The sequence below is a fragment of the Rheinheimera texasensis genome, assembly GCF_964031785.1.
Taxonomy (GTDB): Bacteria; Pseudomonadota; Gammaproteobacteria; order Enterobacterales; family Alteromonadaceae; genus Pararheinheimera; species Pararheinheimera texasensis_A.
Genome location: NZ_CAXIRE010000013.1, coordinates 57,672 through 115,342 on the forward strand (window position 1 = coordinate 57,672; position 57,671 = coordinate 115,342).

The 57,671-nt window shown below is 52.8% G+C and carries 54 protein-coding genes (2 of these 54 cut by a window edge); 20 read left to right on the plus strand and 34 right to left on the minus strand.

Going from position 1 to position 57,671, the window contains the following annotated elements; translation table 11 throughout:
- The 3 genes from ABNT34_RS03405 to ABNT34_RS03415 all read right to left on the minus strand — a co-directional run.
- On the minus strand, nt 1-267 hold the beginning of the coding sequence (locus ABNT34_RS03405) for a TRAP transporter substrate-binding protein (RefSeq protein ID WP_348728810.1). It extends 780 nt beyond the left edge of the window; only the first 267 of its 1,047 coding nucleotides appear in the window; the start codon lies at nt 265-267; its stop codon lies beyond the left edge, outside the window.
- A 79-nt stretch (nt 268-346) separates the two neighbouring features.
- Nucleotides 347-1,189 carry a 5-dehydro-4-deoxy-D-glucuronate isomerase gene (kduI, locus tag ABNT34_RS03410; protein WP_348728811.1) on the minus strand — a complete coding sequence of 281 codons (843 nt, stop codon included), beginning with the start codon at nt 1,187-1,189 and terminating at the stop codon, nt 347-349.
- 30 nt (nt 1,190-1,219) lie between these two features.
- Nucleotides 1,220-1,987 (minus strand): SDR family oxidoreductase, encoded by a 768-nt coding sequence (locus tag ABNT34_RS03415; protein ID WP_348728813.1) that lies wholly within the window; start codon nt 1,985-1,987, stop codon nt 1,220-1,222.
- Between the two features lie 362 nt (nt 1,988-2,349).
- Here ABNT34_RS03415 and ABNT34_RS03420 point away from each other — a divergent pair, with 362 nt between their 5' ends.
- The 4 genes from ABNT34_RS03420 (at nt 2,350) to ABNT34_RS03435 (ending at nt 9,777) form a co-directional block, all read left to right on the plus strand.
- On the plus strand, nt 2,350-5,175 hold the full coding sequence (locus ABNT34_RS03420; RefSeq protein WP_348728815.1) for a TonB-dependent receptor: 2,826 nt from the start codon (nt 2,350-2,352) through the stop codon (nt 5,173-5,175).
- Nucleotides 5,176-5,315: 140 nt separating this feature from the next.
- The gene (locus tag ABNT34_RS03425) at nt 5,316-7,853 is read left to right on the plus strand and encodes a glycoside hydrolase family 88 protein (RefSeq protein ID WP_348728817.1); all 2,538 of its coding nucleotides are present in this window, start codon (nt 5,316-5,318) and stop codon (nt 7,851-7,853) included.
- Complete coding sequence (locus tag ABNT34_RS03430; RefSeq protein ID WP_348728818.1) at nt 7,834-8,922, plus strand: hypothetical protein; 1,089 nt, start codon at nt 7,834-7,836, stop codon at nt 8,920-8,922. The genes ABNT34_RS03425 and ABNT34_RS03430 overlap by 20 nt, the downstream gene beginning before the upstream one ends.
- 63 nt (nt 8,923-8,985) lie before the next feature.
- Entirely contained in the window at nt 8,986-9,777 is a 792-nt protein-coding gene (locus ABNT34_RS03435) for a rhamnogalacturonan acetylesterase (protein ID WP_348728819.1), read from the plus strand.
- A gap of 43 nt (nt 9,778-9,820) precedes the next feature.
- Here ABNT34_RS03435 and ABNT34_RS03440 read toward each other — a convergent pair whose 3' ends face one another.
- The 11 genes from ABNT34_RS03440 to ABNT34_RS03490 all read right to left on the minus strand — a co-directional run bounded on the left by ABNT34_RS03440 (nt 9,821) and on the right by ABNT34_RS03490 (nt 17,534).
- Nucleotides 9,821-10,528 carry a class I SAM-dependent methyltransferase gene (locus tag ABNT34_RS03440; protein WP_348728821.1) on the minus strand — a complete coding sequence of 236 codons (708 nt, stop codon included), beginning with the start codon at nt 10,526-10,528 and terminating at the stop codon, nt 9,821-9,823.
- Between the two features lie 118 nt (nt 10,529-10,646).
- Nucleotides 10,647-11,045 (minus strand): fosfomycin resistance glutathione transferase, encoded by a 399-nt coding sequence (gene fos, locus ABNT34_RS03445; RefSeq protein WP_348728822.1) that lies wholly within the window; start codon nt 11,043-11,045, stop codon nt 10,647-10,649.
- A 46-nt stretch (nt 11,046-11,091) separates the two neighbouring features.
- Nucleotides 11,092-11,928 carry a hypothetical protein gene (locus tag ABNT34_RS03450; RefSeq protein ID WP_348728824.1) on the minus strand — a complete coding sequence of 279 codons (837 nt, stop codon included), beginning with the start codon at nt 11,926-11,928 and terminating at the stop codon, nt 11,092-11,094.
- A gap of 68 nt (nt 11,929-11,996) precedes the next feature.
- Nucleotides 11,997-12,365 (minus strand): VOC family protein, encoded by a 369-nt coding sequence (locus ABNT34_RS03455; RefSeq protein ID WP_348728826.1) that lies wholly within the window; start codon nt 12,363-12,365, stop codon nt 11,997-11,999.
- 104 nt (nt 12,366-12,469) lie between these two features.
- Nucleotides 12,470-12,898, minus strand: a complete 429-nt coding sequence (locus ABNT34_RS03460) for a DUF4440 domain-containing protein (RefSeq protein ID WP_348728828.1) — start codon at nt 12,896-12,898, stop codon at nt 12,470-12,472.
- 26 nt (nt 12,899-12,924) lie between these two features.
- On the minus strand, nt 12,925-13,314 hold the full coding sequence (locus tag ABNT34_RS03465) for a hypothetical protein (protein ID WP_348728830.1): 390 nt from the start codon (nt 13,312-13,314) through the stop codon (nt 12,925-12,927).
- A 92-nt stretch (nt 13,315-13,406) separates the two neighbouring features.
- On the minus strand, nt 13,407-13,682 hold the full coding sequence (locus ABNT34_RS03470) for a hypothetical protein (protein ID WP_348728832.1): 276 nt from the start codon (nt 13,680-13,682) through the stop codon (nt 13,407-13,409).
- Nucleotides 13,683-13,872: 190 nt separating this feature from the next.
- The gene (locus ABNT34_RS03475; protein WP_348728834.1) at nt 13,873-14,550 is read right to left on the minus strand and encodes a hypothetical protein; all 678 of its coding nucleotides are present in this window, start codon (nt 14,548-14,550) and stop codon (nt 13,873-13,875) included.
- Nucleotides 14,551-14,609: 59 nt separating this feature from the next.
- Nucleotides 14,610-16,343 carry an AAA family ATPase gene (locus ABNT34_RS03480; protein ID WP_348728836.1) on the minus strand — a complete coding sequence of 578 codons (1,734 nt, stop codon included), beginning with the start codon at nt 16,341-16,343 and terminating at the stop codon, nt 14,610-14,612.
- 439 nt (nt 16,344-16,782) lie between these two features.
- Nucleotides 16,783-17,001: a helix-turn-helix transcriptional regulator gene (locus tag ABNT34_RS03485; protein ID WP_348728838.1), complete on the minus strand. Its 219-nt coding sequence runs from the start codon at nt 16,999-17,001 to the stop codon at nt 16,783-16,785.
- Nucleotides 17,001-17,534 (minus strand): DUF2975 domain-containing protein, encoded by a 534-nt coding sequence (locus ABNT34_RS03490; RefSeq protein WP_348728839.1) that lies wholly within the window; start codon nt 17,532-17,534, stop codon nt 17,001-17,003. Before ABNT34_RS03490 ends, ABNT34_RS03485 begins: the two co-directional genes overlap by 1 nt.
- A gap of 112 nt (nt 17,535-17,646) precedes the next feature.
- On the opposite strand from ABNT34_RS03490, the gene ABNT34_RS03495 reads away from it, so the two are divergent.
- Complete coding sequence (locus ABNT34_RS03495) at nt 17,647-18,765, plus strand: serine hydrolase domain-containing protein (RefSeq protein WP_348728841.1); 1,119 nt, start codon at nt 17,647-17,649, stop codon at nt 18,763-18,765.
- Between the two features lie 169 nt (nt 18,766-18,934).
- Nucleotides 18,935-19,558: a glutathione S-transferase gene (locus ABNT34_RS03500; protein ID WP_348728842.1), complete on the plus strand. Its 624-nt coding sequence runs from the start codon at nt 18,935-18,937 to the stop codon at nt 19,556-19,558.
- 22 nt (nt 19,559-19,580) lie between these two features.
- Here ABNT34_RS03500 and ABNT34_RS03505 read toward each other — a convergent pair whose 3' ends face one another.
- The gene (locus ABNT34_RS03505) at nt 19,581-20,105 is read right to left on the minus strand and encodes a lipocalin family protein (RefSeq protein ID WP_348728843.1); all 525 of its coding nucleotides are present in this window, start codon (nt 20,103-20,105) and stop codon (nt 19,581-19,583) included.
- A gap of 214 nt (nt 20,106-20,319) precedes the next feature.
- Here ABNT34_RS03505 and ABNT34_RS03510 point away from each other — a divergent pair, with 214 nt between their 5' ends.
- Nucleotides 20,320-21,642: a hypothetical protein gene (locus tag ABNT34_RS03510; protein WP_348728844.1), complete on the plus strand. Its 1,323-nt coding sequence runs from the start codon at nt 20,320-20,322 to the stop codon at nt 21,640-21,642.
- Between the two features lie 8 nt (nt 21,643-21,650).
- Here ABNT34_RS03510 and ABNT34_RS03515 read toward each other — a convergent pair whose 3' ends face one another.
- The 3 genes from ABNT34_RS03515 to ampC all read right to left on the minus strand — a co-directional run bounded on the left by ABNT34_RS03515 (nt 21,651) and on the right by ampC (nt 24,414).
- Nucleotides 21,651-22,124 carry an NYN domain-containing protein gene (locus tag ABNT34_RS03515; protein WP_348728846.1) on the minus strand — a complete coding sequence of 158 codons (474 nt, stop codon included), beginning with the start codon at nt 22,122-22,124 and terminating at the stop codon, nt 21,651-21,653.
- Between the two features lie 92 nt (nt 22,125-22,216).
- Nucleotides 22,217-23,146 carry a DUF1186 domain-containing protein gene (locus ABNT34_RS03520; protein ID WP_348728848.1) on the minus strand — a complete coding sequence of 310 codons (930 nt, stop codon included), beginning with the start codon at nt 23,144-23,146 and terminating at the stop codon, nt 22,217-22,219.
- Nucleotides 23,147-23,265: 119 nt separating this feature from the next.
- A complete protein-coding gene (gene ampC, locus ABNT34_RS03525) occupies nt 23,266-24,414 on the minus strand; it encodes a class C beta-lactamase (protein ID WP_348728850.1) in 1,149 nt (382 codons plus the stop codon).
- Between the two features lie 269 nt (nt 24,415-24,683).
- On the opposite strand from ampC, the gene ampR reads away from it, so the two are divergent.
- Entirely contained in the window at nt 24,684-25,577 is an 894-nt protein-coding gene (gene ampR, locus ABNT34_RS03530) for a LysR family transcriptional regulator AmpR (RefSeq protein WP_348728852.1), read from the plus strand.
- Nucleotides 25,578-25,658: 81 nt separating this feature from the next.
- On the plus strand, nt 25,659-26,273 hold the full coding sequence (locus tag ABNT34_RS03535; RefSeq protein WP_348728854.1) for a class I SAM-dependent methyltransferase: 615 nt from the start codon (nt 25,659-25,661) through the stop codon (nt 26,271-26,273).
- Here the strand turns inward: ABNT34_RS03535 and ABNT34_RS03540 are convergent.
- Together ABNT34_RS03540 and ABNT34_RS03545 are read right to left on the minus strand one after the other, a co-directional pair.
- Nucleotides 26,257-27,609 carry a hypothetical protein gene (locus ABNT34_RS03540; RefSeq protein WP_348728856.1) on the minus strand — a complete coding sequence of 451 codons (1,353 nt, stop codon included), beginning with the start codon at nt 27,607-27,609 and terminating at the stop codon, nt 26,257-26,259. The two genes, ABNT34_RS03535 and ABNT34_RS03540, sit on opposite strands and share 17 nt — an antisense overlap.
- 143 nt (nt 27,610-27,752) lie before the next feature.
- Entirely contained in the window at nt 27,753-28,217 is a 465-nt protein-coding gene (locus ABNT34_RS03545) for a hypothetical protein (RefSeq protein ID WP_348728858.1), read from the minus strand.
- Between the two features lie 135 nt (nt 28,218-28,352).
- Between ABNT34_RS03545 and ABNT34_RS03550 the strand changes: the two genes are divergently transcribed.
- The 4 genes from ABNT34_RS03550 to ABNT34_RS03565 all read left to right on the plus strand — a co-directional run bounded on the left by ABNT34_RS03550 (nt 28,353) and on the right by ABNT34_RS03565 (nt 33,763).
- Entirely contained in the window at nt 28,353-29,189 is an 837-nt protein-coding gene (locus ABNT34_RS03550) for a polysaccharide deacetylase family protein (protein ID WP_348728860.1), read from the plus strand.
- Between the two features lie 209 nt (nt 29,190-29,398).
- Nucleotides 29,399-30,187: a phosphatase PAP2 family protein gene (locus ABNT34_RS03555; protein WP_348728862.1), complete on the plus strand. Its 789-nt coding sequence runs from the start codon at nt 29,399-29,401 to the stop codon at nt 30,185-30,187.
- Nucleotides 30,180-31,865, plus strand: a complete 1,686-nt coding sequence (locus ABNT34_RS03560) for a phosphoethanolamine--lipid A transferase (protein ID WP_348728864.1) — start codon at nt 30,180-30,182, stop codon at nt 31,863-31,865. Before ABNT34_RS03555 ends, ABNT34_RS03560 begins: the two co-directional genes overlap by 8 nt.
- A 2-nt stretch (nt 31,866-31,867) precedes the next feature.
- Nucleotides 31,868-33,763, plus strand: coding sequence for a hypothetical protein (locus ABNT34_RS03565; protein WP_348728866.1), 1,896 nt, complete (start codon nt 31,868-31,870; stop codon nt 33,761-33,763).
- An 18-nt stretch (nt 33,764-33,781) separates the two neighbouring features.
- Here ABNT34_RS03565 and ABNT34_RS03570 read toward each other — a convergent pair whose 3' ends face one another.
- On the minus strand, nt 33,782-34,675 hold the full coding sequence (locus ABNT34_RS03570; RefSeq protein WP_348728868.1) for a LysR family transcriptional regulator: 894 nt from the start codon (nt 34,673-34,675) through the stop codon (nt 33,782-33,784).
- Between the two features lie 97 nt (nt 34,676-34,772).
- Here ABNT34_RS03570 and ABNT34_RS03575 point away from each other — a divergent pair, with 97 nt between their 5' ends.
- Nucleotides 34,773-35,777: a hypothetical protein gene (locus ABNT34_RS03575; protein WP_348728869.1), complete on the plus strand. Its 1,005-nt coding sequence runs from the start codon at nt 34,773-34,775 to the stop codon at nt 35,775-35,777.
- On the opposite strand, the gene ABNT34_RS03580 is transcribed toward ABNT34_RS03575, so the two are convergent.
- Complete coding sequence (locus ABNT34_RS03580) at nt 35,774-36,622, minus strand: hypothetical protein (RefSeq protein WP_348728871.1); 849 nt, start codon at nt 36,620-36,622, stop codon at nt 35,774-35,776. The two genes, ABNT34_RS03575 and ABNT34_RS03580, sit on opposite strands and share 4 nt — an antisense overlap.
- A gap of 189 nt (nt 36,623-36,811) precedes the next feature.
- Here ABNT34_RS03580 and ABNT34_RS03585 point away from each other — a divergent pair, with 189 nt between their 5' ends.
- A complete protein-coding gene (locus ABNT34_RS03585; protein WP_348728873.1) occupies nt 36,812-37,738 on the plus strand; it encodes a hypothetical protein in 927 nt (308 codons plus the stop codon).
- Here ABNT34_RS03585 and ABNT34_RS03590 read toward each other — a convergent pair.
- The 5 genes from ABNT34_RS03590 to ABNT34_RS03610 all read right to left on the minus strand — a co-directional run bounded on the left by ABNT34_RS03590 (nt 37,735) and on the right by ABNT34_RS03610 (nt 44,009).
- Nucleotides 37,735-38,535 carry a transporter substrate-binding domain-containing protein gene (locus ABNT34_RS03590; protein ID WP_348728875.1) on the minus strand — a complete coding sequence of 267 codons (801 nt, stop codon included), beginning with the start codon at nt 38,533-38,535 and terminating at the stop codon, nt 37,735-37,737. The two genes, ABNT34_RS03585 and ABNT34_RS03590, sit on opposite strands and share 4 nt — an antisense overlap.
- Before the next feature lie 95 nt (nt 38,536-38,630).
- On the minus strand, nt 38,631-39,137 hold the full coding sequence (locus ABNT34_RS03595; protein ID WP_348728877.1) for a hypothetical protein: 507 nt from the start codon (nt 39,135-39,137) through the stop codon (nt 38,631-38,633).
- 17 nt (nt 39,138-39,154) lie between these two features.
- Nucleotides 39,155-42,262: an efflux RND transporter permease subunit gene (locus tag ABNT34_RS03600; protein WP_348728879.1), complete on the minus strand. Its 3,108-nt coding sequence runs from the start codon at nt 42,260-42,262 to the stop codon at nt 39,155-39,157.
- Nucleotides 42,263-42,264: 2 nt separating this feature from the next.
- Entirely contained in the window at nt 42,265-43,440 is a 1,176-nt protein-coding gene (locus ABNT34_RS03605) for an HlyD family efflux transporter periplasmic adaptor subunit (RefSeq protein ID WP_348728881.1), read from the minus strand.
- Nucleotides 43,437-44,009: a hypothetical protein gene (locus ABNT34_RS03610; protein ID WP_348728882.1), complete on the minus strand. Its 573-nt coding sequence runs from the start codon at nt 44,007-44,009 to the stop codon at nt 43,437-43,439. Before ABNT34_RS03610 ends, ABNT34_RS03605 begins: the two co-directional genes overlap by 4 nt.
- A gap of 940 nt (nt 44,010-44,949) precedes the next feature.
- Between ABNT34_RS03610 and ABNT34_RS03615 the strand changes: the two genes are divergently transcribed.
- Nucleotides 44,950-45,624, plus strand: a complete 675-nt coding sequence (locus ABNT34_RS03615; RefSeq protein ID WP_348728884.1) for a site-specific DNA-methyltransferase — start codon at nt 44,950-44,952, stop codon at nt 45,622-45,624.
- 99 nt (nt 45,625-45,723) lie between these two features.
- Here ABNT34_RS03615 and ABNT34_RS03620 read toward each other — a convergent pair whose 3' ends face one another.
- The 6 genes from ABNT34_RS03620 to ABNT34_RS03645 form a co-directional block, all read right to left on the minus strand.
- The gene (locus ABNT34_RS03620; RefSeq protein ID WP_348728886.1) at nt 45,724-46,656 is read right to left on the minus strand and encodes a retron St85 family RNA-directed DNA polymerase; all 933 of its coding nucleotides are present in this window, start codon (nt 46,654-46,656) and stop codon (nt 45,724-45,726) included.
- Nucleotides 46,650-47,609, minus strand: coding sequence for a retron St85 family effector protein (locus ABNT34_RS03625; RefSeq protein ID WP_348728888.1), 960 nt, complete (start codon nt 47,607-47,609; stop codon nt 46,650-46,652). Before ABNT34_RS03625 ends, ABNT34_RS03620 begins: the two co-directional genes overlap by 7 nt.
- Before the next feature lie 589 nt (nt 47,610-48,198).
- On the minus strand, nt 48,199-49,188 hold the full coding sequence (locus tag ABNT34_RS03630; protein ID WP_348728890.1) for a GGDEF domain-containing protein: 990 nt from the start codon (nt 49,186-49,188) through the stop codon (nt 48,199-48,201).
- A gap of 364 nt (nt 49,189-49,552) precedes the next feature.
- Nucleotides 49,553-50,311: a hypothetical protein gene (locus ABNT34_RS03635; RefSeq protein ID WP_348728892.1), complete on the minus strand. Its 759-nt coding sequence runs from the start codon at nt 50,309-50,311 to the stop codon at nt 49,553-49,555.
- Between the two features lie 43 nt (nt 50,312-50,354).
- Entirely contained in the window at nt 50,355-50,630 is a 276-nt protein-coding gene (locus ABNT34_RS03640; RefSeq protein WP_348728894.1) for a Rho-binding antiterminator, read from the minus strand.
- 17 nt (nt 50,631-50,647) lie between these two features.
- Nucleotides 50,648-50,902, minus strand: a complete 255-nt coding sequence (locus tag ABNT34_RS03645) for a DUF2024 family protein (protein ID WP_348728896.1) — start codon at nt 50,900-50,902, stop codon at nt 50,648-50,650.
- Between the two features lie 118 nt (nt 50,903-51,020).
- On the opposite strand from ABNT34_RS03645, the gene ABNT34_RS03650 reads away from it, so the two are divergent.
- The gene (locus ABNT34_RS03650; RefSeq protein WP_348728898.1) at nt 51,021-51,593 is read left to right on the plus strand and encodes a MarR family winged helix-turn-helix transcriptional regulator; all 573 of its coding nucleotides are present in this window, start codon (nt 51,021-51,023) and stop codon (nt 51,591-51,593) included.
- The gene (locus ABNT34_RS03655) at nt 51,590-52,315 is read left to right on the plus strand and encodes a glutamine amidotransferase (protein ID WP_348728900.1); all 726 of its coding nucleotides are present in this window, start codon (nt 51,590-51,592) and stop codon (nt 52,313-52,315) included. Before ABNT34_RS03650 ends, ABNT34_RS03655 begins: the two co-directional genes overlap by 4 nt.
- 364 nt (nt 52,316-52,679) lie before the next feature.
- On the opposite strand, the gene ABNT34_RS03660 is transcribed toward ABNT34_RS03655, so the two are convergent.
- Nucleotides 52,680-53,681, minus strand: coding sequence for a zinc-dependent alcohol dehydrogenase family protein (locus ABNT34_RS03660; protein WP_348728901.1), 1,002 nt, complete (start codon nt 53,679-53,681; stop codon nt 52,680-52,682).
- A 120-nt stretch (nt 53,682-53,801) separates the two neighbouring features.
- Here ABNT34_RS03660 and ABNT34_RS03665 point away from each other — a divergent pair, with 120 nt between their 5' ends.
- On the plus strand, nt 53,802-54,698 hold the full coding sequence (locus tag ABNT34_RS03665; protein ID WP_348728903.1) for a LysR family transcriptional regulator: 897 nt from the start codon (nt 53,802-53,804) through the stop codon (nt 54,696-54,698).
- Nucleotides 54,699-55,140: 442 nt separating this feature from the next.
- Nucleotides 55,141-57,671: the 5' portion of a TonB-dependent receptor gene (locus ABNT34_RS03670; RefSeq protein ID WP_348728905.1), read on the plus strand. 142 nt of this gene lie beyond the right edge of the window; 2,531 of the gene's 2,673 nt are visible here — the first part of the coding sequence; the start codon lies at nt 55,141-55,143; its stop codon lies beyond the right edge, outside the window.

Below are 57,671 nucleotides of genomic sequence, written 5' to 3' on the forward strand. Positions count from 1 at the left end.
CGAACCAATCTGCAGCAACTCAATCAGTTCGCGCTCAGAACCGAGCTGACCACCGCTGTAAATGCGGATCTTCATCGTGCCATGCGAATAATGCTCAAGCCGTTCGGCCAGCTTCACCATGGCTTTGTGCACCACATGCTCCTGGTCCAGCGTATGAGCCATGCGCAAGGTCAGCACCTGTTCTTCGGGTTTGCTGCAGCTGCTGAGCAGGACACTGAGTAGCATACTCAGCGCCAGCACGCCGCTGCGGCGCAACAAGCTTTTCATGTCTTCTCCCCTGTCGAGAAAAGGCGCTGGCTGTAATTTTTTATGGTGCCGACGCCGGTTTATAAAGTTGGATCCGCAACTAACGCAAGGCGCTGGCCGGGAATTTATCCATATCGTTGTAATCGTGGTTTTCGCCGGCCATACCCCAGATAAAGGTGTAGCTACCGGTGCCGCAACCGCTGTGAATAGACCAGGGCGGCGACACCACCGCCTGATCATTGCCGGTAAAAATATGCCGGGTTTGTTGTGGTTCGCCCATAAAGTGGCAAACCTGCTGGCCTTCACTGAGGCCAAAATAGAAATAGGCTTCCATCCGCCGGTCATGCTGGTGCGCCGGCATAGTGTTCCAGACACTACCCGGATGCAGCACGGTGAGGCCCATTTGCAGCTGGCAAGTGTCGACCACACCTTTAATCATCAGCTGATAAATGTCGCGTTTGTTGCTGGTCTCAAGCGCGCCCATGTGCAGTACATTACAGTCGGCCATCGTGATATGCCGGTTCGGATATTGATGATGTGCCGGCGTTGAATTCAGATAAAACTTGGCCGGATCCGCCGCATCGTTGGAGACAAAGCGCACGTCGCGTGCGCCTTTACCAACATACAGTGCTTCGCGAAAATTCAGCGGATAAGCCGTACCGTCGACTTCGACCACGCCGGCGCCGCCGGTATTTATCACACCGAGTTCACGCCGCTCTAAAAAATATTCGGTTTTCAACGCATCGACCGTTTGCAGCAACACCGGGCCTTTGACCGGGACGGCGCTGCCGACAATCAGCCGCTCATAGTGGGTGTAGTTCAGCACCAGGGTGTCAGGCTGCATCAGGTTATCCAGCAAAAAATGCTGACGCAGCTTGTCGGTGTCGTAATGCTTCACATCATCCGGATGGGTGGCGTAGCGGTTGGTAAAAACAATGCTCATAAAAACTCCAAAAATTCGACTGAAATTGATCTATCGTGCCAGCCAGCCGCCATCTACGGCGAGTACATGGCCATGCACATAGTCACTGGCGCTGGAGGCGAGGAATATCGCCGCACCGGCCAAATCCGCCGGTTCACCCCAGCGGCCGGCCGGCAGGCGGCTTAAAATTTGTTGATTACGGTCAGCGTTGGCCTGCAGCGCTGCCGTGTTGTCGGTTTTAAAATACCCCGGCGCAATCGCATTAACGTTCACACCAAAGCCAGCCCATTCATTGGCCAGCGCCCGCGTCAGGCCAACTACCGCATGTTTACTGGCGGTATAAGCCGGCACTGTGATGCCGCCGCTGTAAGACAGCATCGAGGCGATATTAATAATTTTGCCGCTTCTGCGTTCAATCATCGCCGTGCCTAAGCGCTGGCTCAGCAAGAAAGTGGCGTCGAGGTTTACCGCTAAATTTTGTTGCCAGTCGCTAAAAGCAAAATCCACTGCCGGCGTGCGGCTGATAGTGCCACCGCAGTTGACCAGAATGTCTATCTGACCGGCGTAATCCAGTGTTTTTTCGGCGAGCTGCACCACGGCATTGCTGTCGGCCAAATCGGCTGAAAATGCCTGGGCTAAACCGCCTTGCTGGCGAATAGCGGCGACAGTCGCATCGCTGCCGCCACTGCCGGAGCTGGCGCACAGGACTTCAGCACCGGCATCAGCCAGCGCCATCGCAATGGCCTGACCCAGGCCACGGCTGGCACCAGTCACTAAGGCTTTTTTGCCGGTCAGGCCAAACAATTGTTGCAGTTGCATCCGTCTCTCCTGTGGCCGGCCTTGATGTTGTCTGGCCAGGCGTGCTGTTATCACTATCGATTACAAATTTTTATCCATATGAAAATAAACAACTTTTATGGATGTGTCCGGCTAGTTTCACCCTGTCACCCCAGCAAATCCACATTTTTTTTGCAGTTTTTTTGTACTGGGTTTGACAGTGATTATGGCTTGGTGTTAGCTTTTTGCCATCGGTGGCAAAAAAACGCAAGCGAATTTTGCCACCGATAGACAAAAACAAAAAACGAATCAACAGGGCTTGTCTTTAAGACGGGCCTGATAAAAAAGCGTCAACGGCGAAGGTCGTATGGCACCATAAGAACAAACCCGACGAGGAAGACATCATGGCAGCTCACAAACAGGCATGGCGCCTGCAACCGCTGACTCTGGCAATGGCCATTGCACTCACCGGCAGCTTCAGTGCTTCAGCACTGGCCGCACAAGACGCAGCTCAGCAAGCCACGCCACAAACCGCCGCAGAAAAAGCCAAAGCAGACAAAGACATCGAAGTCATTGAAGTCATTGAAGTCACCGGCAGCTTCCGCGACAGTCTGTCCAATGCACTAAACGTCAAACGTCAGTCTGACAGCGCCATCGACGCCATCATGGCGGAAGACATCGCCGACTTCCCGGATTTAAACCTGGCCGAATCGCTGCAGCGTATTCCGGGCGTCGCCATCAGCCGCGCCGCCGGTGAAGGCCGCCAAATTACCGTACGGGGTTTAGGCCCTGATTTTACCCGGGTTCGTATTAACGGTATGGAAGCGATCTCCACCTCAGGCGGCACTGACCAAATTGGCGGTGCGAATCGTGGCCGGGGTTTTGACTTCAACACTTTCTCTTCTGATTTGTTCAGCTCGCTGACGGTGCGTAAAACCGCCAGCGCTGATGTGGAAGAAGGCTCTTTAGGCGCCACTGTTGACCTGCGCGCCGCCCGGCCTTTTGACTACGACGGTTTCACCTTTTCCGCGTCTGGCCAGCTCGGTTATAACGATTTATCCGAGAAAAACGACCCGAAAGCGTCGTTCCTGATCAGCGACCACTTCGCCGACGGCAAATTCGGTGCGTTAATTTCCGGTTCTTTTTCTGAGCGCAGCCTCAAAGACCAGGGTGCCAGTACCGTACGCTGGGCCAACGTCAACGACTTTGGCAGCTACCAAGGCTCTAAAACAGCGCCAGAACTGAATACCATCAACAATGCGTTCCGGCCACGTTTACCCCGTTACGATTCCTACACCCATGAAATGGAACGGGTCGGCGCCAGTGCAGCCTTCCAGTACCGGCCGAACGACGACACTAAAGTCGATTTGGATATGCTGTACGCCAGCACCGATGCCAGCCGTAATGAAATTTTCCTGCAAGGTATCTTAAACGCCGGTGCCAACCGCCCCACCACTGCCACTGCAGCGAGCGGCAATACCGGCAATATGAACGTGCTGGAGTATTTCATCGACGACACTAACACCATGACGTACGGCAAGTTCGACAATGCCACAGTGCGCGCGGAAAACCGCTTTGACGAACTGGGCACCGACTTCCACCAAATCAACCTGAACTTCGCCCACCATATCAACGACAGCTTAAAATTTGATGCCATGGTGGGTACTGCGGTGTCGAAATTCGACAACCCGGTGCAAACGACGCTAGTGATGGAAAAAACCGGCGCGGCTTTTAGCTACGACTATCGCGATGGCGCACGGCAGGATCCGATCCTGACCTTCGGCGACAGCATTTTCCAACCGACCGGCTGGACCTCAAACTCAGTGCGGCTGCGTCCGCTGGGTGCGGAAAACCAGTTCGACAGTGCTGAATTAAACCTGACCTGGACCGTCAACGACGTCTGGGTGATCAAAGGTGGTCTGCACAAAAAGGACTTCAGCTTTGAGAGTTACGAAGCGCGTCGCCAGACTGAAAACGGCGCCGGTATCGTTTACACACCTGATTTAATTAAGACTTACAACTCTGGCTTAGGCCCAAATCCAAACTGGCTGGTGCCGGATTTTGCCGCCATCGACGCCAAATATGGCCTGTACAGCAACACGGGCGTATTCACCGTCAGCAAAGATTTCCGCCGTGACGACAACTACTCGGCTGAGGAAAACACCACCGGCATCTGGTTAATGTCATCGTTTAATACTTACTTAAACGAAGCGCCATTCTGGGGTAACGCCGGTGTGCGCCGCGTTGAGACCGAACAAAGCTCCACCGCCTGGGCCACAGTGGGCGTCACGCCAACCCAAGTCACAGTCGAGCATAAATACGACGAGCTGCTGCCATCGCTGAACCTGAACTATGAGCCGTGGGAAGATGTGGTACTGCGCTTTGGTTATGCCGAAGTGATGGCGCGTGCCGGCCTCGGTGCTATCCGGCCGAACGTGTCAGTGTCAGTCTCCGGGAGCGCGCGCTCTGTCGCCGGCGGTAACCCATACCTGGAACCAACCCGCGCCAAAACTTACGATTTAGGCCTGGAGATATACTTCAGCGACGAGTCGATGCTGGGCATTGCGTTGTTCCAGAAAGATATCGACAGCCATGTGCAGACACTGCGTGAAACCAAAGCCTTCACAGAAACCGGCTTACCAGTCTCGGCCGCCGTTGCTGCCTGTACTGCAGGCCCGGGTTATGGCGAGGCCACCGGCTGTAATGAAAACGTCGACTGGTCGATCACCACGCCGTTAAACGGCCCTGGCGGTGATTTAAAAGGTTATGAAGTCAGCTACCAGCTGCCATTTACCTTCCTGCCAGATTTCTGGAACCGCTTTGGTTTTATCGGCAACTACACCCATGTGTCGGCGCAAATGGACTACATCAACACCACAGGTGTGGTGCAGGCCACACGTGACCTGACAGGTCTGTCACGTTCAACTATCGCCGCTACGCTGTATTACGAGCATGAAAAACTCAATGCGCGTGTCAGTTTAGCCAAACGCGACAAGTACTTAACCACTGCCATTGGCCGTGAAAACAACGACATGGAAGGCACCAATGCCACCACCAACGTCGATGCGTCTATGAGTTATGCCTTCACTGAGCAGTGGAAAGTCAGCTTCGAAGCGCTGAACCTGACCAATGAAGTCGATGACCAGTGGGTCGACAGCGCCGGTGACCGCCTGACTTATTACCATGAGACAGGCCGACAGTATTACCTGGGCGTGCAATACAAGTATTGATGTTTGAAAACGGCGCCGGTGCAGACCGGTGCCGGAGTTCTCCCGGCATGGCGCGGAGCGACGCTTGTTCCCGTAACTCCGTGCCCTGGATGTTTGCAGCGGGTCTGTTTGCCCGCTGCCTTTTTTGGACGGTATTTGCTGTGCTTAAAAATCCCCGAGTTGTTTATTTGGTCCGCCAGCCACTGGCATTGCTGATTGGTGGCGTCTGTGCCGGTGTGTTGTTCAGCGGGTGCGCTAAACCTGTGACGCCTGCGAATTCAGCCACTGCAACGGCCCCTGCGGGTCTGGCAACCTTAACTGTTACCAATCCGTCGGCCTTTGCCCGGCCGGATTCGCCGGTGACAGTCGCTTTCACTGATTTAGGGGTGGTCGGCACGCCGGGCGCTTTATCGGTGTGGGCCGGTGCGCGTGAAATCCCCAGCCAGCTGATAGACAGCGACGGCAATGGCAGCCTTGACAGCCTGCTGGCGATGGCTGATTTTGCCGCCGGCGAGCAGCAACAATGGCAAGTGAAACCTATTCCGGCAAAAACTGGCGTGAAACGCACCGCCGCCGAAATTTCGCAAAAAACCGGTGGTGAGTGGCAAGGTAAAGTCTACAAAGGCGGCACTTTTGAGAATGTGCAAAGCCTGACTCCACCGCCGCAATATACTGATCATTCTGAATTTATCCGCTACGAAGGCCCGGGCATTGAGTCGGACCGCGTGGCGTACCGCATTTATCTCGACTGGCGCAACGGCTTTGATATTTTTGGCAATATTACCGGCAGCCCGGTACTGCATCAGGTCGGTTTGGACGGTTACAGCTCTTATCACGAAATGCAGCCGTGGGGCCTGGATTTACTCAAAGTTGGCAAGTCGTTAGGCGCCGGCGGTTTTGGTTATTGGGACGGCAGCGCGGCACAAGGTGTGTCGGTGTTAAAAGGCCACAGCGCGACAATTCATCAGTCAGGCCCGTTATTTTCCTCACTCAGCATTGATTATCACGACTGGCAAATCGCCGGCCGCACGCTGGATGTGCGCGCACACTTAAGCATGCAGGCGGGTAGTCGCTTACTGAGAAATCAGCTGGAACTCAAAGCACCTGATGCCAATGCTAAGCCTCTGGATAATCTGGCGATTGGCCTGGTGAAACATGATGGCACTGAACTGCTGCAAGGTTCGCTGGACATATCCGGTCATCAGTACACTTACCTCGCGACTTATGGCAAACAAAGCCTGAATAACGATTTGCTTGGCATGGCAGTGGTGTTTAAACGCGGCAAACTGCAAAAACTGACCGCAGATGCCAACAGCCACGTGGCGGTGATGGAATTAACCGGGCTGCCACCTGGCAAAGTTGGCGACGCTGCTTCTGGCAACAGCAATCCGGCACGCAAGCTGGATTATTATCTGCTGGCTGCCTGGCAAGGCGAGAAAAACGGCATCACCAATCAGGCGGATTTTGTCGCTTATTTACAGCAGCAGCTGGAAATCCTTGACCGGCCAATTCGGCTCAAAATCAGCAATGCCGCCACCACAGCGGCTGTCAACAAGCCATTAACAGCGCAGCAGGCGCTGTACTGGAGCCAGCAGCTGGCCAATGCCGGTTTGCAGCTGCAGACGCCGCATTATGTCTGGGGCGGCTGGGATTTTGAGCGCGAACGCCCGACTACGTTTGAATACACCACAGGCCTGCTGTTGCAGGCGTATGACGACTTACACCAGCTGGCGCCAAACCCGGCTTACAACCAGGCCATGCTGCAGATGGCCGACTCTTTTGTCGCCGCCGATGGCAGTATTCACAGCTATCAGCGCGACAAATTCAACATCGACAGCATCAACAGCGGCAATGTGCTGCTGCGCGCTTATGAGCAAACCGGTGACGCTAAATACCAAAAAGCCGCCGCGTTATTGCGCGAGCAGCTGAAAGACCACCCGAAAACCAGCAACGGTGCTTTTTGGCACAAAAAAGTGTATCCGCATCAAGTCTGGCTCGATGGCGTGTATATGGGCATTCCGTTTCTGGCGCACCACAACCAATTGTTTAATAACGGCCAGGGTTTAGAAGAAGTGGTGCATGAATTTGTTGCCGTGCGCGACAAATTACGCGACCCGGCCACAGGCCTGTATTTCCACGGCTGGGATGAAAAAAAGCAGCAGGTCTGGGCCAATAAAACCACAGGTTTGTCGCCGGAATTTTGGAGCCGCGGCATCGGTTGGTTAGCGATGGCGGTAGTGGATACACTGGATTATATCCCGCGCGAACGCACTGATTTACGCGCACCGCTGCAGCAAATGGCACAGGAACTGGCGGTGACATTAAAAGCCTATGTCGACCCGGCCTCTCAGGTCTGGTACCAAATCCCGAATAAACCGGGCCTTGCCGGCAATTATCTGGAATCCAGCGCCAGCAGTATGTTTGTGTACTTTTATGCCAAGGCACTGAATCAGGGCCTGATCGACCGCAGTTACCGCGACTTTACCCTGCAGGCATATCAGGGCCTGCTGAACCAGTTTGTGCTGGTTGACGCCAACGGCACGGCGCATCTGACGCAAATGGTACAAGTGGCAGGCCTGGGTTTTGGCCGCGACGGCAGTTATGACTACTATCAAAACGAGCCGGTGATCCGTGACGATGCCAAAGGTGTGGCACCATTTATCATGGCTGGGGTGCAGGTTGCGCGGCTTTTGCAATAAGGCACTGTTCTGCTGCTTTGCGCTGTGGTTTGTCAGCAGTGCTATCGCAGCGGACACAGAGCTGCCACCGCTGCGGCTGCAGGTTGATCCGGTCGCAGGCCCCTATCGCAGTATTCAGCAAGCTCTCGATAGCCTGCCCACTGCAGGCCCGGATGCCAACCGCTGGGCCCTGATCCGCATTGCACCCGGGCACTATCGCGAAAAGCTGTTTCTCAAGCGCGACAAAGTGGTGCTGGCCGGCAGTGGTTTGAGCCGTACCATTCTCCAATACCCGGAACTTCGCCAGCATTTTTTGGCGGCGCGCCAGAGCGCAGCCCTGCCCTCCGGTGCCGATCTGGAAAAAGACTGGGGCGCGGCGGTGGTCAATATCAACGCCAGTGATATTCAGCTGTTAGATTTAGCGGTACACAACAGCTACGCCTTAGAAAACCCACAAGATCCGGCGCGGTTTGAGCATCAGTTTGCCGTGCGCGGTTTTGCCAAAGCGACCCGCATCATCACCGACCAAAGCCAGTTTGCCAGTAACGGCGCCGATACCATGAGCCTGTGGAATAAACAACATGGCATGTATCTGCACCGGCAGAGTTTTTTCAGCGGCCGCGTCGATATGCTGTGCCCGCGTGGCAGCGCGCTGGTGCTCGACAGCGATTTTGTTAATCACAATAAAGCGGCAACGCTGTGGCACGACGGTGAACTGGCCGCCTCGCAGCAGCTGGTGGTGCTGAACTCAAATTTCCATGGCGTGACTGATTTTCAACTGGGCAGACGCCATTACGATGGCCAGTTTGTGCTCGCTGGCAACAGATTCAGCAGCGCGCTGGCAAACCAGCCGATCTTTCGCCGCACTTATCCGCAAGAGCCACAGCGCGACCAGCCGAACCGTTATGGCGACCGGAGCTTCTATGCGCAAAATCAGGGCCCGACGTATCCCTGGCTCACCGACAATTTCAGCCCGGCACAACAAACCGCCTATGCCGACGCGCAAAGCGCCAGCATGACGGTATTCGGTAAGCACTGGCAGCCGCTGGCCGAACTGGCCCGAACCCGGCAATGGCTTCACCACAAATAAAAAATCACCTGGCTACGGACATACAACCGCCACGGCAAAAAAACCAACAACCGGATGACCCAAATGACCAAATTCGCTACTGTATCTGTTTTCCTGATGGGACTGCTGATTTTGCCTGTATCCACCCAAGCCACCGGTATTCCCGCCGGCACTAGCACCTCGATGCCAGCGCCGCGCCTGCATCTGGTCGGCGATTCCACCATGGCCGACAAAACCAACCTGAATTATCCCGAACGCGGCTGGGGCCAGCTGCTGCGCGCTTTTATGACGCCGGAACTGTCCATCATCAATCACGCCGCCAATGGCCGCAGCACGCTGCGTTTTTTAAATGAAGGCCGCTGGCAATTGTTAGTCAGTGATTTAGGCCAGGGCGATTACGTGCTGATCCAGTTTGGCCACAATGACCAGAAACAAGACGACCCGGCGCGTTACGCTGCAGTGGATTCCACCTACCCACAACTGCTGCGCCGTTTTATCAGCGAAGTGCGCAGCAAAGGCGCAATCCCCATGCTCGCCACGTCGATTTGCCGGCGTAGTTTTAATGACCAAGGCAAACTTGAAAACAACCTCGCCGACTACGCTGAAGCGGCGCGTAAAGTAGCTGCCAGTGAAAAAGTGGAACTCTTTGATTTAAACGCACAAAGCTGCGCTGATTTAACCCGCTTCGGCGCCGCCGCCAGCCAGGCCTATTTTATCCAGGTGCCGGCCGGCCTCTACCAACAATTCCCGGAAGGCAAAATCGACAACACCCACCTGTCAGTGCAAGGCGCCAGCTGGATAGCCCAGTTGTTTGTGCGCGATTTAAAAACGCGGCAGCATCCGCTGGTTCAATTTGTCTGGCGCGAGCTGCTATAAGCTATTGATTTTTTTTGGTATCGGCAGATGTTCTGGTGAGTATTCAAACAGCCCCGGCACTGCGAGCGGCAAACCAGGCATGTACCAGCCCCGCCTGATAAAACTGCACCGGAGCGTCAAAACCACCGCGTCGGATCAGCGCTTTCACGGCTTCAGGTGGCAGAATTGCCACATCTTTTTGCCATGCGCTGTGCGTTCTTTCGATAGCATCTGCCGGCGCTTTTGCGCCCTGTAACATACTGACCCACGCCTTCAGCAATACCTGATATTCAGTGGAAGCCAGGTCTGAACACAGATCTGCACTGACCAAAATACCTGTGGGTTTTAGTCTCGCAGCAATACCGGCAAAGAATTGCGAGCGTAACGATGGGTCCAGGATAAACTGCGACACCATAAAGCAAGTGGCGGCATCCTGTGGCCCGACATCAGGCAGCGACTCGACATAACCCTGGTAAAAAGTACAGCGCGAGATAAACCCTTCTTGTTCAGCGCGTTGGCGGCACACCTCCAGCATGGCGCCAGAGGGTTCCACTGCGGTAAATTGCCAGTGCGGAAATCTGTGGGCTAAATACGCCAGTTCAGCGCCGGCACCCAGACCGACACAAAGAATACGGGCAGTCTGCGGCAAATCAGCCAGCAGCCATTGCAGCTGGAAATACAGCCCCTCATGCACAGGCGCAATTTTCTGCTGTTGTGCTGCGTAACCAGCCGCTTGCCGGTCAAATACCGCTTTAAGTTCTGCCTGATCCATGTGGTGGTGGCTCCTGAATGATGAGATAACACGGAAAAAATACCAAAAAGGACACAGACGTTTGACGGTCTGAGACCGGCTGACGGTCGGTCAATCGCAGATTGTTGCTGATGTTTGCTTATAACCAGACCAGTCCAGAATATGGGGCCAGAGCTAAAGAATTTAAACGGGTCTGCAGGCTGCCGCTATGGGCTTCAAAGCGATGCCCGTCCGGGTCGGAAAAGTAGATGGATTGCCCTTCACTGCTGTTTTGCTTCCATTCAGTCACGCCTGCGGTTCTTAATTTATCCGCAAATGACAAAAAATCATCTTCGGCAATATCAAAGGCAATATGCGAATAATCCTGCGCCGGCGCGACTTTATCAATGGAGAGACAAATCCAGAGATCCCCCAGACTCAGATAAGCTCCAGCGTCCCAACGTACATGGCCCTGCATGCCAAGGAGGTCGGTATAAAAACGCAAAGAACGCTCTAAGTCACTGACGGCAATAGTGATATGGTTCAGTCCGCGTAGCATAGGATTTCCTTATCAAATGTAACCTTTGAACTCAGGCCGCCGCCCGTCAGGGCCGGCGCACCTGCTGTGAATGGTTAGCCTCAGACAAAACAGCCACTAACCGCTCAATGTCTTCTGGCGCAGAAATACCACGAGAAACAGCTAGAAACGAGATGAGCGTCATTGGCGCTTGAAGCTTTGATGCTGCAAAGGTCTTGTGATGCCCATCCAGCAGGTAATGTGTCAGGCACCAATGACTGGTGATCTCTCGCCCCTCTTCCCAATCCGCAGGGGACTTGATGTCCAGAATGCTGATTGCCAGGGCCGTTGGCTCACTGCCATTTTGGAACAGAGCTTCATACTCAGCGATCTGCGAACTTTCCAGCCATGAACCGGGAAACATCGGCACGACGAACTGACAGAGCAGCTCGCTTGTCGAGATATTGCTATTTGGCAGACGGTAATACTGAATTTTTGGCGAATGAGGCAGCCCCCAAAACCCATCAACACCCCAAAGGGCAACCTGTTCATGCGAAAAGTAGTCATTGTCGCCGCCTAATTGAACGAGTTGTGGGTTCGCACGGAGCAGCAAAGCCTCGTACTTCTCATTCGGCACTATCTTTGAAAGTTCAGAAACAACCTGCGCATTAAGTGATGTAACGCCTTCATTCAGTGTTTGCGCTATGGCGTCAGAACCCAGGCTCTGGTTTGCTCCTTCCAACCGCTCAAAAAAGAACGAGCACGTATTGCAGATATTGCCGATGTGATAGGCATTCTTCCCATCTACAGTCAAATATCTATCCCATATTTGCCAGGCACCACCGCCTGTCGTGGCGAACCCAAGAATACTGTTCGAACCTGAAACTTCAATTTCTCTGTTTTCCAGTAGCATCTCAATACTCACTCCAATCCGTGGATTAGCTTTGTCGCAGCCATATGAGCCTCACGCTTTCCCGAGTTGGTAGGCGACCCCTACAGCACCTGGCCGATGCGAGTTTGTGATCCGTTTTCGTCGATGACAGCAAACTCACGCATACCCCATGGCTTATTCTCGAGTGGAGTGATGCGCGGTATTCCACAACCCGGCAAACCCGCTGCAGAAAACGCCGCGTACAGCGCGGACACGTCACCAACCCTGAAATAACAGCCGAACGACGACTCTGATGGCACGAGGCTCTCGTGCAGAAAAAAGTGGACCTCCAGCGACCCCCGATCCGCTATCGCGTAGTCACCGGCCGGCGAGACGACCTCAAAATCGAATCCAAGCCGTTGGTAGAATGCAGCCGTCCGTTCCATCGATCTCGCGGGCAGTTGGGGAATAGCAATATCGCGGTCTTCCATATGCACTCACCTTGGTTGCGTCGAACTATCGCCTAAACGGCGAGCATCATGTTTCGAGTCCTGTGCCGCAGGAGCTGTGGGCTGGCGTTTGTCAGGGCAACCAGCTAGAACGAAGCGCATGTTGTCCCTTGATGATAAATCATTTGCCAGTGACCGCTCTCACTCCGACGCCAGATTGAACACCTATGCGAGTAGACTGGTGATCGTTGCTCAATTCTTAACACCTCTGCTTTGTACAACAGCTGAGCGCAATCTAGACCAAGCAATCGCAACTCATAATCTCGCGCAGTTATCTCAGGGGCAACTTCAGTTGGTAAACGCTTCAAAACGTCGGACTTATCAAATCGTAATCCTGAAGCACTAACCTCAGTAAAATCGTCGGAAATTAACTCAGTAAGTTCAGTGAAGGAGCTCCGAACATTCGGTTGAAAAAGGCGCTCCTCAAGCTCAATTAATGTATTTTTCAATTCTTCCACAGGAACCCCAAACACCCTAACGCCGCAAGCAGCGGCGAGCGTTAGCGAGTCCAGCACCGAAGGTGCGATGCTGACTTGCCTTGTTAGCTGCTGACATTAATTGATTTGCTCATTTTAAAGAAACTTAAGCCGATTGCCGCACTAATTGCCAAAGAGTACAAATAAAATTGTTTACTGTCGTTTAGATACAGTAAAAACGATGGCAGCACACTGAAAAATACAATGCTCGGGTAAGAAGCAAAATTAAACCTTTTAGCCAACACCCAAAGCGGAACTATAGAAAATACGCCGATAACTGCACTTAAGCTTGTTAACAACACACCTAATTCAAGAATGAACCTGAGGTCGTCAAAGTTGCTAAAAGATAGTGCATGTTTTTGTAACCAAGCAAAAAGAGCAATATATAAAGGTAAACCGACAAAGACATTTGCCAAGAGGAATCTAGAAATGGCTAACTTGGTTGAATCTTTCATAGTTCAGCTAACTACCAAATTTAGCGCGGAAAAACGCGCATGCGTTTTGCCGTCGCAGCCCATGCGAAGCGTGGGCGATTAAGATTTGCTTGTTAGTTGTCATGACTTGCTAACCTTTGAAAACGCACCGCAGCCAATTTCTCAGCTCTGCTCCCAACATATTTATATGATTTCATGTGCTTCTCTAATACAGAGGCGAGTGCTTCTGGAATCTCTGTGCGGAATGTAAGAGAAATTGCACCTCCCCACTCCATACAAATGTTGAAGCTATACCCTAAGAAAGTTCCTTTCACATCCAATTCGTCAGTCTGCATAACATAATGAAAAGATTTGAATTCCAAGCCTTCAAGTGATTCAACATATGCCATTAGAGCTATCACTGATGGCTGGAAGACGCCGTGCCACCAACTTCGGGGTTCCTCTTGGATGGTTATGTATGTCATGACGGTTCATCCATGCAGCAACTAACGCGAAGCTTTGGGGCGGCAGAAGCGCAGCGTAAGCCGTCCCTGCCACGATAGTGGCAACAAAAGCGCCTTGTTATGCGATTGCTTACATTTAACCATTTGAGCTTATGTATATTGTCTCAATTACAGTTTTGTCTTTAGCGCAGTAGACTAATACGTCATTAGACGACCATTTTATGGTCCCAACCAGACTGTTAAACATGAACTCGTCTGGCTCAACTGAAAAAAGCTGTCTTTCGAGTATTTTATGACCACGATTGTCATTCACTACGACGCTTAAAATGAAGTCATTTTCGGTGTGAGACGCTTTCAAAATGGCTACAAAACTTCGAGACCGATTGTGTTTTTTTGACACTTCATATGAGTTATCAAAATTATCATCAATGACCTTTTGTCTAGCCCGAATGAATGGTTCGGTATCCCACCCCATTAACTCGCAGACTTTAAGAAGCGAAGCACCCAGAGTATCCAACAAATGAGACTTCTTTTCTCGATCTTTCAAACCGTAGTAATAGTCAAAATCGAAGCTATGATAGTACTTCAGAACTGAACTACTCCATTCAGTCATACCATTTCTTTGGTCATCCTCACTAAGCTTAATAACTACTCTATATATTTTGTCTGTCTCTATACCCTTAAAATGGCGCTCAAAATGAGCACAGACACATCGATTTTCGAGCGTGAAAGCCCTTGAATCACTTAAATCAATTTTATATGCCCAGAATACAAATTCAGAAAGTTTCAATACAATTCCTAACGTTTGACGCATAACTTTTACTTGTGGGGCTGCGAAGCAGTCCCACACCAAGTTTTGTTATAAGGATGCACTCACAGCCATGCAATTAAATCATTAACAGAAATAGGATCTGCACATACTGAGTTGATGTCATTGCCAACCATATTGATTCTATTTTTAAATCCAGCCCATTCACCTTCATTTTTACCTCGAAGCCCAAGGTGAGATTCAATGCTGCCTTTTTGCCACACCCAGATATTTTGCGCTTTAAGGAGTTGATGTAAATTATTTATATGGATAATTGAACGAGCGTCTTTAACTAATGCCTCGCAATGTTTAGCTCCAGGTGTATCTCCTTTCATTTGGATAACACCTTGATCTTTTAACTCATTTAATATCGTTCTCAATGCTACGAGATCAGGATTGTCTGCACTGACAATCCTACTGTGTATAGCACCTTTGAAAAGATAATCCATATCTACAATTGCCTTAGTTGGCAGATCCATTTCTCTTAAAATTTGAATTGTTTTACCTATATTATCAACAGAGCCTGTTTCAATTAGTGCAGTATTGTTTTGCCCTAATGTTTTATTTTTGACTTTTTGATATATAAAAGGCAATAGCCGTAACTCTGTTTTCCCTTCTGTTAATATAACCTCGTTTGCAAAAAGAATTTTAGTTGATTGACTAAGGGAAAATAAATGATTAGCTTGTGAAATTGCATCAGGAACAACTTGGCTAATAGCGTCATTTAAACGTTTTCGACTATGCGTACCATCTTGATTATTCTTTCGAATTAATAAAGTGTGTTGCGCTCGATCCTCTGTGATCATCTGCGCCGAATGAGTAGTAAAGACTATTTGATATCCAGACTCTGATAAACTATGTAAAGCCTCTCTAACTTGTTCTATTGCAAAAGGGTGTAAATATAATTCCGGCTCATCTATTAGTAATAAAGTTGTTGTGATTGATTCGTTATTTTGTTTAATTTCCGAAAGATACTGAATAAGCGCCATTTGGACGGATCTCTGGGTTCCATGACCATATGATGATATTTCTCGACCAGTCTGATTTTGTTCATAGACTTTTACTGTACCAGAGTTTAACAACTCTTCTAGATTTGGCATTTCAAAATGGAGCTTTATATTTACGCCGGGGAAATAGTTTACTAGTGTGTTATTTATTTGCCTGTCAATATAATTAAGCTCTTGAATTCTCTTGCTGCCATCAGCATCAATCCTTCTTGAAATTGCATCCAAGTGTCTACTGATTCTTAATGTTTGCGCTTGTTGTATTGAAACAGAAATTTCTTTGAGTAGTTTACCAATAGTGGATGTCGATTTTGCCTTAGACGCATCGTCTGCTGCATTTTCCATTGCACCAATTTTGATTGGGTCTGGGAATAATGCCTTAATTGCATTCCAAATTCCGCGTGGATTTTTCTGGAAACTATCTTGTACGAAGTTATAAATTTCTAGTCGAACATCAGCTTTTTTAGCTGCATTGGCTGGTTGTGTTCTTTTTATTCGAACGATACCATCGCCGATAAAAGGCCGTAGGGGTTCTCGGTGTTCGTCACTAAGTCGTTGCAAAACCTCCTCAGTAACACCATTTACTATTCCTTCGATAGATATGTCCAAATTAGGATCATTATAATCAGAGGGTGGTAGTAATTTATCATCTAACAACCATTCTAAGGCTGATAAAATATTAGATTTACCTGCATTGTTATATCCAACCATTGGCGTATAAGGAGTTAGATCTATTAACAAGTTTTTGCAGGACTTATAATTCAATATTTGCAGTTTTGAAATATGATGAGCCACTTTAAACCTTAGCATTTCTATAACATATTAATCAAAAGCGAAAACCACGCTTTAAACCGTGGGTATCCCTTTTATCCTGAAAACCCTGTTTCCCCAGCTATCGATAACTACAATAACTTCAACAAACCAGTAATAAAAGTACCGATCGCTGGGACGTGAAAGAAGGTTATATCCGCTATTTCCCGGTCGGGCAAGCCGGTGTTTTTAGATTAGAAATTCTTGCTTCAGCGAAACTTCGGCATTGGCGTGTTTGTGTGCGGCAACTTTGCAGCATCACAAACAGGCATCAGGCTAGCCGGCGGTATTTAGCAGCACGCCAGACATGAACACACCGCATTGACTGCCGCGCAGGAACAATGTGTTACTGGCCGGCGCTTTATCTTATGCAGCAGCGCTGCCGACATTCCACAGTCAAGGCGTGCTGAGGTATCAACAGACCTCAGTCTTGTGGTTGGTCTGGTACAAATTCCAATAAGTCGCCGGGCTGACATTGCAGGAACTCGCAGATCTTCTCCAGCGTATCAAAGCGGATCCCTTTGACCTTGCCCGATTTGAGCAGCGACAAATTCTGTTCTGTGATACCGACATATTCCGCCAGCGCGCGGGATTTTTGTTTACGCGCCGCCAGCATTAAATCCAGTCTTACGATAATTGCCATCAGATAAACTCGCTGTTTTCCTGCTGAAGTTGCTGCCCTTGTTGCATCAGGTGATGCAGCAGATAAAACAACGCGGCCACGCCAATCGCCAGTAAATCTCCGCCACTGACCTGCAGTGTTAAAGTCAGCTGTGTGGTGCCGGGCTGCACCATAAAATCAGCCAGCGAACGCCAGATCCCTTCCAGCAGCGCCAGAACTAACCCGGCGCATAACCATCCGCAAAACTTGCGATACAGCAGCGCGGCAGCCGGCGTAAAGCCTTGCCCTTGCGCAAAGCCGCGCAATAAAGCGGTCAGCCGCCGCCATGCCAGCCACAGCGCAGCCAACGACGGCAAGGCCGCCAGCATGCCACTGCAGCGCTGCAATATAGTCAGATTGGCGGCATCGACGCCCTGCGCACCCAGTTGCAGCTGATAGACCGCACTGCTGGCCAACAACCAGTCTGGCGGTAACCACCAGACCATTACTGCCGCCAGCGCATACACACAAAAAGCGCCCGCCAGCAGCAGACGAAATATTTCCGGCCGATTCATGGCTTTACCCTCAGCTACAAAAAGATTAGTTGAATGTCTAAAGATAATAATTTATCGTTTTACAGTAAGTTCTTACTGTTTTAATCATTCAGCTTATCAGAAGGATATTCAGATGCAAAGAACCCTTTGTCTACCCGGCCCGCGTTGGGCCCGTGTGCTGTGCAGTAGCCTGCTGTGTATCGCTGCATCGGTAATGCCGGCACAGGCCGCTGATTTGGCGAAGCTTTTACAGGAAGTCAGCGCAGATCCGGCGATCCCAGCCACTGCGATAGTACTGATAAATAATGGCCAGATTGTGCAGCAACTGCAACAAGGAGTGCGGGCCGCCGGCGAACAACCGGCGCGGCCGGTCAGCGCAGCGGATGTCTGGCATATTGGCTCCAACGGCAAAGCCATGACGGCCACACTGATGGCCCGGCTGGTGGAGCTGGGTAAATTGCGCTGGGACGATACACTGGCCAGCTTACTGCCTGAACTGGCGCCGCGGATGCATCCGGCCTACCGGCAACTGACCATCACCGACCTGCTGTCGCACCGTGCCGGCCTCGCCGCCAATGCCGATGAAGCCTGGCTGGAATCGACATACACCGACAAAACCAACGTGATGACCCTGCGCCAGTTGTATGCCGCTAAAGTATTAACGCAGGCGCCGATCGCGCCGGCCCGCCAGCAAGCCAATTATTCCAACAGCGGGACCATTTTGTGTGGCGCTATTACCGAGCGCCTGAGCGGAAAACCGTTTGAGCAGCTAATCACCGAGCTGGTGTTTGCGCCTTTGGGCATGCAGGTTGGATTTGGTCCGACGCCGGCCAGTGCCAATACCGGCCATAAAGACGGCAAACCGATACGGGGCGAGCATGCCAGTAATCCGAAAGTGATGATCCCGGCCGGCGATATGTATATGACGATGCAGGACTGGGCCGCCTTTGTCATCGACCAGATGCAGGGCGAACAAGGCCGTGGCAAATTGCTGCAACAAGCCGGTTACCAGCATTTGCATCAGGTGCAGGGCGATTCCGGCGCAGCATTGGGCTGGGGCGTGCGCACCGACTTTCCGCAACAACGGCCGGTGCGTTTGTTAATGCATGCCGGTTCTAATGGCTATTGGCAGGCTGTGGTGACATTGCAGCCGGATACGCAAAAAGCACTGTTGATCGCCAGCAATGCCGGCGAGGGCACGCAGGCAGAAGCCTATCAGATGCAAATCGCCATGACCGTCTTCAGCGAATAAGCGGCAGCATCGGGAAACTCCCTGTTACCGCAACCCGGTTTATCTGCGCGGAGACAGTCTCTATGATAAAACCACGCGCCAGCTGGCGGCCAGACAGCCGTGGTGAATAGCCACGGCATTTTTCTAACAACCATGAACCAAACCGGCCATAGCGGCCCGAGGATCTGCGATGCAACTTTACGGCAAACCCAGCTCCATCAACGTGCGTAAAGTGTTATGGACTCTGGCCGAGCTGAACATCAAGGCCGACCTCATCCCCTGCGGCAGCGGTTTTGTGCCTGTTGATACGGCGGAATTCCGCCAGCTCAACCCAAATGCTTTAGTGCCGGTGCTGGTCGACGGTGATTTTGTGCTGTGGGAATCCAACAGTATTTGCCGTTATCTGGTGCGAAAAAATAGCCATCCTACGTTATTAGGCCGCGATCTGCAGCAAATGGCAAAAGTGGAACAATGGATGGACTGGCAGGCCTGTGAGTTAAACCCGGCCTGGCGTTATGCTTTTATGGCGCTGGTGCGCCAACACCCGGATTTCACTGACCCGGCGGCGATCGCCCAAAGCGCGCAGCAGTGGCAGCACAAACTGCAAATTTTGGACGCGGCGCTGGCGCAAAGCGGCGCTTATATCTGCGGCGCAGATTTTACGTTGGCAGATATTGTACTGGGGTTATCGCTTAACCGCTGGCTGCAAACGCCCATCGCAGAGCGCGCGGCTTTGCCACACCTGATGGCGTATCGGGCCTTACTCGAAAAGCAGCCGGCCGCGCAGCAATTCTGTTTTAACGGCGTCGCCTGACGCTTCAGCCGGCGCCGCGCTGTTAGCATGGACTCAGCCGGATCCAGCTATCTGGCTTAATGCCAATCCGGGTCGCTTCCGCATAAAAGGCCTGGCACTGAGTTTTATCCGGATTGGGGCTTCGCGCCAGCAGCCAGGCGTAGGTTAAATCCGGCCCGACGATCAGCGCCATGCTGTAATCCGGCGCTAATTTCACAATGTTATAAGCGCCGTAAAAAGGCCCGAAAAACGACACTTTTAACCGGCCCTGGTCGGCCGGGCCGTTCATTTTGGCCAGGCCCTCCGCTTCTTCCCATTCGTTGTCTTGCGCCGAAAAACCGCGGTTCAGCACTTTGACGCTGCCGTCCGGGTTCAGGCTGTAATTGGCTGTGACTTGGGTCAGGCCACGTTCAAACGAATGATCCAGCCGGGCGATTTCATGCCATTCGCCCAAATAACGATTCAGTTCAAAAGGTTGTACTGGGGTTAGCCCATCGGGAATGCCGGTGCAGCTGGCCAGTAACAATGTTACAGACAGCAACGCCCCTTTAACCGACTGAAAACTCATTCTTTTATCCTTTTATCTGCTGCATTGCCGGGGAATACGGACAAAAAGCCGTTCCGGCTCAGTGGGCCGATACCGGAAACGAATTGTTGCAATCGTTATGTTTGTGCAACACAGCACTGTGGTTAAGATAAATCCAGCTTTAAGCGCTTGCCGCATCAGGCGACCTCACGTCTACAACATCTGCACAATGGATTATTTTCAGGGAGAAGCCCACATGCGCCTGATTAATTTATCGTCTTTGCTGTTTATTCTTTTATGTTCAAGCGGGGAGTTAAGCGCCGCCGGGCTTGTCACCAGCATCGAAAAAGACCATGCCGGCAACTGGCGGGTGCACTACAGCGCCGACACTGCCATGACCCGGCTGGTGTTTCAGCGCAGCCCTGATCAGTCGCGGCAAACACGCTGGAAACCGGAATCGGCTGCCTTTGAAATTGTAAGTCTCGACGGCCACGAAGCCGTGCGGCGGACCGACGGCAAAGCATTCACCGCAGTTGGATTTCGCCTGACGCCAACCTACGTGGTGCTACCAAAAGAATATGCACCCTTTTCCCCATTCACTGACGGCGGCATGCTAGTCCATTCCGGCCGTTTTTTTGCCTGCCCCGAACAGTGCAACGACAGTCAAAACCAATGGCAGATCCGGCTGCAGGCCGGCAAAAACGAACATATCATTGTCGATGGCAAGGTCCACCGGGCAGAAGCAAGCTGGACAGATCAGGACAGCGGCAAAAGTATTTATGTTGGCAGCAGCAAACCAGTCACCGATGACAACTTTGTCAGTGTGATCGACACGGGTCTGCCAAACGCTTTACAGCAGCTGATGGCGCAACGGCTGCCGGACATTCTGGCTTTTTTTAGCACTAAGATGGGAAAACTCAGCTTCAGGCCCAGCCTGTACGCGTCCTACAGCCCGAACGCGGATGGCGGTTATGGCCATCAGGGCGGCTCTCTGCCAGGTCAGGTTTTTATGCATTGGTATGGCAAACAAGCCGTTGAACAACTGAATGAAAGAGCCACGCTGCTATTTTTTGCCCATGAAGTGGCGCATCTGTATCAGCGCAAAGCGGCAAATGTTGAGCAATTGCAGGACGCCTGGTTACACGAAGGCAGCGCCGAGTTGTTTTCAGCTCTGGCGTACACAGCCATCAGTGCAGATCAGGCGCTGCTGCCGAAAAAACTGAAAATTGTGCAACAAGCCTGTCTGGACGCGCTGGCACAAGACCCGAGATACAGCAGCCAGGCCCAGACCAATCCGAATGTGCATTACAGTTGTGGCATGGTGCTGTTTCACGCCATCCATCAGGATTTAACGGCACAGGGCCATGATGTTTTCACTCAGTGGCTGGCCTTTAATGCCGCGGTCGAACAAGGCAAACCGGCGACACCGGCGACTTTTTTAGCTGTTGTTCGCCCAGCCCTTTCAGCAGATTTTTCCAAGCAACTCAGTGAATTTATCCAAAATCCACAGTTTGATGCTAAAGCGTTTTTTCAGCGGCTGGGCACTCTGCTGCCACCGACCGGTGCAGCCGGCAGCTAGGCGTTGCATCAGCACAACAAAATTTCATCAATCTTTTCATACAGATCGGCGCTGTTAATCAGCGCGTGAGCGGTCAAACCCGGCACGCCATAGACAATGCTGCGGCAGGCAAAACGCTGGCGCACCGCCTGCAGCAGCAAGTCAAAATCGCCATCACCGGACAGCAGCACAATTTCATCGACTTGTTCCGCCTGTTGCAGCACGTCGATAGTGATACCGACATCCCAGTCGCCTTTGGCGCTGCCATCACTGCGCTGAATAAACGGCTTGAGTTTGACCTGAAAACCGATATGCCGCAGCGCGTCCTGAAACTTGCGCTGCTGGTCATCGGCGCGCTCGATGGCATAGGCTGTGGCCAACACAATATCGCCCTGATGCTGTAGTTGCTGCCAAAACCTGCGGTAGTTGAATTGCCGGCCATAAGCCTGGCGGCAGGTGTAATAGATGTTTTGCACGTCCACAAACACAGCGATTTTTTTCATCGGGTTTTGCCGTTAACAAGCCGGGGTTGGCACTATAGCAGCCCGCAGCGCGGCTTGTGCGAATGACAAGTCGCCGCCTTTTCGAAGCCGCCTCAGTTCAGACAGCATTTTTTGTATTTTTTGCCGCTGCCACAAGGGCAGGCATCGTTGCGACCCACCAGCACTTTTGTGCTCATCGCGTTTTCCGGCGAAATAGCACGTCCCGCAGTCACAGGTTCAGCTGTCGCCGCTACGCTGTCTGGCTGAAATGCCAGCCAATGCCGCAATGACATCACATCAAAGCTTGGGCGCACCAGGCCAGACGCTATTGGTTTTTCACTGTTTGCCAGCTGCCAACGGCTGATTTCTCTGGTGCTGATCACTTTTGTATCAATTTTGTTCTGCCGCAGCAGCAGCTCAAACGCCGGTTTGAGTTGTTGCAGACCAAAACTGATACACCAGATCGCCAGTTCGCCCAGCACAAATTTCTGGCCGTGGCGGGAGGCGACATCAATCACTTGTTGCAATAGCGGAACCAGTGTTGTGGTGTCAGGCGCCTGGTCTTGTTGCTCTGCCAACTCCAGCTGGGCAAATAAAGCCGCCAGCGCCGCTGCTTTGACGTAAATTCCGGCTTTTTCACTGAGCAGTAGTTGCTGCAGCGGCACAGACTGACCAGCCGACAGCACAAACAACATAGTCGCCAGATCTTCGGTCATCGCATCGCCGAGCGTGTATTCCAGGTCTGATCCCAGGCCGTCTGTGGTGTCCACCCACTGCATAAAAGCCGGCGCTTGCGACAAATCCGCCACATCAGCTAATAGCATTACGCCGTAAAACAGCAGCTGATATTCGTCATCTGATAATTCTTCATCCGCCTGCATCCGTTGCATCAGCGCGGCGATATGCGGCCAGAACTCCGCCCAGTGACTTTTGGCCGCCAACAACGCATCGGCCGGAAACAGCAACTGTTCCGCATCTGCCGACACCTGCTGTTCGGTACTTAAGCGCAATAAAATCTCGTCTAACGTCATAGATGCAGTCACCACACAGCTCCTGAAGCGGGTATTCAATGGCCGGCAGTCTAACAGTTGCCACTTGGGCCGTCACTTTGCCGCGGCCCTGTGACACAGACCGCGGCCGACAATCTCTTGGCATAAAAGGACTATTTCAGGTTTTCCAGCACCTTGTACGCCACTTCCACCCGCAGAGCATTCGGATAACGCTGGTTAGCCAGCAGTACGATGCCAATCTGGCGCGACGGGATAAAAGCGGCATAAGCACCAAAACCGCCGGTGGCGCCGGTTTTATGTACCCAGCTGTTGGCCACAGCAGGCGCTGGTGGCACTAACACAGTTGCTGCAGTGCCGGCGACAAATTCAGGCGCTGTCATCGCCGTCAAATCTGCCAAAGACACCGGATAATCCAGCATTTCCCAACCCAGGCCCTGATACATTTGTTCAGATTTAGCATAACGTTGCTGTGTTTTGGCAATGCCGGCCCGCAGCAATGGGTCTGTCACTTTTTCTGGTTGCAGGTTGGCTTGAAGCCAGGTCGCTAAATCGCGCACGCTGGCCTTCACGCCGCCCGCTTCATCCAGCAACACCCCAGTGCCAATCCGCACCGGTTTGCCCTCTTTATAACCCCAGGCATATTGCGCCTGAGCTGTTTTCGGCACCTGCAGGTAAGTACTGGGCATCTGCAAGTCTGCGGTCAGTTTGCGAAAGACTTCGGCATAACCTTTGCCGCCGGCAGCAACGGCCAGATGAGCGAACAAACCAATACTGCTGTTGGCGTAGACCCGCTGCGTGCCCGGCGCATACTCCGGTTGCCACTGTTGGTAATAGTTCAGCAGGCTGGCTTTATCGGTGACGTCGTCCGGCATAAACAGCGGCAGGCCACCGGCGGTATAAGTCGCCAGATGCTGCATATTAATTGGCTGCCACTGTTTACCGGTCAAAGCCGGCCAGTGTTTGGCGACCGGGTCAGTAAGCTTGATGTCGCCCCGTTCCAGCGCCATAGCGCCAATCACACCGGCAAAGGTTTTGCTGATGGAACCCAGCTCAAACAAGGTGTCTGGTGTCACGGCTTTTTTTGTCGCGACGTCCGCCTGACCAAAGCTGTAAAAAAACGTTTTGCCCTGCCATAGCACCGCCACAGCCATGCCGGGGATTTGCTGTTGTTGCATCAGGGTTGATACTTGCTGACTGACTGCAGTTTTCAGTGCGGCTTCGTTTTCGATAGTTTGCGCCAGAGCCGGGCCGGCCCAACAGAGCACACAGGTCAGCGCCATCAGGGTTTTGTTGAAATGCATATAATTTCCTTTGCAGTTAAATTGGTTGAAATGAAGTGCCGGGCCCGCACTATCCTTAGCTTGCGCCAGTTGACTTCGCCGGACAAACGGTTAATTTACATATCAGCTGTTAGAAAAACTTACACACCCTCATTCCTTGAAGATTCGGGGTTGTTGACTTTGCTCGCTCGCCGCAGTCACATAGTCAGCGATGCTCCTGCGGTCTCACTCACTTGCCGCCTACCCGAATCTTCAAGTTGATTGGGTATAGATAAACCAACAGGTAGCCGATGACCCGTCGTTATATCCCACTGAAATCACTGCGCGCTTTTGAAGCTGCCGCCCGGCACTTAAGTTTCACTCATGCCGCTATCGAGCTGAATGTTACGCATTCGGCGGTGAGCCAACAGGTAAAACTGCTGGAAGATCAACTGAATTGCCCGCTGTTTTTGCGCATCCCCCGCGGGCTGGCACTGACGCCGGAGGGAGAAACACTGCTGCCGGTGCTTAATGAATCTTTTGACCGCATCGCGCAGCTGTTAGATTATTTTGCCGGCCGCAAGGTGCAGGAAAAACTCAAAATCGGTGTGGTCGGCACCTTTGCCATCGGCTTTTTACTGCCGCGCCTGCAGGCGTTTTATCAGAAATTCCCGCATATTGAGCTGCAAATCTCCACCAACAATAATCGGGTTGATGTCGCCGCCGAAGGCCTGGATTTTGCCATCCGTTTTGGCGACGGCGCCTGGCACGGCACTGCTGCGCAGTATCTGTGTGACAGCCCGCTGACAGCGCTCTGTACGCCCGATATTGCTGCCCAGCTGCAGCAACCGGCTGATCTTTTAAACTTCACGCTGCTGCGCTCCTACCGGCGCGACGAATGGGCCGCCTGGCTGCAACAAGCCGGCGGCCCGCAATTACCGCCAACACATCCGGTCATCGTGTTTGATTCCAGTGTCACTATGCTGGAAGCTGCTCAGACCGGCATTGGCGTCGCCATAGCCCCTGCCCGGATGTTTCAGCATCTATTGCTCAGCGGTCGGATACAAAGGCCATTTCAGCAGGAAATCAGCTTCGGCAGTTATTGGCTGACCCGGCTGCAATCCAAAGCAGAAACCAGCGCCATGCGTGAATTTGCGCAGTGGCTGTGCACAGAGTTAACAGCGAATTCGGAATCTTCGGGTTAAACCTGCGGGGGCGCCGAATAAGACATTAACCCTGGACTTTGACGTGAAACACATTACCCCGCATCAACCAGTGGAAAACAAATGACAATCCAAGCTAAAGACCCCGCCAACGGCTACGAAACCCACGCGGCGCAGTTTCGCCACTGGCGCGAGCAATCCAGCATTGGTGTGACGACTGTGTTGCAGTGGTCGCAGGGTTTGCCGCTGGGCGCTGCGCTGCTGGACCTTGGTTGTGGCAGCGGTCTGCCGCTGGGTAAAGCGCTGGCTGAGCGTGGTTTTTGTCTGTATGGCGTGGATGCATCACCAACTTTAGCGGCGGCGTATCAGCACCTATTGCCGCAGGCCACTGTCGCTTGTGAAAAGCTGGAAGACTCGGACTTTTTTCAGCGTCAGTTTGCCGGTGTGCTTTGTATCGGCGTGTTGTTTTTATTGCCGGAAGTGGCGCAGCGCCAGCTGTTCAGTAAAGTCGCCACGGCGTTATTACCGGGTGGTTTGTGGCTGTTCAGTGCACCGGCGCAAGCGTGTCGTTGGGTCGATGTGCTGACCGGATTAGAGTCGGTGTCGCTTGGCACAGTGGTTTATCAGCAACTGCTGCAACAGGCCGGGTTGCAGCTGCAGGCGCAGTATCAGGATGAAGGCGGCAATTTTTATTTCGCCGCAGTGCAGCAGCACTGCGGAATCACCCCCGCCGCCTGACCAGGTGCCAGAGTAACAACAATAACAAAGCCGCCAGCGCAGCAGCTAACAGGCTCAGCCGCCAGATCTGTGCAGCGTGCTCGTCTGCCGCCACGCGGCTTCGCTGCAGTTGTTGCTGCAGCTCGACCAGCTTCAATTCGCGGCTACGCTGCTCGGCAATTAACAGTGTGCTGCTGAGCTGCGCCTGGGTGTTATGTTCTTCAGCATCCAGCTGACGCTGCAAGCGCAGGTTTTGCTGCAGCACGTCAAAAGCAGCCTGCGGTTGGCCATGTTTTGACAGCAGCTGCGCCCAGCGCTGCAGTTCCGGTACATACAAAGCCAACCGGTGCTGCAACAGCCAGCCGCTGGCATCATCAAATTGCAATTGCGCTGGCGTTGGTTGACCGCTGACCAGCAGCACCATGGCGTGACGTAACCGGCTTAAGGCTATCCATTCGCGGTCGCCGCTTTGCACCGCCTGTTGTTGCAGTTCTGTGCTCAGCTTGAGCAGTAAATCCGGCGCCACATCAGCAGGAGACTGCTGCAGATACAGCGTCAATAGCGCCATCCCGGCCGGTAAAAATCGTTGTTGCCACAGCGTTTGATACAAGGCCTGCGCTTCCTGCTGCCGCCCTGTTGTCAGCAGAATTTCCGCCTGCGTCAGCTGTAAACGCTGCAGCTGGCGTGGGTCTGTTTGCAGCGGTAGTGCCTGGTTGATGCTGCGCAAGGCTTCCGGTTCCTGACCTGCTGCATGCTGGATCTCAGCCTGCACCGCCAGACTGTCGGCTTCGAGCTGCGGCAACTGATTACGCCGGGCGATACTAAGCACCAGCCCTATCGCATTGGCGGCACTATCATAAAAACCGCTTTGCAGCGCGTCGCGGGCATAATCAAGCCCGACCCAGGCATGCAGTGCCGGCGCATCGCGCGCGGTCAGGCTGTGATACGCGAGGAAACTGAGTTGCCGGGTATCCATCGACTCACCGGCACTGAATTTACTCAGTTGCTGGCATTTGTAACCGGCGGCGCTGCCGGCGAATTCATTGGCAACATTTTGGTTTTCCAGTTGTTTCAGTGCGGCGCGGGCACTGTTCAGCACGGTTTTGTCACCGGCTTGCAGGGCAAAACGACAACGCTGCAGCCACCACCAGGCTGGCGTTTCTGCCGTGCTAAATTGCTGCAAACTGCTGAGAATTTGCGGCGCCGGCGCAAGCGGCCGTTGCATCGTCAGTTGCCAAATCTGCTGTTCGGCCGGCGTGAACTTCAGCTCACGCGGGTATTCCTGCGCAGTAACAGTCATCGCACTGGCCATGACACAGAGCAGAGTGATACCACAGGAAAACCAGCCAATTTTCACGTTCAGACTCCGCTTGCGTCAGGATACTGAAGACAGATATGGCTTAACTTATCATGTACTGCGCCCGCTGCTGCTGGTTTTTCGTAACAGGATTTGAATCTGAGGGCGCAATGGCCTGCACGGATGACGGCAGGCGTTCCGGTTTACCAGTACTCTTTGATTTTACTGATTTTATCGCCGCTGAATTCAAACACCGACAAATGCTGCTGACCGTCGCGCGTCAGCCTCAGCACGGCCGCCGACGACTCACCGGGCAGGATCTGCAGTAACTGATAGCGGTCGTTCTGAGTATTGTCGCCACCATTTTGGATCATCCGTAACGTATTGCGGTAAAGCTGGTCACGCGGATAAACCCCACCATATTTGTCATGCTGATAGACAAAATCTGCACTATAAAGCGCAAACAGCTGGTCAGCCTGAGCCTTGGTAGCTCCCTGGCGTGCGACATCATTTAATGCCGCCGTTGCTTGCTGTACTTTGGCAGCAATCTGTCCTGCAGATAAAGTGTTGACAGCTGTTGCCGGCTCTTCAGCAAAGGCCCTCCAGACTGAATTAAGCACAATCAACGCCAGCACAGCGGTAGCAATGGGGGATTTGATAGGCAACATACACATCCTTGTGATAAAAAAGTCAGTGTATTCAGCCTGCTGCTGGCTGACGATTCATCACAATCCAATGGGATAAGTGGTGGACAATCCGGGATCGACTCTCACTGGCAAATCATCACCCGAAGGAGTGCTTACATGGCAACACCGGCAAAAAAATCATTGATATTGGCTTTGGTCATCCTGTGTGGCAACACACTGGCGACCGAATCCAGGCCGGCAAACACCACCGCATTCAGCTGGCCAAATGGCGCCAAAGCAGCGGTGAGTCTGGCTTATGACGATGCGCTGCCAAGTCAGCTCGAAACCGCCATTCCGCAATTAAATGCGGCAGGCCTTAAAGGTAGTTTTTATCTGCCGTTGTCGGCGGACAGTATCCAAAGCCGCTTGGCCGACTGGCGCGCTGCAGCAACACAAGGCCATGAACTGGGCAATCATTCGCTGTTTCATCAATGCGCCAAATCAGTGCCGAACCGGGATTGGGTAAGCCCTGATCGCGATTTAGACCAAACCCCGGCATCACGATTAGTGAGCGAGATACGCCTCGGCAATGCATTTTTACAGGCCATCGACGGCAAAACCCAACGCACCTTTACCGCGCCCTGCACCGATCAACTGGCCGCCGGTAAGCCGTATTTACCGCTGTTGACGCAGGATTTTGTCGCAATGAAAACCACGGTCGGTGATGTAGTGGCGGATATGCAGCGGCTGAATATCCACGCCGTGCCGGTGATAGCACCCAGTGAAGTGACAGGCGCGCAACTGATAAACTGGGTCAAAGCCGCCGGCGAAAAAGGCACTATGGTCAATTTCACTTTTCACGGCATCGGCGGTGACCATCTGCAAATCTCTGCGACTGCGCATGCCGAGTTACTGCAGTTTCTGGCCAGCCACAAAGATGAATACTGGACTGATACTTTTTTAAACCTGATGTTGCATGTCAAAGCACAGCAGCAGAGCGCCCGGCAGCCCTGAACGCCACTGCATCATCTATTTGGTAGGGTCGGTAAGCGCAGCGCCACCGACCTTCAACACCGACCTTCAACACCGACCTCTAACACCGACCTTCCAAACCGGCCTTTTCGCGTTGTTGTTCTACCATCACAGTTAATTTGTTTACTTAAGTTTACTTTAAGACTGCCCCGTTAGGCTTTGTACATTGCCGTACTGCCCTTGGGTGCTTTGTGTCACTGACTACTGTATTACCCCCTGCCAAACAACTGTTCCTGCGCCCTTTGCTGGCGCTGACTCTGTTGTTTGGCCTCTGTTACGGCTTTGGTGTTGATTTTGCGCTGAGCGCATTTTGGTATCAGCTGCAGGGCCAGAACTGGGCTTTGCAGCATCATTGGCTGACGGAAGATGTGCTGCACCAAGGCGCACGCACGTTGAATCAACTGCTGATCGCCGGGTTGTTGCTGCATTTTGTCTGGCAGCTGGCCCGGCAACAATATCGCCGGACCCGTGGTCTGGCAGCCGCTAACCGGGCAAGCAACTGGACCCGCAGCCGCCAGCAGGCGCATGGCCGCTTATTACTGAGCCTGATGTTCAGTCTGGCTGGTGTGGCGCTGATGAAACACAGCCTGCCGATGGATTGCCCCTGGGATTTACAAGCCTTTGGTGGTACTCAGCCGTTCACCGGTTTATTCAGCAGCTGGCCTGCTAACCGCGCGCCCAACGCCTGCTTTCCGGCCGGCCATGCCAGCATAGGTTTCGCCTGGTTTGGTTTGTATTTCTTCTGCTTACAACTGTATCCGGCGCTGGCACGGCCGGCGCTGTTCCTGAGTCTGATGCTCGGTTTTGGTCTGGGTCTGGTGCAGCAACTGCGCGGCGCCCATTTTATTTCACATGATATTGCCAGCGCCGCCTGGTGCTGGAGCATGGCTTGTCTCTGTGCTTATTGGCCGGTCTTACGGCAACGTTTAAGCCCCGTGTCTTTACCAACTTCATATCCTCAGGTTATCCAAAATGACTGAATTGACTCTGCACTGGCTCCAGCGTAGCCACAGTTTTTTGCTGACCCGCGCCCGACGTTTTGTGTTGCTGCCAAACGCCTACGCCCTGTTGCTGGCGCTGTTAACGACAGCTTTATTTTGTGCACCGTTTTTAGCGCAGGTGCAGCAAAAAATCCCCGGCCAATATGGCCTGCAGGCCTTGCTGTTGCTGGTATTGTGGTTGCTGAACAGCCTGGTGTTTGTGTTGCTGAGTGTGCCTGGTTTACCACGGCTGCAACGCGGCCTGCTGTCTGGCTTTTTCCTTATCGCCGCCATCAGCCACTATTTTATCAGCCACTTTGGCACTGTGATTGACCGCTCAATGCTGCAAAACGTGCTGGAAACCGACATCGCCGAAGCCAGCGGTTTACTGAATCCGGATTTAATTTTCACCACTGCCGGCTGGTTAGTGCTGCTGGGCTGGCTCAACCTGAAAATTGTGTTTAAAAGCCAATCCTGGCGCCGTGGTGCTGCCCAGTGGTTGTTGACGCTGTTGTTGCTGGTAAGCGGCATCGGCGCTGTGGCTGCGACGCAATATGCAGAACTCGCCAGTTTTTTCCGTAACTATCGCGACGTGAAGTTTTTTGCCCTGCCCATCAGCCCGCTGTCGGCTGGGATCTCGGTGACCAAACAACAAATTGCGGCGCATTTCCCGCCGACTTTTCAGCTGCTTGGCACTGATGTACATAATCTTGCCCCCACAGCCGCGCCCAGAACCGTCGTGCTGGTGCTCGGTGAAACCGCCCGCGCCGACCATTTTCAACTGAATGGTTACAGCCGGCCGACCAATCCGCGGTTAAGCCAGTTACCGGTCATCAGCTTCAGCCAGGTCAGCTCCTGTGGCACCGCCACCGCGCATTCAGTGCCTTGTATGTTCTCCTGGATGGGCCGCGAGCGGTACGACGAAACCACGGCGAAAAACAGCAGCAATGTGCTGGATATTCTGCAAAGCAGCGGCGTGGACGTCAGCTGGTATGACAATAATTCCGGCTGCAAAGGCGTTTGTGATCGGGTCAAACATGAGATGTTATTTGAACTGCCAGAATGTCAGGCCAATGATGGCTGCACCGACGCCATCCTGCTGCAGGCGCTGCAGCGTGAGCTGGCGCAGCCGGCGCGCAAAGACCGTATTATTGTGCTGCACCAGCTCGGCAGCCACGGCCCGGAATATTTCCGCAGAAGTACAGTGCAGCAAAAAGTATTTGGCCCGGAATGTACCGACAAAGAACTGAATCATTGCCCGTCACAGCACATTATCAATGCCTATGACAACAGCCTGCTGGCGACCGACGACTTACTTGCCAACGTGATTCAGCAGCTGCAATCTTTACCGGACAGCGCCATGTTGTATATCTCAGACCATGGCGAATCGCTCGGCGAAAACGGCGTTTATCTGCATGGTCTGCCGTATTGGATGGCACCCAAAGCGCAAACCGGCGTGCCGCTGATTTGGTGGATGTCACAAAGTTTTGCCCAACACTTTGGGCCTGAACAAGGGGCAGCAAAGGGCCAGCAGCTGAGTTATGATTGTCTGAAGCAGCAGCAAAAACAGGCACTTAGCCACGACCATTTATTTCATAGCCTGCCGGCACTGTTTGCCCGTACCAGTAAAGAATTCCGGCCCGAACTGAATCTGTTTGCTGCCTGCAGCAGGAGGTAAGTATGCAGTCCCTGCGTTTATCGGTGTTGCACTGTGCGCTTTGCAGCGCAATGGCACCTTTGCTGTTTGTCTCAGGCAGCGCTGTTGCCGGTGAAACACCGCAACAAGTGGAACCAGTTTCCAGCGAACTGTTTTGTGACTGGCTACATAAAAAACCAGCGCGCAGCAAAGACGACAAAACCGCGGCGGCAACGGCTACCGATGACCGCCGCATCCGAGTCGGGCAAATCCACATTCGTACTGAGCCGATTTTTGTGGAAGACGCCGATTCCATCTGGCTGCATCATTTTGCCAACTGGGCGCATGTCACCACCCGCCCTGACACGGTCAAACGTGAGTTGCCTTTTGCCAGCGGCGAGGACATCAGCGTCAGCGATCTGGCCGAAGCCGAACGGCTACTGCGCGACAAATCATATCTGCATGACGCCAAAGTGCGGTTAAGCCCAACCTGTAACGCCGACCAAAGTTATGACGTGGTGGTGGAAACTTCGGACAACTGGAGCTTGTTGCCGTCTTTTGGTCTCGGCCGCAGTGGCGGTCAAAACAAATATGCGGTTGGTTTTAAAGAAGATAACTTCCTCGGTTTTGGTGTGCGCACCTCAGTGAAATACCAAAGCGACGCCCAGCGCAGCGGCTATGAATTTAAACTGGAAATGCCGCTGTCGCTGGTCACCGGCTCGACCGGCGACGACTGGTTTGCCCACAGCTATCTGACTGCCGAATGGACCAACAATGACGACGGCCATGTGCAGCAGCTGTTATTGGAGAAACCGTTTTATCAGGACGACAGCCGCTGGATGTACCGCACTGAGTGGCTGAGCGACCTGCAACAAACCCAGGTGTTTCATAACGGCGCGCTGGAAAATATCTTTGAAACCGACCACCGCCGCATCGACCTCAGCGCCGGCATGCTGTGGTCTTATCAGGACCACGCCTCGACCCGGTTACTGGCCGGTATACTTAGTGAAGACTGGCGTTTTGCACCGGCATCACAGCTGTTAATGGCCGGACAACCCACGTTGGCGCTGCCACAAGACCGCAGCTGGGCTTATCCCTGGGTCGGTGTTGAATACAAACAGCACGAGTACCGGGTGCTGCAGGACATCCTGTTTATCGACCGCGCCGAAGACATTAATCTCGGCTGGCACCATAGCCTGAAAGCCGGGGTACAAAGCAGTAAACTGCAGGCGGACACGTCGCTGGGTTACCGGCTGATCGGACACAGCAGCAAAGGCTTTGGTGACCGCCAGCATCTGGTATTGCTCGATGGCGGCTTTGATTTCATCGACGGCCTTCAAGGCGGCGATTTACGCGAATGGCGCTTTCAGGCGGAAGATTTTTATCAGCTTAACCGCGATTTTACCTGGTACAACAAAGCCGAACTGACGCGGCGTAACCGCAACTTTGCCGACCTGCCGCTGGAACTCGGTGGCGACAGCGGGCTGCGCGGTTATCCGCTGCAATATCAACACGGCATCAGTAAAACCGTGCTGACCAGCGAACTGCGCTGGTATCCGCGTATCAACCTGTACAAGATGCTTGATGTTGGTTTTGTCGCTTTTGCCGACCTTGGCCGCGTCAACGGCGGCACTGTTGCTGATCCGGCGCAGCTGAATCCGGCCGCCATCGCGGCGCGCTTTGCCCTACCTTTGGGCATCGATATGCTGACCCCGCTGGCACCGCCTCCACCAATGGATGCCATCTACCGCAGTAACAGCGACTTATTACGACAAAACCTGACCGACCGCTGGCTTGGTAGCGTCGGCGTTGGCATGCGGATTTACTCGTCTAAATCCAGCAACAACCACGTGGTGCATATCGATTTGTCGACCCCGATGACCTCAGCCCCAGGCGTCGACAGCTGGGAGATTGAGCTCAACGTCAGTAACAGGTTCTGAATGATGGCACTGTTGCCATCATTCACCCATCCGGCAAAACCGGATAAAACGCTGGCTGGCCGCAGACAGATATTTGTCGCGGTGCCAGCATAAATGCAGCTGACGCGGCATCTGCTGGTTAAAAGGCAACACCACTAAGGCGCCGCTGGCCAGCCGGTCGCGGGCGGCGAGTTCCGACACCAGCGTGAGGCCGAGGCCTTGTTGCACTGTATTCAGCACCGCTTCCAAGGTATTGAGTTCCAGCACAGTGCCGGGGTTGGTCAGTTGCGGTCGCAGGTATTTATCAAACTGCTCACGGCTACCGGATGCCGGCTCGCGCAGCACCCAGTATTGACTGGCTAAATCGCTGGCACTCAGCACTTTTCCCGTCGCTGTGACCGATAACGCCAGCGGATGCGCCGGGCTTGCCACTAAGATCATCTGGTCTTGCTGCCAGGCTTCGCTGTGTAGCTGCGGATGGGTGACTTCGCCTTCAATCAGCGCCAAATCCAGCTCAAATGCCAGCAAACGTGCAGCTAACTGCTGACTGTTGGCAATAAACACACTGAGCTGCCACTGCGGCCCCAAGCCGGCCAATAAACCCGGCAACAGATAATTACCGATGGTCTGACTGGCGCCGATGCGCAGCAGCGCTTTGCCGTTGCTGTCGCCACTGTACGCAAACAGCGCGCCGATATCATCCAGTCGTGTCAGCATTTCATCCGCCAGCGGTAACAACAAAGCGCCTTCACTGTTCAGCAGCAAATGCGGATGGGCGCGGTCAAACAGCGGTGTGCCAAGCTGTGTCTCCAGCTCTTTTAACGCCTGCGAAATAGCACCGCGCGTCAGGCACAGCTGGTCGGCGGCGGCGCCTAAATTACCCAGCCGCGCGACAGCGACAAAAGCTTTAAGCTGACGAAAACTAATATTCATATAGTTTTTCTAAATGATTAGTTAAATTTATATCGATATTCTAAACATCTAAGGCAACCTAAGCTAGCGCCATTGCTACCACTTTTGAGGTAACCCAATGCGCCAGTTTCATCTTTGCCACCTGCTGTTCCAGCGCCTGTCTTTAAAACGTGTACCAACTGCCGCCGCCGGCTTAGCGCTGGGCCTCGCCAGTCTCGGCTGGTGTGCCGATCAGCTGTTTGCGCAACATGGCAGATTGCAACAGGCCGCAGCGCTGCTGGCGTTGCCGTTACTGATGGCGGTGTTACTGAAATTTTTGCGTGCGCCACAACTACTGCAGCAGGAACTGGCGCATCCGGTGGCGGGCAGTCTGCTGCCGGTGATGTGCATGGCGACGCTGGTGCAAACTGCAGCCTGGCAGTCATTTAACCCAACGCTGGCCAGCTTGTGCTGGTGGCTGGCACTGGCTGGCCATCTGATGCTACTGACCGGTTTTATCCGCCACCGTCTGGCGCAGTTTGCGCTGACTGATTTAGTGCCGGCCTGGTTTATTCCGCCTATTGGTTTTGTCGTCGCGGTGTTAACAGCGCCAGTCAGCGCCCCGCTCTGGCTGCTGCAGGTTTTAGCCGGCGCTGGCTTACTGGTTTATTTGCTGATGTTGCCGCTGATGTTGTACCGCTTACGCCGCGGCACGCCTTTGCCTCTGACACAACGGCCTTTGCTGGCGATTCTGGCCGCGCCCGGCAGCCTGACCTTAGCTGGCCTGCTGTGTCTGCCAGTTGCGGCGACGTTACCGGTCAGCATGTTATTGGGCTTAAGCGCGCTTGCACTGCTGTTGACGTTAAAAGTCTGGTGGCAACTGCCGCGGCTACTAAGCGGCAGCTTTAACCCAGCCTTTGCCGCCTGCACTTTCCCGCTGGTAATTAGCGCCACCGCCCTGCTGAAATTGTCAGGCTATTTGTCACACCAAAGTGCCCCGATGCTGCAACAGCTGGCGCACTGGCAACTGGCTTTGGCCCAACTGGAATTTGCCGTGGCGCTGACCGTCTGCGGTTATGTACTGAGCCGTTATCTGTGGCAATTGGGCAAGGTCTGGTGGCCAGCACCACAAAGCGCCGCTTAATGCTGCGGCTGGTCAAATTGCCATTGTGTATCTTGCCAGTGATACATCTGCAGACTGAATAAAGCCGCGATGTACCAGGCCTGGGTGTTGGCCGGCAGATCTTTTTTCAGCCATAAACGTGATTCGTCATGGCTTAACTGCAAAGCGGCCTGCTGCAAAGCCCCGTCATTTAGCAGAAAACCCGTTTCGCCGCCCTGAAAGAAGCTGTTGTATTTCGCCAGCTCAGGTGCTGCTGATACCGGCGTCAGATCCAGCAGGCGGCTGCCCTGATGCAGCCGGTACACCGGCGCCGCGCCGGCTTTGTCTTCGACCACCAGCTGCGACACCTGCCCGTCCTGCGTCAGGCGACAACCGAGGTAGCTCAGTTCCTGCTCTGAAGTTTGCCAGTTGTAGCTGTTTACGCCATTGTCGGTGGTCTCTTCGCCATGGCCAAACACCAGAATCTGGCATTCGCTGTGCACTGTGGCTGTGCCTGGCGCCTGAATATCAAAACTGAAGGTTTGCTCAGCTTTGCTGTTGTATTTGTTGACGATTTCACCGGCGACATTGACGTTGTCATGAAAAATCAGCTGGAACAATAAACCGCCGCGCGCCGTGGTTTGCCATTCGGTGCCACTGCTGACTTTTTGCATGGATTTGCCGGACAAATCCATATTATTCAGCTGATAAGCGCCAATTTGCTGCTGCCAGGCATCGTCGGAAAAAGTCACCACCGGGCGTTTGAGTGGCAGCTGCTGTGCTTGTTCAGCAAAACCAACCGGCAGTGGCATATCTTCTTCGGGAGTGGACTGACAGGCAGCTAATAACAATACAGATGGGATCAGGACGGCGAATTTCAGCTTCATTACAGGCTCCGGCAGGCTGGCATCACAGGATGCACATGATAACAGCCAGTAAACAAGTTGATATCTTTATCGCAACTGAACAACACTGCTCAGTCCAGTGCGCAAAACTTGCAGGCATTCAGGGGCAGGACAGCAGCCACAGCGCCGGATATACTCTGGCTGAACACAAGCTATGGAGCAGAGAAGGCGTTGAAACGATATTGGCATCTGGTCAGTTTGCTGTTGCTGGTCTGCAGCACGCTGCCGGCTCAGGCGCGCCCTGCCATTGATTTGGCGCAGCTGCAGCAAATATGCCTGCAATCCTATACCCATTGTGTCGAAGCCAGCGACGCGGCGCTGACACAAATCCAGCCCCGCAGCCGGCTTTGGTATGAAGTGCAGTTATTAAAACTGGATACGATGTTCGCCCAACAATCAGCAGAGCCGTTGTTCGCGCTCACTTCGGCTTTTGTCAAAGAAGAGAATGCGCCGACCGCCTTTCTGGCACGCATTTATATCTATCACGCCAAGCTGCTCTATGTACGCGGTGACAAACCGCAAAGCCGGCAATATCTCGACAAAGCGGTGGCGCTGATGAGCGACTGGCAGCAAAGCACGGCAGACCCGATGAGTTTTATCCGGCTCTATAACGTGCAGCTCTACGCAGATGGCAATTACCAGCACTGTTATGATCAGCTGGTACAACTGGAAAAACGTTATCAGGCCAGTCAGGACGCTAAGTTTCAGTACGAACTGCAGAATAACCTCGGCCACTTCGCCAATTATTTGCAGCAACAGGACAAAGCACTGCAGCATCGCCTGCTGGCGCTCGGCTGGGCCGAAAAAACCGGCCACCCGGCGCTGCGTGCTGAAGCGCATTTTAATCTGGCACGGGTCAGTACCCTGAAAGGCTTATGGCAGGATGCTGAACGACATTTTGTCGCAGCTTTTGATGAATACCGTCAGGCCGGAGAGCCGATAGCACAGGCAGAAAGCCAGCTGTATCGCGTGGAGACTTTGTGGCAGCTGCAACGGCAAGCCGAAGCGCAACAATTGTTTGACCAAATAAACCAGCCCCTGCTGCCACCGCATCGAAAGCCAGATTTAGCGCGCATCCGCCAGCTATTGCAGCGTTAACGCCCCAGCACCGCACCAGTTCCCTGGTTTTGCTTAAATTGCCGCAAGATGCGCTGATAATCGCCGGAGCGGCGCAGTTCGGTTAGCCCGGCGTCGAGCGCATCGGCCAGTTGCTGGCTGCGCGCTGAAACGCGGCTGAAGGCGACATAAATATCGCTGAGATGATTTAACTGGCCTTTTTGTAAACGGACTTGCCGCAGCGCCGGCTGCGCCAGGTAATAGGCCAGCACTTCATCAAAGAAAATCGCCAGTTCTACTTTGTCATGCTGCAATAACGAAATCAGCTGCGGATGGGTCGACACTTCCACCAGCTGAAAGCGTTTTTTATGCTGCTCGAATAAATCGCCGTATTCATAGCCCAAAATCACGCCGACCACAGTGCCGTCCGGGATCTCGGCGACTGAACGGTAGTTTTTCGCCATGCCATGGAAATAAAACGAAGAAGCCGCCTGAAACAGCGGCTGTTGGTGCAATAGATAATCGCGGGCTGTGTTGGCCTGACGCGTCACATTCCAGCAGGCTTCGGTGTTGCCGTGGGCGGTATAGTGCAAGGCGCGGGCATAAGGCACAGCAACAGTTTCAATGCGGTAACCGCTGCGGGCGAACGCGGCGCTGACCAGTTGTGACGACAGGCCTTTGCCTTTTTCGTCAGAAAATGGCGGCCAGTTGTCTTCAGCAGCGATCCGCACTGGTTGTTGTTCAGTGGCAACCTTGAACTGCGCTGTCGCCTGTGCGCAGGCCGGTGCGATAAACACCATCCACAACAACCACTTGCACCACAGCTTTACAACCGGCATCACGAGCCCCTGCTGAAAAAACCAGCAGCCAGCATAAAACAAAACCACCAGCGCTGGCAAAGCCGTTCCGAAAACAGATCCTTCAACGCAAATGATTAATGTTGATGGCCTTTTTCGTCTTCGTGTGCATGTTCATGCCCGTGTTCATGCTCAGCTTCGGCTTTGGCCGGCACTGGCTTAAACGGCGTGAACATCGCCTGTTCGGTGATTTCACCATGTTCAGTTTTGATGCTGATATTCACTACGGCTTTTAAATCTTCTGCCGCTGTATAGGCTGCGCTGCCAGCTAACAGGTTATCGCCTGTTGGCAGAAGCTCTGTTTTGGCTTTGGCTTTGCCCGACACTATCAGCACTGTGGCTTTGGCGTCTTTCGCTGGCTGCGGGTTATTACCGTGATCGAGTAAATACAGCTTCACCGCACTCGATGCGCCGGCTTTGGCGTCTTTTGCCAGCACCAGCTCAAAGTGATAAGCACCGGCCATCCGCAGCTGGCCACCGTTTGGGCCAACCACAGTATCTAAGTACTCGTCGGTGTGGGCAAAAGCGGCAGTACTCAGCAGGCCAGCGGCCAACAGCAGCGTTTTCACGAATGGCTTCAACATCATTTATTCCTTCTTTATCAATACACTTCAGATTTATCAGTATTGGCCAGCAAGCGCTCAAGCGGCTCGCGGCCCCATAACCAAAACATCAGCGGCGTCAGTACAGTATCGAGAATAGTCGAACTGACCAAGCCACCAAAAATCACCACCGCCACCGGATGCAAAATCTCTTTGCCCGGCGCGTCAGCGGAAAATAACAACGGCAACAGCGCAAAAGCCGCCACCAGCGCCGTCATCAGTACCGGCGTTAAGCGTTCCAGCGAGCCGCGGATAATCATCGCCTGGCCAAAGACTTCGCCTTCAAAGCGGCATAAGTTGATGTAATGGCTGATTTTTAAGATGCCGTTACGCGTCGCGATGCCGGCCAGCGTAATAAAACCCACCAGCGTCGCTACCGACAACGGCTGACCACTGAGCCACAGCGCCAGCACACTGCCAATCAGAGCCAGCGGAATATTCGCCATGATAATCAGTGTTAACCGCAGCGACTGATAGCGGCTGTACAGCACCAGCAACATCGCCAGTAGTGAGCCTAAGGACAACAACGCAATCAGCGACGAAGCTTCTTCCTGCGCCTGGAACTGGCCTTCCAGCACAGTGAAATACCCTTCCGGCAGTTGGCTGGCTGCCAGCACGGCGCGGATATCGGTGACGGCATGGCTTAAATCACGGCCTTCAACGTTAGCCGACAGCACAATACGCCGCCGGCCATTTTCGCGGCTGATTTGATTCGGCCCGTCCGATTCCACCACTTCGGCGAGCAGCGCCAGCGGCACTGCGCCTTTAGGTGTCTGAATGAGCAAACCGCTTAACGCCTGCGGCTCCCGCGCACCGTCTGGCAGGCGCAGCAGCAAATCAAAACGACGTTCGTTGCTGACCAGCTGGCTGAGCTTCACGCCGTCGATTTGTTGCTGCAGGCTATGCAGCAGCTCGCCTGGCGCCACGCCATAAGCGGCGGCTTTTTGATAGTCGACGCGCACTTTCAGCTGTGGGATCAGCACTTGTTTTTCCAGCGTGAGGTCCGTGACGCCTTCAACTTTACCAAGCTCAGCCTGCAAACTGGCACCCAGCGCCCGTAAGGTCGCGATGTCGTCGCCAAACACTTTCACCGCAATTTGCGCCCGCACGCCGGACAATAAATGGTCGAGCCGGTGTGAGATCGGCTGGCCGACGCTGACACTGCCCGGTAAGACCGCCAGCACACGACGGATCTCGGCTAAGACTTCTTCACGCGGCCGCTCGGACGGTGTTAAATCGACGTCAATTTCGCCGTAATGCACGCCTTCGGCATGTTCGTCCAGTTCAGCGCGGCCGGTGCGCCGGCCGACTTGCGTCACTTCCGGCACCCGCAGCAACAATTGTTCAGCCAGCGCGCCAATTTTGTTCGACTCACTAAGCGCCGTGCCCGGCTGCAATAACAGGTTGATGGTCAGCGTGCCTTCGTTAAAGGCCGGCAAGAAACTACGGGCAAACAGCGGCACAGTGCTGGCCGCCGCGACCACCGCAATCAGCGCCACCGCCAGCAGACTCCGCACATGGCCAAAAGACCAGCGCAGCAGCTGCTCGTCACGTTTTTTCAGCAGCCGCACCAGCGCGCTGTCGCCATGTTGTTTTTGCGTGAGGCCCGGCAGCAGGTAATAACACAGCACCGGCGTCACCGTAATCGCCACCAGCATACTGGCCAAAATCGAGGTGATATAAGCAATCCCTAATGGGCTGAACAGCCGGCCTTCAATGCCGGATAACGCAAACAGCGGCACAAACACCAGCACCACAATCAAAGTGGCGTACACCACGCCGCTGCGTACTTCACCGGATGCATCGGCAATCACCGTAAGTACCGGCTGTGGCACGGCTTTTTGCGCATTTTCTTTTAAGCGGCGCAGCACGTTTTCGACGTCGACCACGGCGTCGTCGACCAGCTCACCGAGCGCAATGGCGAGGCCACCGAGTGTCATCGTATTGATCGACAAGCCAAAATAACGGAACACCAGCACCGCCGTTAATAAACTGAGCGGTATCGCCAGCAGCGAAATCGCCGTGGTGCGGCTATTGAGTAAAAACATAAACAGGATAATGGCGACCATCACAGCGCCATCGCGCAGCGCTTCGATGACGTTATCAATCGAATTATTAATAAAATCAGCCTGTTTAAATAAAAACACCGGCGCTTCAACGCCTTCTGGCAAGCCTTTGCTGAGCTCTGTCACCGCCGCTTCAATCTGTTTGGTCAACTGCACGCTGTCGGCGGCCGGCTGTTTTTGCACCGACAAAATCACCGCCGGTTTGCCTTTGTAACCACCGTCGCCGCGTTTGGTGGCGGCGACGACTTCAACTTTGGCCAGTTGGCTTAGCAGTACCGGCTGGTCGTTTTGCACAGTCACAACTAACTGCTGTAAATCCGCTAAATCAGTGGTGCGGCCAATATTGCGGATCAGCCACTCGCGGCCCTGCGCTTCTAAAAAACCACCGCTGCTGTTGGCACCAAAGCCGGTCAGCGCCTGTTCGATTTGACTGAGGCTCACCCCCAGCGCCGCCATTTGTGCGGCGATAGGCTCGACCCGGTATTGCCGCACTTCACCGCCGATCGGAATAACCTGCGCCACGCCAGGAATACTGAGTAAACGCGGCCGCACCACCCAGTCGGCAAACTCACGCACCAGCATCGGGCTGACTTTGTTTGGGTCGGCCGGAATGGCCAGCAGCAGAATTTCGCCCATGATCGACGACACAGGCCCCAGCTGCGGTACCACGCCTTCTGGCAGCTGTTCGCCAGCCAGACTTAAACGTTCGGCCACCATCTGGCGGTTGCGGTAAATGTCCGACCCCCAGTCAAATTCGATATACAGCACCGACAGCCCGACGCCCGACACCGAGCGCACCCGGCTGACGCCTGGCAGACCGTTCATGCTGGTTTCGAGCGGGAAACTGACTAACTGCTCGACTTCTTCCGGCGCCATACCACCGGCTTCGGTCAACAGCGTAACTGTGGGTTTATTCAAATCAGGAAAAACATCGACCGGCAGCTGGCGCAGGCTGAAACTGCCGTAAATCAGCAGGATCAAAGCCGCGCCAAGCACAAACAGGCGTTGCTGCAAACAGAGCCGGATCAGCGCGTTAAACATGCTTACCTCACCTGTGCCAGTAACGACGCGGCCTGCACCACCACGCGGTCGCCGTCATGTAAACCGCTGACCACCACCACTTCGCTGGCGCTAAAAGGTTCAACCCGCACTTTTTGCGCGATAAACCGCTCCGCCGCCTGATGCACCCAGACCGCCGTTTCGCCGTTATCGAGTTTTTGCAGTGCGCTGCGCGGCACTGTCATGCCATTGATTTGTTTACCGGTGGCGACTTCGACTAACAGCGGCTGGCCGACGGTTAAATCTTGCGTGGCGGCGGGCTTGCTGCTGTCGATACTGAACCACAGCGGCTGCGCCTGTTGTTGCAGCTGCAGGCTTTTGCCGCGGAAACTTAAACTAAAGGCGTGGCTGTCCTGAGATTCGGCCGCAGCCGGAAAGCGCGCACTGGCGTGGCTGTCGGCATTGAGATTCAAGCCGCCGTGCGCCGGCAGCGCCGGATAGGCCAGCGCTTCGACGAGCAGCTGCGCCGGGTCGATGATTTGAAACAGCGCGTCGCGGCTATCCACCACCTGACCACTTTGTTTAAACACAGTGCTGACCACGCCAGCAACCGGCGCCACCACCGCAAGACCCGCGCCTGTGCCTTTGGCAGCAAAACTGCGCCGCGCCTGCAGGCCTTTTAATTCAATCTGCGCTGTGGTCAGTTCGTTCCGCGGCACCAAAGCACCCAGCGTGCTAAAACGCTGCACCCGGTCTTTGGCGAGAGCAATCTGCGCGTCCAGTTCGGCCAATAACGCCTGCTGATTACTGCGGTCCAACGTGGTATCGACCGGCTGCAAATAGGCCAGTACCTGACCGGCTTGTACGGGTTGCCCCAGCGTCGGCCAGCCGTCCGGCCCAGCGCTTAACACGCCAAGCTGCGCCGCTTCGACGAAGCCAGCAAAAGCCGGGTCAACTATCACTTTGCCTTGTAATTCAATTTGTTGCGGAAGTGTCGCCGCCTTCACCAGACGGGTGCGCAGTTGCCATAACTGCTGGGCGGATTTGGGGATATATAAACTGCCATCGCTTAACCGGCGCGGCTGCTCGCCGGTCGCCTGCGCCAGCGGTGCCGGGCTATGCGAATGCTCTTCGCCACCGTGGGCCTGGGCTGGTTGGTTCAGCAGTTGCTGGCTGAGGATTGCCAGCGCCATCATGCTGAGGGATTTGATCAGGTTCATACGGCAGCCCTCGCGTTTTTGCGCTGACGCGCCAGACGCCACAGCAGCAAGCCGACTAAAACAGCACCGACGCCAATCACATACTGCGTGCTGTATTCAGTCCAGCTGTGTTGATGTGGAACTGTGGTGCTGTGTGGGGTTAAATCGAGTTTGGTATTGAGCAGGTCAATATCATCACCCGCTTCAATGGTCAGTGCGATGGCGTGGGTGGTGGCTGGTAAGGTTTTGACATCAAGCTGGTACAAACCAGGCTGCAGCATTTTGGCGGTGCCGCTAAAGGCTGAACTGCTCAGTTCAATCACCGCGTCTTTCACCGGGCTGTTGTCGGCGTAATAATCGAGGTAGATTTGCAGGTTGGCGTTATTCTCTGAAACCTCTGGCGCCACCAGCACCAGCTCAAACAACTCCGAACTGGCATAAGCCCGCCGGCTCTGCCCTTCCGCCGGCAGCGTTAACGCCGCTTTGTCTTCATCACCGTGATCTTCACCGCCGTGCGCTAGTGCGTGTTGCGGTGCAACCAGCAAACAAATTGTCAGCGCCCAAGACCTGACCAAACCCCAAACCATCATAAAACCCCAGTCCAGAAATATTCCGAGACTGGCAGTGTGCCAAAGCCCGCCCAACAACGACCTGACAGCAAGATGACAAAGTTGTCATGTTGGGGCTTGGTACATAGGTGTTTGCATTGGGCCGGTGGTCGCACGATGGCCCCTACCCGAAATTCATCGCTCTGATATTCCGCTCAAACCCCAAACCCCAAACACAGTGGCAAACCCAACACCGCCACCACTGCGTTCGCCCGTTCGCGCCTCCCGCGCTCACTCTTGATCGCTCACTCCGCGGATGCCGGTGTCGGGTTTGTTGAGGTTTGGGGATGGCGGATTTGAGCTAATTGTAAACATTTAGCCGCGTGTAGGGGCGCCCCTACGGATTCTTAAATGACCGCTTTCGGCACAAATTGATGATTCAACTGCCTCTCAAAACGGCCAGGCGATTACTAAAGCAGACCCTCTACAGCAGGAATACCGCAGAAGCCTGCAGGGAACTTATGCATAGACTGTCTGCTGTGCAGTTTGCTGCGGATTCGCGCTGAGATTAGCGACATTTGAGAATGAGCAATATCTAATCAAAACTCGTTGCACTATTGGGTAATTTCGAATAGGTTTGAATATGCACGTTTTTTAAACATGTACAAATTCATACCTAAAAAAGGAGTTTTTATGCCTTGTAAATGCTGTACTCAACCGTCAAACAGTGGAATGATTCATAAAAAGGACCCGGTGACAGGGCAAAAGTTTAAATCATGCCCACATTGTACAGAAGCTCATGGTTCTGAACATGTGTTCCATCCATACCCTGCGTATTTTGGAAAGACACCTGCGCGGCAAACAGTACGCAATCCTGATGGTCACCAGAGCCACTGTTCAGAGTGTAGGTCTCTTGATAAAGGCAAAATGTCACGAGTATATAAAAATGGCCGTTTGTGTAGCACTTTGATTTAGGAGAGAAATGCAGTTATTCCAAGAAGATGCGGTTAAATGGTTAGCAACGCTTGCAGATGCGAGCGTTGATTTGCTTATTACAGATCCACCTTATGAGTCTTTAGAAAAGCATAGAAAGATCGGTACAACAACTCGCTTAAAAATCAGTAAATCGTCAAGCAACCCCTGGTTTCAGATATTCCCCAATCACCGATTCGAAGCTCTACTAACTGAAATCTATAGAGTACTCAAAAACAACTCTCACTTTTATCTTTTTTGTGATCAGGAGACGATGTTTATTGTTAAGCCTATCGCAGAAAAAGTTGGGTTTAAATTCTGGAAGCCTATTGTTTGGGACAAAGTAAACATTGGGATGGGCTATCACTACCGAAATAGATATGAGTTCATACTTTTTTTCGAAAAGGGAAAAAGAAAACTCAATGATCTAGCTGTCCCAGATGTACTGGAATGTAAGAGAGTTATGCGTGGCTATCCAACTGAAAAGCCGCTACATCTATTAGAAATACTGATATCCCAAAGCTCTTCAATAGGCGATGTCGTAGTAGATCCATTTTTTGGGTCCGGCTCAACATTACTTTCAGCTCAAAAATTAAGCAGAATTCCGATTGGATGTGATATTTCAAGCGAGGCTCACTTGTGCATAATTAATCGATATCAGTCGATTCCCTCTCAGAGGAAGTAACTTTCGCTTTTACCAGTAATAATATTGCAAGCAAATCATGTTAAATAAAAGCACAGGAAATAATCACTGATCAAAAAAACAGAAAAATTAAAGATAAAACTATTTACAGATTTTTACAGAGTTAAATTGAATTATTCGTCTAATTAATTCAGCCCCATATTTCTGGCATACACTATTTATAAACTCTGGCTCAACCGAACCTAGATAAGATAGATATCCAGATAAATAGACTCTCTTTTCTTCTGGTAAGCTATCCCAATTAAATATATATGACCTTATTTCTCGTTTCTTGTCTCTCCCGACAGAGACAATACCGTCATTAGTCAAAACTAGGCCAGTCACCATGACCTTTCTTTTCTTAGATGAATGATAAGTTTTAGTAAAGTTAATCGATAGAGAAGATGGGCTTTCAAGATCCGACAAAACTTTCTTGACTTTTATTTCGAATTTTCGAAGCACACCTGGCGCGTCCGTAGAAAAATACAAATCATCCGAGTATCTTGTATATGTAACTAACTTTTCAGAAGACGCTTCGCACAGCCGTTTATCAAGTTCGAAACACATAGCATTTGTTAAGGATGGTGATGTTACTGCCCCCATAACAAGATTGCCTTTATAGCAGACCAATTTGGAAAAATACTCTGTATCAATATCGGTCCATTCATCAATCGAGTTTTTTATAACAGTATTAGCAAACCGGCAAACATCTCGATCGCTAATTGAAGAAAAAAAATTCTTAAAATCCATTCTCAAAACAAATCTCTTATTACTATGAATCATTGCATGAGAATGAATATTACAGCCTTTTTTATACGCCATTGCTGCATCGTGATTTGGAAGTTTAGCAAGAATACTGTCATGTACGATTCTTTGAATTGCTTTTAATTCATTAGATGGCCTGTAAATTGTTCGAGAACCACCATTGGCTTTTGGAATAGTAAATCTGAAGTAATGACCATTTGCTTTTTCTATCAAACTAATAACATATTCTCTTTCAAGAAGTGACTTCTGACAAATGAAATCTATTAACATTTCATTGCCTCAAAGAAAACTTTATACTCGTCAATATACACTAAATGACTAAGGCACCTAGATCGCATACTTTGAGAAAGTCTGATAAGGGGTTCTGTAGACGCATTTCTTTTCAATACCGAGTAATCGGAACAGTAATATAAAACCCGTTCCTTGTATGATAATTTAGATATCATTTGCAGTGCAACACTAAGGCTTATCATCAGAGAAAAGTCATCAATGTGAGATTTAGCTTTTATACCAAAGCATTCTTTACAAATATCTACCACAATGTCATCAGTGACTGGACCAACGGCTATTATTATTAATACGATTAAAAAAAGCATTTCTTTTTTCGAGAAATTTAATTCCCCATATCCACTACTGTCATTCCGATGGTTATATTGCTTTGATCTTCGGACATCAACTCTCTCAATAACGTCAGGCATACAAGTCAATATTGAATTGAAGTCTGTATATAGTACTGGTCCGAATTTCGACTCTTTATTGACCCACCTAACTGGACCTGTATTTATAAATGACTGGTGATTTTCAAATGGTTTATCAAGAATTGGTAGCAGTTTTTTTCTAAGGCTATTGCTCATAGCAAATGCGCCTAATTCGGCAGCTGTACCAAATGATTCGACTAGAATTAAAACCGCATCGGAAAATTCAGCTAGCCAGTCTTCGAGTGATAAAGCATTCATTTTTTTATCAGATGAAACTATAGTATCCCAAGCATATTCAGCTCTAAAAGTTAGAAGGTTTTTCGAATGCTTATTTATATACTTTTCTATTTTCTCTCTATTAAAACAATGTAATGGATCACCACCACAAATGAATATTATCTTAGGTAGCGGTTCTCTACCAAAATATTGTCGCCTGGCAGAAGCTGGATTTGAATATTTGAAGAGATCAAGTTGTTTTACTAACTCTTTTTTTGCAGATTCAAATTTTGGATGATTAAACCACATGATCCCTCACACTGAAAGAAAGCCCTTACAACAGGAGAGCAGATTAGATCCGCAATTTCCAACAGGAAATTGAGGAGATTATCTGATTTCCTGGGGCCTAAACGGGAGAGCTGGCAGATGCCGGCAGGCAACTGCCAGATCTTCCTTTTAGGACCACAATAGTGCGAAACAATATATGCGGGTCGGCTATACACCAACCACAAAAGTTATGCAAAACATAACTTCAAGCTAAGGGCTGTTTCTATAATATGTAAATTTAAACGTTATGTCTATATGATATATTTGCACGATCAGTAAGTTTAATAATATAACCATTTGTCAGTTCTACATCAGACAGTCAGCAACTGGCACAAAGTGACGATTCAACGGCCCTTCAAAACGGCCGGACGATTACTAAAGCAGACCGTCAGCCGCAGGGATAGCGGCTGACGAGCCTACAGGGAACGTATTCACGGCGTGTCTGCTGTGTAATCGTCTGTGCCGTTTGCTGCTATCCATCAACGTCATCCCGAGCCATCCGCAAGAAAAATGCGCTACCGAAGCAGGGTACTTAAGGATTGAATCAACAAAAAGTCAGAAAAAAGTCTCCTCACCCACCAAACACACAAACCCGATTCCGCCCCTCAGCTTTTGCCTGCATCATCGCCACGTCGGCCTGATGTAATAAGGTGCTTAATAATGTTTCCGGGTCAAACTCTGGTGGGAAAGCTGACAGGTAGGTGATGCCGAAACTGGCGGTGCATTGGATGTCGTCGTTGGCGGTGCCGTGCTCAAAACCGGCACGTAGCCGCTCTACCAGATGCGAGGCGGCGGCCTCAATGGTATCGGGCAGCAAAATTGCGAATTCTTCACCGCCGATTCGGGCCAGAAGGTCGGAGCCGCGCAGGATGCTGCGGGCCAGGGCGGCAATTTTTACCAGCACGGCGTCACCGGCGGCGTGATTCCATTGGTCGTTAATTCTTTTGAAGTGGTCTAAGTCGAACATCACCACGGCCAGGGTTTGACCGGCGCGGTGCGCCTGATGAAACAAATGGCGGCTTAACGCAAAAAACGCCCGGCGGTTATAGAGCTGGGTCAGTTCGTCGGTACTTGCCTGTTTTTCTGCCAGCGCTTTGGCCGCAGCCAGTTGCTGCTCCATGGCTTTGCGTTCAGTGATATCGGTGGCGATTTCAATCCGCACCAGACGGCCATCAACCCAGACAATGGCCTGATCGCGGCACTGATACCAACGGCCATTGATGGTGTTTTGAAATTCCCAGACATGAACACCGGCGGGTTTTCCGGCGGCGTCGGTCAGCAGATGGTTAGTGCAGAACTGACAAGGTGCATCCTGACCGGCCTGCAGCACCTGATAACACTTGCGACCGGCGATTGGCCCCCACACTCTCGTGCCGTAATCATTCAAATAGATTAATTCGTACGTCTGTAAATCCGACACATACACCAAGGCATCCAGACTATTCAGAATGGTGCTGATCGCCAGATAGCTGTTGTGCTTATCCTGCAGCGCAGAGCAATTTGCGGCACAGTCTTTGCCACAATCTTCCGGACTAGCTGAACTTGCGTGGCATCCGTTCATCACTGACCCAATCGTTTTGTGTGTATTGAAGGTAAGTGTGAATAACGATAGATGCAATCAGCGCACAAAGCAGCTGTTTGCTGCTTATTTCCCGGCATTTATCGTAAAAAATTCGGAATAATTGTGCATGATCAATTTCGCTATCGTTGGTGCTTAGCCGGGCGCGCAGATTGACATCATGTACGGCGTGTGACGCCCAGCATGTAATGCCCAGCGTGTGACGCCCAGCAGCCTTGTATGCCATAACAATAAGCCCGCAGGTAGCAAAGCTGCCGGCGGGCTTTTAACATGAAAACTGACGATTAGCCTTTTGGCAGCACCATCAATGCAGATGATGCTGCAAACCATGGCCACCGCAGACAACTCACTGCTTAGCCGCTTCCGGCCATTTGGCGGGCAGCGACAGGTCGCCCGAGGCGATGTCGTGCACAGTGGCGACGCAGAGCAGCGGGTTGTGCAGATTGGCGTTGACCTTCAGTGCAGCGGTGACGCCGTCGTAGTTAAAATCTGACGGGAAGCCGATGTCTTTCAGTGGTACGCGGATGCTGACGGTGTTTTTTTCCAGCTGGTAATCATAACCGGGTGAATCCAGATACAGCGGCGCACCTGGCCAGGTTTTTGGCACTTTTGGTGTTTCACCTTTTGGAATATCACGCACTTTTAATCCCTTCGGGCCACATTGTTCGTCGCTGACCAGCACCACCCAGTGGGCATGCCATTCGTCGCCGTCGTTGGTCAGGCTGCCATCGTTGTTTTCATCATAAAGCGGCGTGTCGTCAAAATCCGGATGCGCCGTTAACGCCAGCGCGACTATGCCTTTTTTGCCGTCAAAACCGATCACTGACGAATCGAGACTAGTCGGCCAGACATAACTCTGCACTTCAGCGCCGGCAAAATTGCCGCCATTGCTGAGCGGCTTTTTGGCACCGGCACCGGCGCTGACCACTTGCTCAAAGACCAGGTGCGTTTTATCGCGAAACACCCGGGTGTGCACCAGGTCAAATTCGGCCTGCACTGCTTTGGATGGCTGAGCATGAATACCACCAGGGCCATGCGCCAGCGCGGCGTTGCTGCTGATCGCCAGCAACGCGGTTGCTATCAGTCTGAACATTGGTTTTTTCATCAAAATATCTCCGATTTTCTGCCTAAAAATGCTGCTTAAAAAGTTAAATCGCGCAGCTGCCGCTGGCGGTTGGAATGATTTGTTGGATGTCTGCACCCGGCGTCAGCACGTCGATGCGGCTGATCTGCAACAGCGCTGTTTCAAGGGTTTGTTGTTGCTGTTGCAGCTGCAAGTACTCAGCGCCCTGCCGCGCAACTGTGGTACTGGCCAGGCCCTGTAGCGTGCTGCCGTCTTGCAGTAACAGCCGGACTTCATAGCGGCGCATGCAAATAATTTCAATTAAATCATGTACATCACAATCGATAATCGGCTGTGTCATCTGCATGTCTCCTGGGCTTAGCAGCCCTGCAACGGGATGATGGCGAATTGCTGTGTCTTGATCGCCGCAATAACGGCCGGCGTGCCAATTTCATTGTGGCAAAAGGCACAGCTTTGCTGACGGATGTTGTCGGCGCTGACACCGCGGGATGCCAGAAACTGCGTGGCAAACTGTTTGGCGCTGCCGGCGAGTTCAGGCTCTACCAGCACATCAAAGTGCAGATAACGGCCGTCGCTGGTGGTGACATGGGTATCAAAAACCTGGACGTTCATAACGGGCTCCTGTTGAATTAAATTAACGTATCGATTCGAAACAATTGCAATATAGTTTCGTTCCGATACAATGTCAACAGGCTTTTTGAATAAGACTTTTGCACAGGAGCACGCAGCGATGCTGACGCTTTTTGATTACCTGGAACGACTGAACAGCCTGCTGCGCAGCTGGCAGCGCGACGATGCGCAGTTGTCGCAGGTGCCGGCGGTGCAGCTCAGTGCGCTGCGGTATTTGAGTTTATGTAATGCCTATTCCGATACCGTGATGGGCGTGACCGAATATCTGGGCCTGACCAAAGGCACAGTGTCACAGTCGCTGAAAGCGTTGGAAGAACGTGGCTGGCTGGTGAAAGAGGCCGATGCGGCCGACAAACGACAGGTGCATTTAAGACCAACCGCAGCCGGCTTGCAGGTGCTGAGCCAGCTGGCGGCAGTCGACGCGCTGCAGCAGGCGGCGCTGGCGCTCGGGCCAGGTTTTGCTGACGCGTTGAGTAGCCAGCTCGGCCAGTTGCTCGGCCAGTTACAGCAACAGGAAAAACGCAGTTTTGGCGTCTGTCGCAGCTGCCGCTTTCATCAGCAACAGCACGGCGCGCCGTTTTGTGGCCTGACGCAGCAGCCGCTGCCGCTGTCGGCAATTGAACTGATTTGCCGCGAGCATCAGCCAGCGAAATCAGAGGAGTCACCCGAGTGAAGCAACAAAAACTCTGTCTGGCTGTCCGTCATCTGCAGTTTGAAGATTTGGGCAGTTTTGCCGCGGTATTGACGCAAGCCGGTTATCAGATCCGTTATCTGGACGCAGCGCTCGAGCCACTGGACGACGCTTTTGATGCCGACCTCTGCATACTGCTTGGCGGGCCGGTCGGGGTTTATGATGCAGCACTGTACCCGTTTTTAAACACTGAGCTCGCCATAGTCCGGCACCGGCTGGCGGCCGGGCTGCCGCTGCTGGGTATTTGCCTCGGTGCACAGCTGATCGCCAGCGCCACCGGTGGGCGGGTATATCCGGGCACTGCCGGCAAAGAAATTGGCTGGGCGCCTGTCCGGTTGACCAAAGCTGCCGCCAGCAGCGGATTGTTCCACGGCCTCGTGGCGCCTGAATATCCGATGTTTCACTGGCACGGCGATACTTTTGACTTGCCGCCAGGCGCTGAACTGCTGGCCGAAACCGTGGCTTACCGGCAAATATTCCGGCTGGGGCCGCAGGTACTCGCCCTGCAGTGCCACCCGGAGCTGGAAGCCCACCGGCTGGAGCAATGGCTGCTCGGCCACGCCAGTGAACTGGCCGGCTGGGGCCAGGCCGATTTACCGTCACTGCGCGCCGATACGGCCGAACACGGCGCTGCACTCAGGGCATTCGCACAGCAATTGCTGCATAACTGGCTGGCGCAATTGCCGGGTACTCAGCAAAGTTGAACCAGACAAAGAACGCTGACTGTCGTGAGGTGACAGAAAGAATTTCCAGATTTAACGCAACTGCTTGCCGTGAAAGGCAACACTATTTTGTGTTTTGTACCGGACCTGTGACTGGCTGCACTTCAGTACGCAGGCCAGCATTGGTCTTTGTTCAAGCTAAGCCAATTGCCTATTGGTTCAGCCATTTGCGAAAGGCGGCAGTGCGGGTTTTACTGCTGTGCGCCGGGCTTTGGCCGCAGTGCAGCTGCACCGCCAGCAATGCTTTGTTGTAGGGTTCTACTTTTACAATGCTGCTGATATAAATGAGGTCGCTGCGGTTTAAGCGGAAAAGCCGGGCTGACCAGCGCAGGCTTTGTCTGCTGGCCTAAGTGTGGCTCACACTCACCACCACTTTCCCACTGTTAGCAGCCGTAGCGACTTTGTCATGAGCCTGTTCTATCTGGTGAAAATCAAACTGCTGCGGGTCCAGCCGGACTGTTAATAAGCCCTGCTCTGTCAGCGCACTGGCCCGCGTCAGGATCTCGCCATGATGCTGGCGCCCTTCACCGGTTAATAATGGCAATAAGGTAAAAACGCCTGAGTAGGTCGCGGCTTTAAACGACAAAGGGGCCAGACTGTGGCTGCCCCAGCCTAAACAGCTGACGACATGGCCGGTATAGGCTTTTACCGCTGCAAAGGCCTGGTCCAGGCTACTGCCACCCACGGTATTGTAAACAATATCAAAGCCTTGATTGTCGGTGTGTTCGGCCAGCATTTGCGCCACAGTGCTGGTTTGGTAGTCAATAAACACGGCACCGAGCGAGCGGATATAGGCTGCATCTTTGGCTGCGGCGGTGGCAAATACTTCAGCGCCAAAGGCTTTCGCCAGTTGCACCACAATATGGCCCACCCCACCGGCTCCGCCTTGTACTAAAACTTTCTGCCCGGCACTGACTTTGGCTCGGTCGACTAAACCTTCCCATGCCGTGATCACCACTAAAGGCATGGCGGCGGCCTGGCGCGGGCTGATATTGGCCGGCGCTTTGGCTAAAAGCCTGGCGTCCACCCGCTGATATTCGGCTAAAGAACCTTGCTGGCCCGCGACACCGCCGGTCATGCCATACACGCGGTCGGCCAGCTCAAAGCCATTGACTTCGGGCCCGATGGCGAACACTTCTCCGGCCATATCTAATCCCAATACTGCGGGCAACGGCTGCTTCGCGTGCGCTGCAGCTCCGGCGCGGATTTTTAAATCCAGCGGATTGACGCCACTGGCCAACACTTTAACCAGCACCTGCCCGGCGGCGGGTGCTGGCACGGCCATGTCGGTGACAACAAAAGGTCCATTGGCGCTAAGTACTTGTAAAGCTTGCATTCTGCCTGGCATGTTCATCTGCTTGTCCTCGTTGGTGCTGATGTCAGTGGTGCTGGTGTCAGGGGTACTGCAATTCCCGATTGGGAATAGATGCAGTATTCGCCATGCAAAATAAAATGAAAATCAACTAATATGCATATCACCCATGCGCAAATGAATGAACGAACTATGTATCAGCTGGACTGGGATGATCTGCGATTGTTTTTAGCAGTGGCTGAAACCGGCACCTTAACAGCGGCAGCGCGGGCTTGTGGCCTGACTCAGCCGACCTTAGGCCGGCGGGTCCAGAGCCTGGAACAACGGCTGGGGCAAAAATTGTTTCAGCGCACTGCGGCCGGGTTTCTGCTGACGGACACAGGTCAGGCGCTGTTGCCGGTCGCGAGGCGCATGGCCGAAGCTGCGGATACAGCGCTGCGGCAACTGTCCGGCCAGGAAGCACAGCTGAGCGGCACATTGCGGATCTCGTCTTTTGACTGGTTCAGCCATTATGTGCTGGCCAACTACTGCGCCGGTTTTCTGCAGATGCACCCACAAGTTGGCCTGGAACTTATCACCGACTCGCGTTTGTTTAACCTGGCCAGGCGCGAAGCGGATTTGGTGTTCCGGCTGCAGCCATTTGCTGAGCCGGATATCGCGCAGCGTAATTTGATGCAACTCGACTATGGCGTTTATGCCAGTCTGGATTTTGACCATCGCCGGCTTGATGCGCCGGACTCACTGCAGTTGATCAGCATGGACAATTATTTCAGTGACTTACCGGATGTGACCTGGCTGCAACAGCAGTTTCCCGGCGCCCGCATCTGCTTTCAAAGTAACAGCAGAGAAGCGCAGGCCCGCCTATGCACCGCCGGGCTTGGCCTTGCGGTGTTACCGGTCCGGATGGCGCAGCAAATTGCCGGTTTGCAACAACTGCCACTCCCTACTGCTCCGCCGCCCCGCCAGATTTGGCTCGGTTTTCATCAGGATTTACGCCATCAGCGCCGGCTGCGCGCCTTTGTTGATTTTGTCACTGCTGCTGTCGGCGATTGATAGACCTGACGTTTTTAAACCTATTACTGGCAGACGGGGGAAGCGCAACGTGTGACGCCCAACGTGTGACGTCCAACGGTTTCAAACGTACGGCGGTTTCAAACGTACGCCACGTGGTGGCCAGCGTGTGACGCCCAGCGGGCTTCGCTTGCCGGTACCTACCCGATACCTGTCTGATGTCTGCCTGATGTTTCCCCGCTATTGCCAAATGGCTGCGGTTTCAAAGCAAGCGTTTCCACACTTTAATTCAAATAAATTCAGTTATTTAAATTCATCCATGAAAACTTACTGAAAATCCATTGGAAAACGTTTTCCCTTTCATGCTATAAATCCGCCGGTGAACTGCTGTTGAAAAAAGCGACAGCGGCTTCAGGGCAACGCTGCGCACTGCCGGACAACAGGCAGGCAACACAACAAAAACTGTTTCAGACAAGGGTGGATTATGAAGACAATATGGCAGAACAGGTCACAGAAATCATTGCTGGCGCTGGCCGTCAGCTCAGCGATTTTCAGCGCTTACAGCCAGGCGCAAACGACGGCAGAACCTGCCGCAGACAAAACTAAAAAAGAAGCCGCCGCGGTTGAGACGACGATCGAAACCATTGAAGTCCGTGGCTTTGGTGCCACCCTTGGTAAATCCTTATTACAGAAAAAAACCGCTGAATCTGTGGTGGAAATCGTTTCCACAGATGACTTAGGTTCGCTGCCAGACGTGACCATCGCCGACGCTTTAGGTCGCTTGCCGGGCGTGGCAGCAGAACGCGACCGTGGCAACGCCAGCAGTATCTCCATTCGTGGTATGGGCCCGCGGCTGAATATGGCGACTATGCAGGGCCGCGAGATTGTCAGCGCCGAACCAAGCCGCGAAGTGCGGTACGAGCAATTCCCGGCCGAACTGATTAACTCGGTTGAAGTGTACAAAAGCCCGCTGGCCAGTCAGGTCGAAGGCGGCATTTCTGGCCTGGTCAACATGAACTTTGTCAGCCCGCTCAGCAAAGACAAACGCATTATCAACGTGAGCGGCCACCTGATGGACTATCAGCTCGGTCATGACATCGACGGCGCTGACGCCAGTGGCCACAAAGGCAGCTTCAGTTATGTCGACCAGTGGAGCGAAACTTTTGGTGTAGTGCTGGGCCTCACCTATCAGGACCAGCCATCGCTGCAGCGCGAAACCAGCAGCTGGGCGTACAACAAAAACACGGCCGATCAGGGTGATGTCAACGGCGACGGCATCCGCGAAGCGGCGCCATGGGGCGGCAAAACTGCCACCAAACTCGGTGACAATCAACGCACCGGCGCCATGACCATCCTGGAATGGCAGGCCAGCGACAAGCTGAACCTGAAATACGACCTGTTTTACAGCGAATTTGATATCGAAGAGCTGGAAGACCAGTTCTGGTTTGACGGCTGGGGCAACTGGGGCGGTGGCAGCAACTGGAACTACAACAACTCAGTGGCCAAACCACAAATCAGCACCAAGCCAGATGGCAGCCAGCAGCTGACCGGCGGCGGCATGTTGTGGGGCGCGCATTCAGCCAACAACGCCACCTGGTTCCAGGCCAATGAATTATTAAGCACTGGCCTCAAGTCTGTGTGGGAAGGCGACGTCTGGACCATCAGTACCGACCTCGGTTATTCCGAAGCCAGCATCAAATCACGTTGGGTCAACGTTACTTCGACTTATTCAGGGCCAACGCCGCTCGATGTGCAATGGTCCACTGCCGGTGGCCGTTTAGGCGTCGTGGTCAACGAGGACATCAGCAAGCCGGAATACTACAAAGTCAACGGCATGACGGTCGACAGCGACCGTGATTTAACCGACGAAATGAGCAGCCTGAAACTCGACTTCGAACGCCGGCTGGATCATGCCGTGATTGACAGTGTATCCTTTGGTGGCCGTTTCTCCGACCGCGAAAAAGACAATGACGTGCAAAGCTGGTGGCAAGCGGTGAAGAACCCGAACGTCAGTAATTACGGCCGCCGGTATGCCTTAGGTGGCGGTCTGCAGTCGCCGGATATGTATGGCTTTAACAACTGGGGCGACTTAGTCCAGCAGGCCTTTGGCGGCATCGACAACCGCTCGGCGTACAGCAAAACCGACCAGGACCGCATCAACAGCTGGTTTGTCAGCGAGAAAAACCAGGCGGTGTACGGCATGGTGCGGCTCAATTCTGAACTCTTTGGCTTTAGCTACACCGGGAACGCCGGCGTGCGCTTAGTGAAAACCGAATCAGAATCCAGCGGCTATCAGTTTAAAGACAACCAATATTCACCGATCAGCGTCGACCACAGCTACACCGAAGTGCTGCCGTCACTGAACCTGAACTTTGCGCTGAATGATGAAACCCAGCTGCGGGTTGGCTTATCACGGGCGTTAGCACGGCCACCACTGGTGGAAATGCGTACCGGCTTCCAGCTCGATTCACAAAGCCCGGTCAAAACCGGCTCGGGCGGTAACCCGCTGTTAGACCCATTTGTGGCGAACCAGCTGGATATCGGTGTGGAATATTACCTGTCGGAAGATCAGGCTTTAACCGTCTCCACCTTCTTTAAAGATTTAGAGAGCCACATCGGCAGCAGCACCGACCAGCTGACACTCAACGGCGTGACTTATGACTTCACCGGCCCGGTCAATGGCGATGGCGGTCAAATCAAAGGCTTTGAAATGATGTATCAGCAGGCGTTTAAAAATCTGCCGGCACCGTTCGATGGCCTGGGTTTTTACGCCAACTACTCCTACACCGACAGCAACGTCTATGAGTTTGTACCAAAAGACAATCCGCTGCCGCTCGGTGGCCTGTCCAAAGACGTCGCCAACCTGACGCTGTGGTACTACAAAGCCGGTTTCGACGCCAAAGTGTCTTACAACTACCGCAGCGGTTTTACCCGGGTCGGCAGCTGGACACCGTCTGAAATCAACAGCATAGACGCCGAAACCACGCTGGACGCCAGTGTGTCGTACGAAGTGAA

Excerpts from the sequence above, each read along its gene's own strand:
- kduI (WP_348728811.1), bottom strand. The coding sequence starts at position 1,189 with ATGAGCATTGTTTTTACCAACCGCTACGCCACCCATCCGGATGATGTG.
- ABNT34_RS03415 (WP_348728813.1), bottom strand. The coding sequence starts at position 1,987 with ATGCAACTGCAACAATTGTTTGGCCTGACCGGCAAAAAAGCCTTAGTG.
- ABNT34_RS03420 (WP_348728815.1), top strand. The coding sequence starts at position 2,350 with ATGGCAGCTCACAAACAGGCATGGCGCCTGCAACCGCTGACTCTGGCA.
- ABNT34_RS03435 (WP_348728819.1), top strand. The coding sequence starts at position 8,986 with ATGACCAAATTCGCTACTGTATCTGTTTTCCTGATGGGACTGCTGATT.
- ABNT34_RS03440 (WP_348728821.1), bottom strand. The coding sequence starts at position 10,528 with ATGGATCAGGCAGAACTTAAAGCGGTATTTGACCGGCAAGCGGCTGGT.
- fos (WP_348728822.1), bottom strand. The coding sequence starts at position 11,045 with ATGCTACGCGGACTGAACCATATCACTATTGCCGTCAGTGACTTAGAG.
- ABNT34_RS03455 (WP_348728826.1), bottom strand. The coding sequence starts at position 12,365 with ATGGAAGACCGCGATATTGCTATTCCCCAACTGCCCGCGAGATCGATG.
- ABNT34_RS03465 (WP_348728830.1), bottom strand. The coding sequence starts at position 13,314 with ATGAAAGATTCAACCAAGTTAGCCATTTCTAGATTCCTCTTGGCAAAT.
- ABNT34_RS03470 (WP_348728832.1), bottom strand. The coding sequence starts at position 13,682 with ATGGCATATGTTGAATCACTTGAAGGCTTGGAATTCAAATCTTTTCAT.
- ABNT34_RS03475 (WP_348728834.1), bottom strand. The coding sequence starts at position 14,550 with ATGCGTCAAACGTTAGGAATTGTATTGAAACTTTCTGAATTTGTATTC.
- ABNT34_RS03485 (WP_348728838.1), bottom strand. The coding sequence starts at position 17,001 with ATGGCAATTATCGTAAGACTGGATTTAATGCTGGCGGCGCGTAAACAA.
- ABNT34_RS03490 (WP_348728839.1), bottom strand. The coding sequence starts at position 17,534 with ATGAATCGGCCGGAAATATTTCGTCTGCTGCTGGCGGGCGCTTTTTGT.
- ABNT34_RS03495 (WP_348728841.1), top strand. The coding sequence starts at position 17,647 with ATGCAAAGAACCCTTTGTCTACCCGGCCCGCGTTGGGCCCGTGTGCTG.
- ABNT34_RS03500 (WP_348728842.1), top strand. The coding sequence starts at position 18,935 with ATGCAACTTTACGGCAAACCCAGCTCCATCAACGTGCGTAAAGTGTTA.
- ABNT34_RS03505 (WP_348728843.1), bottom strand. The coding sequence starts at position 20,105 with ATGAGTTTTCAGTCGGTTAAAGGGGCGTTGCTGTCTGTAACATTGTTA.
- ABNT34_RS03510 (WP_348728844.1), top strand. The coding sequence starts at position 20,320 with ATGCGCCTGATTAATTTATCGTCTTTGCTGTTTATTCTTTTATGTTCA.
- ABNT34_RS03515 (WP_348728846.1), bottom strand. The coding sequence starts at position 22,124 with ATGAAAAAAATCGCTGTGTTTGTGGACGTGCAAAACATCTATTACACC.
- ampC (WP_348728850.1), bottom strand. The coding sequence starts at position 24,414 with ATGCATTTCAACAAAACCCTGATGGCGCTGACCTGTGTGCTCTGTTGG.
- ampR (WP_348728852.1), top strand. The coding sequence starts at position 24,684 with ATGACCCGTCGTTATATCCCACTGAAATCACTGCGCGCTTTTGAAGCT.
- ABNT34_RS03535 (WP_348728854.1), top strand. The coding sequence starts at position 25,659 with ATGACAATCCAAGCTAAAGACCCCGCCAACGGCTACGAAACCCACGCG.
- ABNT34_RS03545 (WP_348728858.1), bottom strand. The coding sequence starts at position 28,217 with ATGTTGCCTATCAAATCCCCCATTGCTACCGCTGTGCTGGCGTTGATT.
- ABNT34_RS03550 (WP_348728860.1), top strand. The coding sequence starts at position 28,353 with ATGGCAACACCGGCAAAAAAATCATTGATATTGGCTTTGGTCATCCTG.
- ABNT34_RS03560 (WP_348728864.1), top strand. The coding sequence starts at position 30,180 with ATGACTGAATTGACTCTGCACTGGCTCCAGCGTAGCCACAGTTTTTTG.
- ABNT34_RS03565 (WP_348728866.1), top strand. The coding sequence starts at position 31,868 with ATGCAGTCCCTGCGTTTATCGGTGTTGCACTGTGCGCTTTGCAGCGCA.
- ABNT34_RS03570 (WP_348728868.1), bottom strand. The coding sequence starts at position 34,675 with ATGAATATTAGTTTTCGTCAGCTTAAAGCTTTTGTCGCTGTCGCGCGG.
- ABNT34_RS03575 (WP_348728869.1), top strand. The coding sequence starts at position 34,773 with ATGCGCCAGTTTCATCTTTGCCACCTGCTGTTCCAGCGCCTGTCTTTA.
- ABNT34_RS03580 (WP_348728871.1), bottom strand. The coding sequence starts at position 36,622 with ATGAAGCTGAAATTCGCCGTCCTGATCCCATCTGTATTGTTATTAGCT.
- ABNT34_RS03590 (WP_348728875.1), bottom strand. The coding sequence starts at position 38,535 with ATGCCGGTTGTAAAGCTGTGGTGCAAGTGGTTGTTGTGGATGGTGTTT.
- ABNT34_RS03595 (WP_348728877.1), bottom strand. The coding sequence starts at position 39,137 with ATGTTGAAGCCATTCGTGAAAACGCTGCTGTTGGCCGCTGGCCTGCTG.
- ABNT34_RS03600 (WP_348728879.1), bottom strand. The coding sequence starts at position 42,262 with ATGTTTAACGCGCTGATCCGGCTCTGTTTGCAGCAACGCCTGTTTGTG.
- ABNT34_RS03605 (WP_348728881.1), bottom strand. The coding sequence starts at position 43,440 with ATGAACCTGATCAAATCCCTCAGCATGATGGCGCTGGCAATCCTCAGC.
- ABNT34_RS03610 (WP_348728882.1), bottom strand. The coding sequence starts at position 44,009 with ATGATGGTTTGGGGTTTGGTCAGGTCTTGGGCGCTGACAATTTGTTTG.
- ABNT34_RS03615 (WP_348728884.1), top strand. The coding sequence starts at position 44,950 with ATGCAGTTATTCCAAGAAGATGCGGTTAAATGGTTAGCAACGCTTGCA.
- ABNT34_RS03620 (WP_348728886.1), bottom strand. The coding sequence starts at position 46,656 with ATGTTAATAGATTTCATTTGTCAGAAGTCACTTCTTGAAAGAGAATAT.
- ABNT34_RS03625 (WP_348728888.1), bottom strand. The coding sequence starts at position 47,609 with ATGTGGTTTAATCATCCAAAATTTGAATCTGCAAAAAAAGAGTTAGTA.
- ABNT34_RS03630 (WP_348728890.1), bottom strand. The coding sequence starts at position 49,188 with ATGAACGGATGCCACGCAAGTTCAGCTAGTCCGGAAGATTGTGGCAAA.
- ABNT34_RS03635 (WP_348728892.1), bottom strand. The coding sequence starts at position 50,311 with ATGAAAAAACCAATGTTCAGACTGATAGCAACCGCGTTGCTGGCGATC.
- ABNT34_RS03640 (WP_348728894.1), bottom strand. The coding sequence starts at position 50,630 with ATGACACAGCCGATTATCGATTGTGATGTACATGATTTAATTGAAATT.
- ABNT34_RS03645 (WP_348728896.1), bottom strand. The coding sequence starts at position 50,902 with ATGAACGTCCAGGTTTTTGATACCCATGTCACCACCAGCGACGGCCGT.
- ABNT34_RS03650 (WP_348728898.1), top strand. The coding sequence starts at position 51,021 with ATGCTGACGCTTTTTGATTACCTGGAACGACTGAACAGCCTGCTGCGC.
- ABNT34_RS03660 (WP_348728901.1), bottom strand. The coding sequence starts at position 53,681 with ATGCCAGGCAGAATGCAAGCTTTACAAGTACTTAGCGCCAATGGACCT.
- ABNT34_RS03665 (WP_348728903.1), top strand. The coding sequence starts at position 53,802 with ATGCATATCACCCATGCGCAAATGAATGAACGAACTATGTATCAGCTG.